General features: G+C 55.2%; 51 protein-coding genes, 1 pseudogene and 1 other annotated feature (2 of these 53 cut by a window edge). Of the genes and pseudogenes, 19 read left to right on the plus strand and 33 right to left on the minus strand.

Going from position 1 to position 57671, the window contains the following annotated elements:
• On the minus strand, positions 1-297 hold the beginning of the coding sequence (locus AC1UKS_RS18190; RefSeq protein ID WP_482434732.1) for a DedA family protein. It extends 471 nt beyond the left edge of the window; only the first 297 of its 768 coding nucleotides appear in the window; it begins with the start codon at positions 295-297; its stop codon lies beyond the left edge, outside the window.
• 228 nt (positions 298-525) lie between these two features.
• On the opposite strand from AC1UKS_RS18190, the gene polB reads away from it, so the two are divergent.
• The 3 genes from polB to rluA all read left to right on the plus strand — a co-directional run bounded on the left by polB (position 526) and on the right by rluA (position 6621).
• The gene (gene polB / locus AC1UKS_RS18195) at positions 526-2886 is read left to right on the plus strand and encodes a DNA polymerase II (RefSeq protein WP_482434733.1); all 2361 of its coding nucleotides are present in this window, start codon (positions 526-528) and stop codon (positions 2884-2886) included.
• A 132-nt stretch (positions 2887-3018) separates the two neighbouring features.
• The gene (gene rapA, locus AC1UKS_RS18200; protein WP_482434734.1) at positions 3019-5925 is read left to right on the plus strand and encodes an RNA polymerase-associated protein RapA; all 2907 of its coding nucleotides are present in this window, start codon (positions 3019-3021) and stop codon (positions 5923-5925) included.
• A 42-nt stretch (positions 5926-5967) separates the two neighbouring features.
• The gene (gene rluA / locus AC1UKS_RS18205) at positions 5968-6621 is read left to right on the plus strand and encodes a bifunctional tRNA pseudouridine(32) synthase/23S rRNA pseudouridine(746) synthase RluA (protein ID WP_482434735.1); all 654 of its coding nucleotides are present in this window, start codon (positions 5968-5970) and stop codon (positions 6619-6621) included.
• 66 nt (positions 6622-6687) lie between these two features.
• On the opposite strand, the gene djlA is transcribed toward rluA, so the two are convergent.
• The gene (gene djlA, locus AC1UKS_RS18210) at positions 6688-7521 is read right to left on the minus strand and encodes a co-chaperone DjlA (protein WP_013200731.1); all 834 of its coding nucleotides are present in this window, start codon (positions 7519-7521) and stop codon (positions 6688-6690) included.
• 148 nt (positions 7522-7669) lie between these two features.
• Between djlA and lptD the strand changes: the two genes are divergently transcribed.
• The 6 genes from lptD (at position 7670) to apaH (ending at position 14513) form a co-directional block, all read left to right on the plus strand.
• The gene (gene lptD, locus AC1UKS_RS18215) at positions 7670-10069 is read left to right on the plus strand and encodes an LPS assembly protein LptD (protein ID WP_265908864.1); all 2400 of its coding nucleotides are present in this window, start codon (positions 7670-7672) and stop codon (positions 10067-10069) included.
• Positions 10070-10123: 54 nt separating this feature from the next.
• Positions 10124-11419, plus strand: coding sequence for a peptidylprolyl isomerase SurA (gene surA, locus AC1UKS_RS18220; RefSeq protein ID WP_053140301.1), 1296 nt, complete (start codon positions 10124-10126; stop codon positions 11417-11419).
• Positions 11409-12401, plus strand: coding sequence for a 4-hydroxythreonine-4-phosphate dehydrogenase PdxA (gene pdxA / locus AC1UKS_RS18225; protein ID WP_482434736.1), 993 nt, complete (start codon positions 11409-11411; stop codon positions 12399-12401). Before surA ends, pdxA begins: the two co-directional genes overlap by 11 nt.
• A complete protein-coding gene (gene rsmA, locus AC1UKS_RS18230) occupies positions 12394-13233 on the plus strand; it encodes a 16S rRNA (adenine(1518)-N(6)/adenine(1519)-N(6))-dimethyltransferase RsmA (protein ID WP_013200727.1) in 840 nt (279 codons plus the stop codon). Before pdxA ends, rsmA begins: the two co-directional genes overlap by 8 nt.
• A 4-nt stretch (positions 13234-13237) precedes the next feature.
• The gene (gene apaG / locus AC1UKS_RS18235) at positions 13238-13615 is read left to right on the plus strand and encodes a Co2+/Mg2+ efflux protein ApaG (RefSeq protein ID WP_013200726.1); all 378 of its coding nucleotides are present in this window, start codon (positions 13238-13240) and stop codon (positions 13613-13615) included.
• Between the two features lie 67 nt (positions 13616-13682).
• Positions 13683-14513 (plus strand): bis(5'-nucleosyl)-tetraphosphatase (symmetrical) ApaH, encoded by an 831-nt coding sequence (apaH, locus tag AC1UKS_RS18240; protein ID WP_265908866.1) that lies wholly within the window; start codon positions 13683-13685, stop codon positions 14511-14513.
• 65 nt (positions 14514-14578) lie between these two features.
• On the opposite strand, the gene folA is transcribed toward apaH, so the two are convergent.
• Positions 14579-15061: a type 3 dihydrofolate reductase gene (folA, locus tag AC1UKS_RS18245; RefSeq protein ID WP_013200724.1), complete on the minus strand. Its 483-nt coding sequence runs from the start codon at positions 15059-15061 to the stop codon at positions 14579-14581.
• Between the two features lie 189 nt (positions 15062-15250).
• Between folA and AC1UKS_RS18250 the strand changes: the two genes are divergently transcribed.
• Positions 15251-15865 carry a LysE family translocator gene (locus AC1UKS_RS18250; protein ID WP_053140310.1) on the plus strand — a complete coding sequence of 205 codons (615 nt, stop codon included), beginning with the start codon at positions 15251-15253 and terminating at the stop codon, positions 15863-15865.
• A gap of 57 nt (positions 15866-15922) precedes the next feature.
• Here the strand turns inward: AC1UKS_RS18250 and AC1UKS_RS18255 are convergent, their stop codons facing one another.
• From AC1UKS_RS18255 to AC1UKS_RS18280, 6 genes are read right to left on the minus strand one after another with little or no spacing between them, the layout of a single operon-like run.
• Complete coding sequence (locus AC1UKS_RS18255) at positions 15923-17005, minus strand: ABC transporter ATP-binding protein (RefSeq protein ID WP_482434737.1); 1083 nt, start codon at positions 17003-17005, stop codon at positions 15923-15925.
• Positions 17006-17013: 8 nt separating this feature from the next.
• A complete protein-coding gene (locus AC1UKS_RS18260) occupies positions 17014-17841 on the minus strand; it encodes a carbohydrate ABC transporter permease (protein ID WP_013200721.1) in 828 nt (275 codons plus the stop codon).
• Positions 17842-17851: 10 nt separating this feature from the next.
• Positions 17852-18775, minus strand: a complete 924-nt coding sequence (locus AC1UKS_RS18265) for a carbohydrate ABC transporter permease (RefSeq protein WP_482434738.1) — start codon at positions 18773-18775, stop codon at positions 17852-17854.
• Positions 18776-18820: 45 nt separating this feature from the next.
• On the minus strand, positions 18821-20110 hold the full coding sequence (locus AC1UKS_RS18270; RefSeq protein WP_482434739.1) for an ABC transporter substrate-binding protein: 1290 nt from the start codon (positions 20108-20110) through the stop codon (positions 18821-18823).
• A 32-nt stretch (positions 20111-20142) separates the two neighbouring features.
• Positions 20143-21306: an aminotransferase class I/II-fold pyridoxal phosphate-dependent enzyme gene (locus tag AC1UKS_RS18275; protein WP_482434740.1), complete on the minus strand. Its 1164-nt coding sequence runs from the start codon at positions 21304-21306 to the stop codon at positions 20143-20145.
• On the minus strand, positions 21296-22006 hold the full coding sequence (locus AC1UKS_RS18280; protein ID WP_482434741.1) for a FadR/GntR family transcriptional regulator: 711 nt from the start codon (positions 22004-22006) through the stop codon (positions 21296-21298). The genes AC1UKS_RS18275 and AC1UKS_RS18280 overlap by 11 nt, the downstream gene beginning before the upstream one ends.
• A 286-nt stretch (positions 22007-22292) precedes the next feature.
• Between AC1UKS_RS18280 and tssD the strand changes: the two genes are divergently transcribed.
• From tssD to AC1UKS_RS18295, 3 genes and pseudogenes are all read left to right on the plus strand, one after another.
• The gene (gene tssD, locus AC1UKS_RS18285; protein WP_482437034.1) at positions 22293-22703 is read left to right on the plus strand and encodes a type VI secretion system tube protein TssD; all 411 of its coding nucleotides are present in this window, start codon (positions 22293-22295) and stop codon (positions 22701-22703) included.
• A 40-nt stretch (positions 22704-22743) separates the two neighbouring features.
• Positions 22744-23051 (plus strand): annotated as a pseudogene (locus AC1UKS_RS18290) (STM2901 family protein); the annotation flags it as partial.
• Positions 23045-23383 carry a DUF1493 family protein gene (locus tag AC1UKS_RS18295; RefSeq protein WP_482434742.1) on the plus strand — a complete coding sequence of 113 codons (339 nt, stop codon included), beginning with the start codon at positions 23045-23047 and terminating at the stop codon, positions 23381-23383. The pseudogene AC1UKS_RS18290 and the gene AC1UKS_RS18295, both read left to right, overlap by 7 nt.
• 127 nt (positions 23384-23510) lie before the next feature.
• Here AC1UKS_RS18295 and carB read toward each other — a convergent pair whose 3' ends face one another.
• From carB to ribF, 8 genes are all read right to left on the minus strand, one after another.
• A complete protein-coding gene (gene carB, locus AC1UKS_RS18300) occupies positions 23511-26735 on the minus strand; it encodes a carbamoyl-phosphate synthase large subunit (RefSeq protein ID WP_013200716.1) in 3225 nt (1074 codons plus the stop codon).
• Between the two features lie 14 nt (positions 26736-26749).
• Positions 26750-27895, minus strand: coding sequence for a glutamine-hydrolyzing carbamoyl-phosphate synthase small subunit (gene carA / locus AC1UKS_RS18305; RefSeq protein WP_041691900.1), 1146 nt, complete (start codon positions 27893-27895; stop codon positions 26750-26752).
• Positions 27896-28362: 467 nt separating this feature from the next.
• Positions 28363-29184 carry a 4-hydroxy-tetrahydrodipicolinate reductase gene (gene dapB, locus AC1UKS_RS18310; protein WP_482434743.1) on the minus strand — a complete coding sequence of 274 codons (822 nt, stop codon included), beginning with the start codon at positions 29182-29184 and terminating at the stop codon, positions 28363-28365.
• 379 nt (positions 29185-29563) lie between these two features.
• The gene (ispH, locus tag AC1UKS_RS18315) at positions 29564-30517 is read right to left on the minus strand and encodes a 4-hydroxy-3-methylbut-2-enyl diphosphate reductase (RefSeq protein WP_053140328.1); all 954 of its coding nucleotides are present in this window, start codon (positions 30515-30517) and stop codon (positions 29564-29566) included.
• Positions 30498-30968 carry an FKBP-type peptidyl-prolyl cis-trans isomerase gene (fkpB, locus tag AC1UKS_RS18320; RefSeq protein WP_013200712.1) on the minus strand — a complete coding sequence of 157 codons (471 nt, stop codon included), beginning with the start codon at positions 30966-30968 and terminating at the stop codon, positions 30498-30500. Before fkpB ends, ispH begins: the two co-directional genes overlap by 20 nt.
• Positions 30969-30977: 9 nt before the next feature.
• Complete coding sequence (gene lspA / locus AC1UKS_RS18325; RefSeq protein ID WP_013200711.1) at positions 30978-31478, minus strand: signal peptidase II; 501 nt, start codon at positions 31476-31478, stop codon at positions 30978-30980.
• Positions 31478-34294: an isoleucine--tRNA ligase gene (ileS, locus tag AC1UKS_RS18330; RefSeq protein WP_482434744.1), complete on the minus strand. Its 2817-nt coding sequence runs from the start codon at positions 34292-34294 to the stop codon at positions 31478-31480. The genes lspA and ileS overlap by 1 nt, the downstream gene beginning before the upstream one ends.
• 30 nt (positions 34295-34324) lie before the next feature.
• Entirely contained in the window at positions 34325-35263 is a 939-nt protein-coding gene (gene ribF / locus AC1UKS_RS18335) for a bifunctional riboflavin kinase/FAD synthetase (RefSeq protein WP_265908879.1), read from the minus strand.
• Positions 35264-35578: 315 nt separating this feature from the next.
• On the opposite strand from ribF, the gene rpsT reads away from it, so the two are divergent.
• Complete coding sequence (gene rpsT, locus AC1UKS_RS18340; RefSeq protein WP_013200708.1) at positions 35579-35842, plus strand: 30S ribosomal protein S20; 264 nt, start codon at positions 35579-35581, stop codon at positions 35840-35842.
• Between the two features lie 64 nt (positions 35843-35906).
• Here the strand turns inward: rpsT and nhaR are convergent, their stop codons facing one another.
• The 4 genes from nhaR to dnaK all read right to left on the minus strand — a co-directional run bounded on the left by nhaR (position 35907) and on the right by dnaK (position 41359).
• Positions 35907-36794, minus strand: a complete 888-nt coding sequence (gene nhaR, locus AC1UKS_RS18345) for a transcriptional activator NhaR (RefSeq protein ID WP_013200707.1) — start codon at positions 36792-36794, stop codon at positions 35907-35909.
• A gap of 57 nt (positions 36795-36851) precedes the next feature.
• Positions 36852-38012: a Na+/H+ antiporter NhaA gene (nhaA, locus tag AC1UKS_RS18350; protein ID WP_482434745.1), complete on the minus strand. Its 1161-nt coding sequence runs from the start codon at positions 38010-38012 to the stop codon at positions 36852-36854.
• 182 nt (positions 38013-38194) lie between these two features.
• Positions 38195-39334, minus strand: a complete 1140-nt coding sequence (dnaJ, locus tag AC1UKS_RS18355; RefSeq protein ID WP_013200705.1) for a molecular chaperone DnaJ — start codon at positions 39332-39334, stop codon at positions 38195-38197.
• A gap of 108 nt (positions 39335-39442) precedes the next feature.
• Positions 39443-41359, minus strand: coding sequence for a molecular chaperone DnaK (gene dnaK, locus AC1UKS_RS18360; protein WP_013200704.1), 1917 nt, complete (start codon positions 41357-41359; stop codon positions 39443-39445).
• A gap of 327 nt (positions 41360-41686) precedes the next feature.
• Here dnaK and satP point away from each other — a divergent pair, with 327 nt between their 5' ends.
• Positions 41687-42259, plus strand: a complete 573-nt coding sequence (satP, locus tag AC1UKS_RS18365) for an acetate uptake transporter (protein ID WP_482437035.1) — start codon at positions 41687-41689, stop codon at positions 42257-42259.
• Between the two features lie 52 nt (positions 42260-42311).
• Here satP and AC1UKS_RS18370 read toward each other — a convergent pair whose 3' ends face one another.
• The 3 genes from AC1UKS_RS18370 to tal form a co-directional block, all read right to left on the minus strand.
• Positions 42312-43613 carry an MFS transporter gene (locus AC1UKS_RS18370; RefSeq protein ID WP_265908882.1) on the minus strand — a complete coding sequence of 434 codons (1302 nt, stop codon included), beginning with the start codon at positions 43611-43613 and terminating at the stop codon, positions 42312-42314.
• A gap of 122 nt (positions 43614-43735) precedes the next feature.
• The gene (mog, locus tag AC1UKS_RS18375; protein WP_013200701.1) at positions 43736-44323 is read right to left on the minus strand and encodes a molybdopterin adenylyltransferase; all 588 of its coding nucleotides are present in this window, start codon (positions 44321-44323) and stop codon (positions 43736-43738) included.
• Positions 44324-44455: 132 nt separating this feature from the next.
• On the minus strand, positions 44456-45409 hold the full coding sequence (gene tal / locus AC1UKS_RS18380; RefSeq protein ID WP_013200700.1) for a transaldolase: 954 nt from the start codon (positions 45407-45409) through the stop codon (positions 44456-44458).
• A gap of 252 nt (positions 45410-45661) precedes the next feature.
• On the opposite strand from tal, the gene yaaA reads away from it, so the two are divergent.
• Positions 45662-46438, plus strand: coding sequence for a peroxide stress protein YaaA (gene yaaA, locus AC1UKS_RS18385; RefSeq protein WP_482434746.1), 777 nt, complete (start codon positions 45662-45664; stop codon positions 46436-46438).
• A gap of 82 nt (positions 46439-46520) precedes the next feature.
• Here yaaA and thrC read toward each other — a convergent pair whose 3' ends face one another.
• The 5 genes from thrC to AC1UKS_RS18410 form a co-directional block, all read right to left on the minus strand.
• Complete coding sequence (gene thrC / locus AC1UKS_RS18390) at positions 46521-47807, minus strand: threonine synthase (RefSeq protein WP_482434747.1); 1287 nt, start codon at positions 47805-47807, stop codon at positions 46521-46523.
• Between the two features lie 3 nt (positions 47808-47810).
• Positions 47811-48740, minus strand: coding sequence for a homoserine kinase (thrB, locus tag AC1UKS_RS18395; RefSeq protein ID WP_482434748.1), 930 nt, complete (start codon positions 48738-48740; stop codon positions 47811-47813).
• A 2-nt stretch (positions 48741-48742) separates the two neighbouring features.
• Entirely contained in the window at positions 48743-51205 is a 2463-nt protein-coding gene (gene thrA, locus AC1UKS_RS18400; protein WP_482434749.1) for a bifunctional aspartate kinase/homoserine dehydrogenase I, read from the minus strand.
• 25 nt (positions 51206-51230) lie between these two features.
• Positions 51231-51353, minus strand: a sequence feature (Thr leader region).
• Positions 51289-51360: a thr operon leader peptide gene (thrL, locus tag AC1UKS_RS18405; protein ID WP_482437037.1), complete on the minus strand. Its 72-nt coding sequence runs from the start codon at positions 51358-51360 to the stop codon at positions 51289-51291. It overlaps the preceding feature by 65 nt.
• Before the next feature lie 190 nt (positions 51361-51550).
• A complete protein-coding gene (locus AC1UKS_RS18410; protein WP_482434750.1) occupies positions 51551-52252 on the minus strand; it encodes a tRNA/rRNA methyltransferase in 702 nt (233 codons plus the stop codon).
• A 601-nt stretch (positions 52253-52853) separates the two neighbouring features.
• Between AC1UKS_RS18410 and arcA the strand changes: the two genes are divergently transcribed.
• Positions 52854-53570 carry a two-component system response regulator ArcA gene (arcA, locus tag AC1UKS_RS18415; protein WP_013200694.1) on the plus strand — a complete coding sequence of 239 codons (717 nt, stop codon included), beginning with the start codon at positions 52854-52856 and terminating at the stop codon, positions 53568-53570.
• A 58-nt stretch (positions 53571-53628) separates the two neighbouring features.
• Here arcA and creA read toward each other — a convergent pair whose 3' ends face one another.
• On the minus strand, positions 53629-54099 hold the full coding sequence (gene creA / locus AC1UKS_RS18420; protein ID WP_105760763.1) for a protein CreA: 471 nt from the start codon (positions 54097-54099) through the stop codon (positions 53629-53631).
• 192 nt (positions 54100-54291) lie between these two features.
• Between creA and robA the strand changes: the two genes are divergently transcribed.
• The gene (robA, locus tag AC1UKS_RS18425; protein WP_265908887.1) at positions 54292-55182 is read left to right on the plus strand and encodes an MDR efflux pump AcrAB transcriptional activator RobA; all 891 of its coding nucleotides are present in this window, start codon (positions 54292-54294) and stop codon (positions 55180-55182) included.
• Positions 55183-55264: 82 nt separating this feature from the next.
• Here the strand turns inward: robA and gpmB are convergent, their stop codons facing one another.
• Positions 55265-55912, minus strand: a complete 648-nt coding sequence (gene gpmB, locus AC1UKS_RS18430; RefSeq protein ID WP_265908888.1) for a 2,3-diphosphoglycerate-dependent phosphoglycerate mutase GpmB — start codon at positions 55910-55912, stop codon at positions 55265-55267.
• 50 nt (positions 55913-55962) lie between these two features.
• Between gpmB and yjjX the strand changes: the two genes are divergently transcribed.
• Positions 55963-56514 carry an inosine/xanthosine triphosphatase gene (yjjX, locus tag AC1UKS_RS18435; RefSeq protein WP_013200690.1) on the plus strand — a complete coding sequence of 184 codons (552 nt, stop codon included), beginning with the start codon at positions 55963-55965 and terminating at the stop codon, positions 56512-56514.
• Here yjjX and trpR read toward each other — a convergent pair.
• Together trpR and sltY are read right to left on the minus strand one after the other, a co-directional pair.
• Positions 56500-56829, minus strand: a complete 330-nt coding sequence (trpR, locus tag AC1UKS_RS18440) for a trp operon repressor (RefSeq protein WP_265908890.1) — start codon at positions 56827-56829, stop codon at positions 56500-56502. The genes yjjX and trpR overlap by 15 nt on opposite strands.
• Positions 56830-56882: 53 nt before the next feature.
• A protein-coding gene (sltY, locus tag AC1UKS_RS18445; RefSeq protein ID WP_482434751.1) for a murein transglycosylase crosses the window boundary here: on the minus strand, positions 56883-57671 show its 3' portion. It continues 1134 nt past the right edge of the window; the window shows 789 of its 1923 coding nt (coding positions 1135-1923); the start codon falls outside the window, past its right edge — the gene reads right to left on this strand; its stop codon occupies positions 56883-56885.

Raw genomic sequence — 57671 nt, forward strand, 5'->3', positions numbered from 1 at the left:
ATCCATCAGCCCCTGATGCTTTTTAATAAATGACCATCGGTGCAGCGGCCCTTTGAATTGCCAGCCAATCAGATAGGAAATCCAGTCGCCGACCAGACAGCCAATGGTCCCCGCCAGCCAGGCGGGATACAGGCCAATTTGCCCGCTGCCAATTAGCGCGCCAAAGGAAGCCATTAAAACAGTGCCAGGCAACAGCAGCCCGACCAGCGCCAGGGATTCAAAAAAAGTGATCAGCCCCACCGCCAGCAAAGACCAGGCCAGTGATTGCGTAATGAGATGTTGCAGCCAGGCTTCCATACTTTCCACATTCTGTTTTGATTGAGGTCGGATTGTCCTGAGACACCCGTACTGCGTCAAGGTCTGTTTTGTATGAAGGCATTGATCGCGGTCAGAATAAGATAACCTCCAGCTCGGGCCGGGCGGCGTCCGCGCTGACCCGACCGGGCGAGATTCCCCCGGCATCGCGCTATACTGTATAAATAAACATGCTATTATTGTGCAAAGAAGCAACATTAAGGATTTCCGGTGAACGATGCACGCGCAGGCTTTCTGCTCACCCGCCACTGGCGGGATACGCCTTCAGGCACAGAAGTGGTGCTGTGGCTGGCCACCGACAGTGGCCCGCAGAGAGTGGTGCTGCCGCCACAGGAATCCGTCGCCTTTATTCCGCAAGAGTATCAGGCGCAGGCGGAGGCATTACTTAAGCAGGAACGCCATTTCCGTATCGTTCCCCTCGGGTTGAAAGATTTCCGCCATCGGCCGGTGTTCGGCCTCTATTGCCATCAGTACCGCCAACTGCAAAAGCTGGAGAAGCTGCTGCGGGAGAATGGCGTGATGGTGTATGAAGCGGATGTGCGGCCGCCCGAGCGCTACCTGATGGAGCGCTTTATCACCTCGCCCGTCTGGTTTAGCGGCCAGCCGGCGGGAAACAGCCTGATCAACACCCGTCTGAAACCCAACCCCGACTACCGGCCGCCGCTGAAATGGGTCTCGCTGGATATCGAAACCACCCGCCACGGCGAACTCTACTGCATCGGGCTTGAAGGCTGCGGACAACGCGATGTCTATATGTTGGGCCCGGAGAACGGCGATGCCAGCAAACTGGACTTCAATCTGGAATACGTCTCCAGCCGGCCACAGCTGCTGGAAAAACTGAACGCCTGGTTTGTGCAGCACGACCCGGACGTGTTGATTGGCTGGAACGTGGTGCAGTTTGACCTGCGCGTGCTGCAAAAACACGCCGACCGTTATGGTATTCCGTTAAAACTCGGACGCAATAACGAGGCGCTGGAGTGGCGTGAGCATGGCTTCAAGCCCGGCGTATTCTTTGCTCAGGCCACCGGCCGGCTGATCGTCGATGGGATTGATGCGTTGAAATCGGCGTTCTGGAACTTTGCCTCTTTCAGTCTGGAAGCCGTCTCCCGGGAACTGTTGGGAGAAGGCAAAGCGATTAACAATCCCTGGGACAGAATGCAGGAGATCGATCAGCGCTTTGCGGAAGACAAACCCGCCCTCGCCCATTACAACCTGAAGGACTGCGAGTTAGTCACCCGAATTTTCCATCATACTCAGCTGATGCCGTTTCTGCTGGAGCGGTCGACGGTGAATGGCCTGGCGGTCGATCGCCACGGCGGTTCGGTGGCGGCGTTCGGCCATCTGTATTTACCGCGCATGCACCGCGCAGGCTTTGTCGCGCCGGGCCTGGGCGAAGTGGCTCCTGAGGCCAGCCCGGGCGGTTATGTGATGGACTCGACGCCGGGCCTGTATGATTCGGTGCTGGTGCTGGACTATAAAAGCCTGTATCCGGCCATTATCCGCACCTTCCTGATCGATCCGGTTGGGCTGGTCGAAGGCCTGGCGCATCCTGATGAGCAGGATTCCGTTAGCGGTTTTAAGGGCGCGCGCTTCTCCCGCACCACCCATTGCCTGCCTGAAATCGTTAACCAAATCTGGCAAGGGCGTGAAGCCGCCAAAAAAGAGGGCAATAAACCGCTGTCGCAGGCGCTGAAAATCATTATGAATGCCTTTTATGGCGTACTGGGCACCAGCGCCTGTCGCTTTTTTGATCCGCGTCTGGCGTCGTCAATTACCCTGCGCGGCCATGAGATCATGCGGCAGACCAAAGAGCTGGTCGAAGCCGAAGGTTATGACGTGATTTATGGTGATACCGACTCGACCTTTGTCTGGCTGAAAAAGCCCCATGACCAGCAGTCGGCCAATGCCATTGGCCGGCAACTGGTGGAGAAGGTCAATGCCTGGTGGAAACAGCATTTGCAGCAGGAGTTTGGGCTGGAGAGCGCGCTGGAACTGGAGTTTGAAACCCATTTCAGCCGTTTTCTGATGCCCACCATTCGCGGTGCCGAACAGGGCAGCAAGAAGCGTTATGCCGGGCTGATTTGCGAAGGCGACAGCGAACGCATGGTGTTTAAAGGGCTGGAAACCGTGCGCACCGACTGGACGCCGCTGGCCAAAAACTTCCAGCAGGAGCTGTATCGCCGCATCTTTAAAAAACTGCCCTATCGCGATTATATCCTTGAAACGGTGCGCCAGTTGCTGGATGGCGAGCTGGACGATCAGCTGGTGTACGGTAAAAGGCTGCGTCGCCCGCTGGACGACTATCAGCGCAATGTGCCGCCGCATGTCCGCGCCGCCCGCATCGCCGACGAATTCAACGAGAAGCAAGGCCGTCCGCTGCTTTACCAGAAGGGCGGAAAGATTCGTTACGTGATGGCCACTTCCGGGCCCGAGCCTTTAGAAGCGCGCATCACGCCTCTCGACTACGATCATTATCTGACAAAGCAGCTCCAGCCGGTGGCTGAGGGCATTTTACCTTTCCTTCAGGATGACTTTGCTACACTGGTGACAGGCCAGTTAGGTCTTTTTTGACAGGTGACGAACGCGCTACCTTCCAGTACCATAGCGCCCTTCCAGATAATTTGAATTTTCTGCCGGGCACCGGGTGCCGGGCGGTCATGCTATTGCCTGCCATAACCTCTAAGAGAATCGAGCCGAATATCTATGCCTTTTACACTTGGTCAACGCTGGATCAGCGATACGGAAAGCGAATTGGGATTGGGCACTATTGTCGCGATCGACACGCGCATGGTGACTGTGCTGTTCCCCGCCACCGGCGAAAACCGTCTTTATGCCAGAAATGATTCTCCAATCACCCGTGTGATGTTCAATCCGGGCGACACCATTACCAGCCATGAAGGCTGGCAGCTGGAAGTGGCAGAAGTCACCACTGAAAACGGTCTGATGACCTACATCGGCACGCGTCTGGATACTGAAGAGACCGGCGTGGTGATGCGTGAAGTGATGCTCGACAGCAAGCTGGTCTTCAGCAAGCCTCAGGATCGTCTGTTTGCTGGCCAGTTGGATCGTATGGATCGCTTTGCCCTGCGCTTCCGCGCCCGTAAATACCAGAGCGAGCAGTATCACCTTGCGGTCAGTGGCCTGCGTGGCATGCGCACCAGCCTGATCCCGCACCAGCTGCACATTGCCCATGATGTTGGCCGTCGCCATGCGCCGCGCGTCCTGCTCGCGGATGAAGTGGGCCTCGGTAAAACCATCGAAGCCGGGATGATCATCCACCAGCAACTGCTGGCCGGCCGCGCAGAACGCGTGCTGATCGTGGTGCCTGAAACCCTGCAACATCAGTGGCTGGTTGAGATGCTGCGCCGCTTCAACCTGCGTTTCGCCCTGTTCGACGACGAGCGCTATGCGCAGGCGCAGCTGGACAGCGATAACGCCTTCGAAACCGAACAGCTGGTGATCTGCTCACTCGACTTCGTGCGCCGCAACAAAACGCGCCTCGAAATGATGGCGGATGCCTCCTGGGACCTGCTGATTGTCGATGAAGCCCACCACCTGGCGTGGGAAGAAGGCCAGCCAAGCCGCGAATATCAGGTGATTGAGCAACTGGCCGAACAGATCCCTGGCGTGCTGTTGCTGACCGCGACGCCAGAGCAGCTGGGACTGGAAAGCCACTTTGCCCGTCTGCGCCTGCTCGATCCTAACCGCTTCCACGATTTTGCTGCCTTCGTTGAAGAGCAGCAGCACTTCCGTCCGATTGCCGATGCGGTAACCGGCCTGCTGGCCGATAAGTCGCTCAGCGCGGAAGAGATGAATATGCTCAACGATCTGGTCGGCGAGCAGGATATCGAGCCGCTGCTGCAAACCGCCAACAGCGACCGTGATGGAAAACTGGAAGCGCGTCAGGAACTGATCAGCATGCTGATGGACCGCCACGGCACCAGCCGCGTGCTGTTCCGTAACACCCGTAACGGAGTGAAAGGCTTCCCGAAACGTGAACTGCACCAGATCCGTTTGCCGCTGCCAACGCAGTATCAAACCGCGATCAAGGTTTCCGGCATCATGAGCGCGCGTAAATCTGTCGATGAGCGCGCGCGCGACATGCTGTATCCCGAGCAGATTTATCAGGAATTTGAAGGCGACAGCGGCACCTGGTGGAACTTTGATCCGCGCGTTGAGTGGTTAATGGGCTTCCTGACCAGCCAGCGCGATAAGAAGGTGCTGGTGATCTGTGCCAAAGCGGCCACCGCGCTGCAGCTGGAGCAGGTTCTGCGCGAGCGGGAAGGTATCCGCGCGGCGGTGTTCCACGAAGGCCTGTCGATTATTGAACGTGACCGTGCGGCCGCGTGGTTTGCCTCTGAAGAAGATGGCGCTCAGGTGCTGCTGTGTTCTGAAATTGGTTCCGAAGGCCGTAACTTCCAGTTCGCCCATCAGATGGTGATGTTCGATCTGCCGTTTAACCCCGACCTGTTAGAGCAGCGTATCGGCCGTCTTGACCGTATCGGTCAGGCGCATGACATTCAGATCCACGTGCCTTACCTGGAAAAAACCGCGCAGTCGGTGCTGGTTCAGTGGTATCACGAAGGTCTGGAAGCGTTTGAGCATACTTGCCCGACTGGCCGCGCTATTTACGACAAGGCCTACGCCCAGCTGGTTGCCTTCCTCGCCTCGCCGGAGCAGACCGAAGGTCTGGAAGAATTTATCGCCGACTGCCGTAAGCAGCACAGTGCGCTGAAAATGCAGCTGGAACAGGGACGCGATCGCCTGCTGGAGCTGAACTCTAATGGCGGTGAGAAAGCACAGGCGCTGGCAGAGAAGATTGGCGAGCAGGATAACGATACCGAGCTGGTTAACTTTGCGCTTAACCTGTTTGATATCGTCGGCATCAATCAGGAAGATCGCAGCGATAACCTGATCGTACTGACACCGGGCGATCATATGTTGGTGCCAGACTTCCCGGGTCTACCGGAAGACGGTTGCACCATCACCTTCGATCGCGGCCAGGCGCTTTCCCGTGAAGACGCGCAGTATGTCACCTGGGAACACCCGATTATCCGCAACGGTCTGGATCTGATCCTCTCCGGCGATACCGGCAGCTGCGCGCTGTCCCTGCTGAAGAACAAAGCATTACCGGTCGGCACCCTGCTGGTAGAGCTGATCTACGTGGTGGAAGCGCAGGCGCCGAAACATCTGCAGCTGACCCGCTTCCTGCCACCAACGCCGGTGCGTATGCTGGTTGACCGTAAAGGCACTAACCTGGCCGGTAAAGTGGAGTTTGAAAGCTTCAACCGTCAGCTGAACGCGGTGAATCGCCATACCGGTAGCAAGCTGGTCAACGCCGTTCAGCAGGATGTCCATGAGATCCTGAAGCTGGCCGAAGACGAAGCAGCGACCATGGCCCGTGAGGTGATTGACGTCGCCCGCCGCGAAGCCGATGAAAAGCTCAGCGCCGAACTGTCACGCCTGGATGCTCTGAGTGCCGTGAATCCGAACATCCGTCAGGATGAGATTGACGCACTTGAAAGCAACCGTGAGCAGGTTCTGTCCGCGCTGAACGAGGCAGGCTGGCGTCTTGATGCGCTGCGTCTGATTGTCGTCACGCACCAGTAACTCAACATGGGGCGGTTTACGCCGCCCCTGACAGGCAACACGATGGAACCCTATAACCCACCGCAAGAACCCTGGCTGCACATCCTTTATCAGGATGAGCACATCATGGTGATCAACAAACCGAGCGGATTGCTGTCGGTGCCCGGACGTCTGGAGGATCATAAAGACAGCGTGATGACCCGCGTCCAGCGTGATTTTCCTGCGGCGGAATCGGTGCACCGGTTGGATATGGCCACCAGCGGCGTGATCGTTGTGGCGTTAACCAAAGCGGCTGAACGCGAGCTGAAGCGTCAGTTTCGCGAGCGGGAACCGCAAAAGCAGTACGTTGCCCGCATCTGGGGGCATCCGGAGAAAGCCAAAGGGTTGGTCGATCTGCCGCTGATTTGCGACTGGCCAAACCGGCCAAAGCAGAAGGTGTGTTTTGAAACGGGGAAATCAGCACAGACAGAATATGAAGTGCTGGAGTATGCCGATGACATCAGTGCCCGTATTCACCTGAAGCCGATTACCGGACGCTCTCATCAGTTAAGGGTGCATATGCTGGCGCTTGGCCATCCGATTCTGGGGGATAATTTTTACGCCCACGATGAGGCTAAAGCCATGGCACCACGACTGCAGCTGCATGCCGAGATGCTGACCATTACCCATCCGCAGTACCACACGCCAATGACCTTTCGTCAGCCGGCGGATTTCTAACGAATAAGGGCGGAATCTCTTCCGCCCTTATTATCACCGTGATGTCATCGCCATCAGGCAAATCCGCTACTTAAACCCTTTCTCGCGTTTAATCAGATCGTAAGCCGCCTGAATTTCCTGGGCTTTCTGCTTGGCCATTTCCATCATCTGTGGCGGTAAGCCTTTAGCAACCAGCTTGTCCGGGTGATGCTCGCTCATCAGCTTGCGATAGGCGCGTTTGATGGTGGTGCCATCATCGCTGCTTTTCACGCCCAGCACGCTGCAGGCATCTTCCAGCGTGGGTCCGCGTCGCGCCTGACCAAAGCCGCCGCCCTGCGAACCCGCACCGCTGTGATAATTGCCGCCACCGCCGCCAAACTGCTGACCGCTTTCCATCATCCGCAGGAACTGATCGAACTGCGCTTTGGAAATACCCAGCTCTTCGGCGATCACAAACAGCACCTGGCGTTCGTTAGGATGCAGAGAGCCATCGGCAAACGCCGCCTGAATCTGAATTTCCAGAAACATCCGAATCAGGTCAAAGCGGCCAAAGCAGGCGCTACGCAGTTCACGCAATTTACTGCGCAACGGGTAGTCGCCCTCTTTCCCTTCACGGAAAGCACGTTGCGCCGACGTTCGGGCGTCGCCGTGCAGCTGCATACGGTCCATCAGCAGTGAAGCCATCTGAATATCCGCATCCGTCACGCGTCCTTTGGATTTGGTCAGATGGCCCATAACCTGAAAGGTGGTGCGGAAAAACAGCGACTGTCTGGTTTGCTGGTTAGCAAAATAGCCCTGTCCTTTTACTGCCCGCGCTTTGTCGATCAGGTGGCCAATCAGCAGGCCAAATGCTAAACCCCAGAAGCCGGTGCCGCTCAACAAACCGAGCACAAGGCCAATTACTTTTCCCCAATAGCGCATATACTCCTCAATTCGCCATGCTGAAGGCTAAAAATTGCATTATCATACCTGTCATTTAACTCAGAGCCTAACGGCAACGCGGCCAGACGACCAGGATTAACACTAGCGCAACGCAGTTGAGTGCGATAGTCTCTGACCGTTTGTCGGCATGATGCCAGCTATCACGGAATTCTCGATACCGCGTATGAAAAAAAGATTACCTACTTTGCTGGCCACGCTTATCGGCACAGCGATTTACAGCCAGCAAGGCCTGGCCGACGACCTGGCATCACAATGTATGCTGGGTGTACCAAGTTATAACCGTCCTCTGGTCCAGGGAAAAACGAATAATGACCTACCGGTAACGATTAACGCCGACAATGCCAAAGGCAATTATCCCGATAACGCGGTCTTCACCGGCAACGTGGATATCCAGCAGGGTAACAGCCGTCTGCTGTCTGACGAGGTTCAGCTGCATCAAAAACAGCAGCCGGGTCAGCCGACGCCTGTGCGCACCGTGGATGCGTTAGGTAATGTGCACTACGACGACAATCAGGTCATCCTGAAAGGTCCGAAAGCCTGGTCAAATCTGAACACCAAAGACACCAACGTCTGGAACGGCGACTACCAGATGGTCGGCCGTCAGGGCCGTGGTACTGGCGATCAGATGAAACTGCGTGGCCAGAACCGTTATACCATTATGGAAAACGGTACCTTTACGTCCTGTCTGCCTGGCGATAACAGCTGGAGCGTGGCCGGCACCGAGATTATTCAGGACCGCGAAGAGCAGGTTGCTGAAATCTGGAATGCCCGCTTCAGGATCGGCTCGGTGCCGGTGCTGTACAGCCCTTATTTGCAGTTGCCCCTTGGCGACCGCCGCCGCTCAGGTTTCCTGATCCCGAATGCCAAATACGGCAGCTCCAATGGTTTTGAGTTCATTCTGCCGTATTACTGGAACATTGCGCCGCAGGCCGATGCCACCATTACGCCGCACTATATGAGCAACCGTGGGCTGCAGTTACAGAACGAATTCCGTTATCTGACCCAGGCGGGTGCCGGTCTGATGGAGTTCGATTATCTGAATTCGGATAATCAGTTTGAAAAAGATGCGCCTTCACGCAACATCAGCGATGACGATTCCAAACGCTGGATGTTCTACTGGAAGCATGCCGGTGTTTACGATAAGAACTGGCGCTTCAACGTCGACTACACCAAAGTCAGTGATACCTATTACTTCACTGACCTCGACTCGCCGTATGCCAACTCGACGGATGGCTACGTCACGCAGAAATTCAGTATCGGTTATGCAGAGAAAAACTGGGACGCCACGCTGTCGACCAAACAGTTCCAGATCTTCTCCACTAACGCCAGCAACGACGTTTACCGTGCAGAACCGCAGTTTGACTACAACTATTACCAGAACAACGTTGGGCCGTTCGACACCCACCTGTATGCTCAGGCGGTGAAATTCACCAACGTCAACGAAGAGTTGCCGGATGCAACCCGTTTGCACCTCGAGCCGACCATCAACCTGCCGCTGTCTAACGGCTGGGGAAGTCTGAACACCGAAGCGAAACTTCTGGCGACCCACTATCAGCAGGACGACATTGAGTATTACAACAATACCGTTGATACCAACAAAGTTAACCAGCTGAAAAGCAGCGTAAACCGCGTGATGCCGCAGTTTAAAGTTGACGGCAAGATGGTGTTCGACCGGGATATGGACTGGTCAGAAGGCTACACGCAGACGCTTGAACCGCGTATGCAGTACCTTTATCTGCCTTATCGCGACCAGAGCGATATCCGCGCCTATGACTCCACGTTGCTGCAAAGTGACTACACCGGCCTGTTCCGCGACCGCACTTACAGTGGTCTGGATCGCATCGCGTCAGCCAACCAGGTGACCAGCGGTGTGACTACGCGAATTTTTGATAACGATCTGGTTGAACGTTTTAACGCTTCCGTAGGTCAAATCTACTCGTTTACTCCATCCCGTACCGGTCTGGAGAACGCGGACAGCGACGATCGTGGCAGTCTGGTGTGGGCAGGTGACACCTACTACCGTATCAGCGACCGTTGGAGCACCCGTGGTGGCCTGCAGTACGACACCCGTCTTGATAACGTTTCGCAAGGCAATGCCGTACTGGAATACCGCCGTGATGCTGACCGTATGGTGCAGTTGAACTACCGTTACACCAGCCCGGAATATATTGCCCAAACGTTATCCACGGTGACCAACCCAGGCTATCAGGATGGCATTTCTCAGGTTGGCGCAACGGCAAGCTGGCCGATTGCTGATGCCTGGTCGGTGGTAGGCGCCTGGTATTACGATACCAAAGCCAAACAGCCGGCCGATCAGTTGCTTGGTGTGCAGTACAGTTCCTGCTGCTATGCAATTCGTCTGGGTTACGAGCGTAAAATCACCAGCTGGAATAGCGATAACAGTACCAGTAATTACGACAATAAAATCTCGTTCAACATTGAGCTACGTGGCCTGAGTCCTTCTTATAGCCTCGGCACCGGTCAAATGCTGCGTGAGGGCATCTTGCCTTATCAGCGCTCTTTCTGATGTTGTGATTAATACAATGCAAACCCGCAGTGCGGATAGAAGAATGGAAAAAGTATGAAGAACTGGAGAATGCTGATCCTTGGTGCAGCGCTGACAGCCAGCACCGCGTTTGCAGCCCCGCAAGTTGTTGATAAAGTTGCCGCTGTTGTAAACAACGGCGTAGTACTTGAAAGTGATGTCGACGGCATGATGCAGTCGGTAAAGAGCCAGGCTCAGCAGGCTGGTCAGCAATTGCCTGATGACAAAACCTTGCGTCATCAGATCGTTGAACGTCTGGTCATGGACAATATTTTGCTGCAGATGGCAAAACAGTCCGGGATTCAGGTGACGGATGCTCAGCTTGATGGGGCTATTCAGAACATCGCCGCACAGAACAAAATGACGCCAGACCAGCTGCGCAGTCGTCTGGCTTATGATGGGATGAACTACGGCACCTACCGTGAGCAGATCCGTCGCGAGATGACCATTGCGGAAGTGCGTAACAACGAAGTGCGTCGTCGCGTCACCATCCTGCCTCAGGAAGTGGATTCTCTCTCCAAGCAGGTTGCGTCTCAAAACAATGCCAGCACCGAGTTAAACCTCAGCCACATCCTGCTGCCACTGCCGGAAAACCCGACTCAGCAACAGGTTGACGATCAGGAAACGCTGGCGAAACAGCTGGTCAGCCAGAGCAAAAGCGGCGCTGACTTCGGCAAGCTGGCGATCACCTACTCTGCCGATCCCCAGGCACTGAAAGGCGGCAACATGGGCTGGGGCAAGATTCAGGAGCTGCCATCTCTGTTTGCTCAGGCGCTGGTCACGGCGAAGAAAGGCGACATCATCGGTCCAATCCGCTCGGGTGTTGGCTTCCACATTCTGAAAGTTAACGATGTGCGTGGCGAGAGCCAGAACGTCTCCGTGACCGAAGTGCATGCCCGCCACATTCTGCTGAAGCCGTCTCCGGTAATGACCGATGAGCAGGCGCGTCAGAAGCTGGAGCAGGTGGTGGCGGATATTAACAGCGGCAAAACCACCTTCGCTGAAGAAGCTAAACAGCTTTCTCAGGATCCAGGTTCAGCCAATCAGGGCGGCGATTTAGGCTGGAGCTCCCCGGAAATGTATGACCCGGCGTTCCGCGATGCGCTGATGAAGCTGAAAAAAGGCCAGTTGAGCGCACCGGTGCACTCGTCTTTCGGCTGGCATCTGATTCAGCTGCTCGACACCCGTCAGGTGGACAAAACCGACGCGGCACAGAAAGAGCGAGCTTATCGTCTGCTGTTCAACCGCAAGTTTGCTGAAGAAGCGCAGACCTGGATGCAGGAGCAGCGTGCTGCCGCCTACGTGAAAATTCTGGATGCGAATGCCCAGTAATCAACGTGTGGTGATCACTCCCGGCGAACCTGCCGGGATTGGTCCTGATGTTACCCTTCAACTGGCCCAGCGCGACTGGCCAGTTGAACTGGTTGTGTGTGCCGATCCAGCTTTGCTGCTCGAGCGTGCAGCAAAGCTGGGTTTACCCCTCACCCTGAGAGACTATCAGCCCGGTACGGCGGCGCAGCCGCAGCAAGCCGGCACGCTGACCGTCCTTCCCGTCGTTTTGCCGCAGCCGGTTATCGCTGGCGAGCTGTGCGTCGCCAACAGTCATTACGTGCTGGAAACGCTGGCGCGCGCCTGTGACGGCTGCCTTAATGGCGAATTCGCCGCGTTAATCACCGGCCCGGTTCATAAGGGTGTGATCAACGACGCCGGTATCCCGTTCAGCGGCCATACCGAGTTCTTTGCCGAACGTGCACAGTGTGAGCGAGTGGTGATGATGCTGGCGACCGAGGCGTTGCGGGTGGCGCTGGCGACCACTCACCTGCCGCTTAAAGACGTCTCCGCGGCGATAACCCGCGACAGCCTGCATGAAGTTATCGGCATTTTACATGCTGACCTGCAGCGCAAATTTGGCTTAGCCTCTCCGCACATCTTCGTTTGTGGCTTAAATCCGCACGCAGGTGAAGGCGGACATATGGGTCGGGAAGAGATCGATGTTATCATCCCTGCCCTGGACGAGCTTCGTCAGCAGGGAATGCTGCTGACCGGGCCATTACCGGCCGATACGCTTTTCCAGCCAAAATATTTGCAACATGCCGATGCCGTCCTGGCGATGTATCACGACCAGGGGCTTCCGGTGCTAAAATATCAGGGATTCGGGCGCGCGGTGAATATCACCCTCGGTCTGCCCTTTATCCGTACCTCCGTTGACCATGGCACCGCCTTAGAACTGGCTGGCCTGGGCAATGCTGATGCGGGCAGCTTTATTACGGCGCTTAACCTCGCCATCACCATGATCAAGAGCAGTAATGAATAATCGCGTCCACCAGGGCCACTTCGCCCGCAAACGTTTCGGACAGAACTTCCTGAACGATCAGTACATTATCGACAGCATCGTCTCCGCCATTCACCCGCAGAAAGGCGAGGCCATCGTCGAGATCGGTCCCGGTCTGGGTGCGTTAACCGAACCGGTTGGCGAGCGTCTGGACGCCATGACCGTCATTGAAATCGACCGTGATTTGGCGGCGCGTCTGCAAACCCATCCGTTTTTGGGACCGAAGCTGACGATCTTCCAGCAGGATGCCATGGCCTTTGACTTCGCTGAGTATGCTCGCGAAAAAGGCCAGTCGCTGCGCGTATTTGGTAACCTGCCTTACAACATCTCCACGCCGCTGATGTTCCATCTTTTCAGCTATGCCACGGCAATTCGTGATATGCATTTTATGCTGCAAAAAGAAGTGGTTAACCGATTGGTCGCGGGCCCTGGCAGCAAAGCCTACGGCCGTCTCACCGTGATGGCGCAGTATTATTGCCAGGTGATCCCGGTACTGGAAGTGCCGCCCGAATCCTTTACGCCAGCGCCTAAAGTTGATTCAGCGGTGGTGCGTTTGATGCCGCACGCGAAAATTGAACATCCGGTCACCGACATGCGCGTGCTGACCCGAATCACCACAGAAGCCTTTGGTAAGCGTCGTAAAACGCTGCGCAATAGCCTGGGGCATCTGTTCTCGCTGGAAGTCTTACAGGAGATGAACATCGACCCGACCTTGCGGGCTGAAAACATCACTGTGGCGCAGTATTGCCAGTTAGCTAACTGGCTGATTGCGCATCCGCAGACCCAGCCTCAGACCCAGACGCCGGAGAAGTAGCAGAATGATCGATACGCCTCGTGTATGTGTCCATGTTCAGAGTGCCTATATTCCTTCGCAATCTGTGCCTGAAGAAGAACGTTATGTTTTTGCTTATACCGTCACAATACGCAATCTGGGGCGTAACGCCGTTCAGCTACTGGGCCGCTACTGGTTGATTACCAATGGTAATGGCCGTGAAACCGAAGTTCAGGGTGAAGGCGTGATTGGCGAGCAGCCGCACATCCAGCCCGGCAGTGAATTTCAGTATACCAGCGGCGCCGTGCTGGAAACGCCGATGGGCACCATGCAGGGACATTACGTGATGATCGACCATCAGGGCGCAAGCTTTCAGGTTGAGATCCCGGTGTTCCGCATGGCCGTTCCCAGCCAACTTCATTAATTCATCTGATTGCACAGACGGCGATCGGGCTTAACGGCTCAGGAACACGTCTGCCTGGAAAGGTCCAATGAGCACATATCTGATCGGTGACGTCCACGGTTGCTATGACGAACTTCATTCCCTGCTGGAGCAGGTCGCTTTCGATCCTCAGCAGGATACGCTGTGGCTGACCGGCGATCTGGTGGCCCGCGGTCCGGGATCGCTGGACGTGCTGCGCTACGTGCGTTCACTCGGTGACTGTGTGCGCCTGGTGTTGGGCAATCACGATCTGCATTTGCTGGCGGTCTATGCCGGCATCAGCCGTAATAAGCCCAAGGATCGCCTGACGCCGTTGCTGGAAGCAGACGATGCCGACGAGCTGATCAACTGGCTGCGTCGCCAGCCGCTGCTGCAGGTGGATGAAGAGAAAAAGCTGGTGATGGCGCACGCCGGGATCACCCCGCAGTGGGATATTGAAACGGCGAAAACCTGCGCCCGCGAAGTTGAAGCGGTCCTCTCCAGCGATACCTACCCGCTGTTTATCGACGCCATGTACGGTGACATGCCGAATAACTGGACGCCGGAACTCAGTGGGCTGGCGCGTCTGCGTTTCAGCACCAACGCCTTAACGCGGATGCGCTTCTGCTTCCCGAACGGGCAGCTGGATATGATCTGCAAGGATACGCCCGACACCGCTCCACCGCCGCTAAAACCCTGGTTTGATATTCCGGGCCCGGTCGCCAGCGAGTACACCATTGTGTTTGGTCACTGGGCCTCGCTGGAAGGCAAAGGCACTCCGGAAGGAATTATTGGCCTGGATACCGGCTGTTGCTGGGGTGGCGTGCTGACGATGCTGCGCTGGGAAGATAAAGCGTGGTTCGTTCAGCCTTCCAACCGCGAACGTGCGCTGGAAGAGTGACGCGATAAAGCGGCTTAGCCAATGCCAGACTCCGGTCTGGCATTGTCACATCTGGCGGGTGGTGATTAACGACGTTGCAAAATTTCGAAGCAGAAGCTGTGGCTGTTCTTCTCATCCGCATCGTGGAATTCACTGAAGGTCGACTGCCACTCTTCCGGCTCGAAATCCGGGAAGGTAGTGTCGCCCACCACTTCCGCATCAATGTGCGTCAGATACAGACGATCGGCACGCGGCAACAGCTGTTCATAGATGCGACCGCCACCGATGACCATCACTTCGTCCACTTCTCCGGCTGCCTGCAGCGCCTCGTCGATAGAGGTCACCCAGCTGACGCCTTCCGCATCGCCCGGCTGGCTGCTGATCACAATATTCAGTCTGCCTGGCAGCGGGCGTCCGATGGACTCCCAGGTGCGGCGGCCCATGATCACCGGCTTATCCAGGGTCTGGCGTTTAAACCAGGCCAAATCGGCTGGCAGGTGCCACGGCATGGCATTATCCATTCCAATAACGCGGTCGGCCGCCATGGCCGCAATCAGGCTTATCATCATAGAAACTCAGTAAAGGGGGTAAAATTGGCGCCATCATACGTAAAGGTGAAACTTTCGTCGATACCCCTGGCGGGGGATTTGCGTAAAGGTTCTTCAAGGGAACGTTTGCGTTGTATTTGCTCTGGCTGATAGCTAAAAAAGCCCGCGAACGTGCTAGAATCCGCCCCTCATTTGCTACAGGATGCCACCATGTTAGAGACCAGCTTGATTATCGCCACGATCGCGGCTCTGGGAATGCTCTCTCCCGGCCCCGATTTCTTCCTGATTATCAAGAATGCCGCCCGTTATCCCCGCACAGCCGCAATGTTTACCGCGCTGGGGGTCAACTGTGCCGTCGCGACGCATATGGCTTACTGCGTGGCAGGTCTGGCGGTGGTGATTACCACTACGCCGTGGCTGTTTATGATGCTGAAGTATGTCGGCGCGGCCTATCTGATCTACATCGGTGTGCAGGCCCTGATGTCGCGTGGCAACAGCAAAATGGATCTCAGCAATATCGAGCCGGAAACTACCTCGCTGAAGAAGGCGTTTCTGCAGGGCTACCTGTGTAACCTGCTGAACCCCAAAGCCACGCTGTTTTTCCTGTCGATGTTTACCCAGGTGCTTAACGTGCATACCGGTTTCGGCGAGAAGATTTGGTACGCGGCGATCATCCTGATGCTCTCCTCGATTTGGTGGCCGTTGCTGGTGGTGATCATCCAGAGCGCCCCGGTCCGTCGTGGCCTGGCGAAGGCGCAAAAGCTGGTGGATAAACTGCTGGGCGGCGTGCTGATTGCGCTGGGCATCAAGGTCGCGCTCTCCTGATCGCGCGAACCGGCCTGCCGCGCTTAACGCCTGCGGCAGGCCGGTCAACCTGACCGGCTACGGCAACCGCTGCTGGCTGTCGGCATCAAACAGCTGTACCCGCTCCAGATCAAACTTCACCCCTCTGACATCCCCCGGCGCACAGCCCGATCGCTGCGTGCAGTAAATCATCATCGGTTCCCCGGCCAGCGTGCCATGAATTAACTCAGACAAGCCGGTAGGCTCAATCAACGACACGGTAAACGGCATCGCTCCCTGATCGACCAGATCGCACAGCAGGATATTTTCCGGGCGGATGCCATAAATCACCGCTTTGCCATGACTGAGCGGCGTGGCCCGCTCCAGTAACGGCAGGGAAAGTTCGGCGCTGACCTGCAGGCTCAGGCCCAGATCATGGCGTTGGATGTTGCCGCTGATAAAGTTCATTGGCGGCGATCCGATAAAGCTGGCGACAAACTTATTGGCGGGCGTGTCGTACAGCTCTAACGGCGTACCCACCTGCTGAATAACCCCGTGGTTAAGCACCACGATGCGGTCGGCCAGCGTCATCGCTTCCACCTGATCATGGGTCACGTAGACGATGGTGTTGTTCATCTGCTGATGGAGTTTTTTGATCTCCACGCGCATCTGCCCACGCAGCTGTGCATCGAGGTTAGATAAGGGTTCATCAAACAGAAACACCTTGGGCTGGCGGACAATCGCCCTTCCCATCGCCACACGCTGGCGCTGGCCGCCGGAAAGTTCTTTCGGGCGACGATCCAACAAGGCGGTCAGGCTTAAAATCTCGGCCGCCCGTTTAACCGCCGCCTCAATTTCGGCTTTAGGCCGCTTCTGCACTTCCAGGCTGAATCCCATATTGCGCGCGACCGTTAGATGCGGATAGAGCGCGTAGCTCTGGAACACCATCGAGATATCACGATCTTTCGGCGCGACCTGATTCATCAACCGGTTTCCAATGCGAATATCTCCGCTGCTGGCCAGTTCGAGCCCGGCGATGGTCCTTAACAGCGTCGATTTACCGCAGCCTGACGGACCCACCAGCACCACGAATTCGCCGTCAGCAATGGTCAGATTGATGTCACGCAGCACTTCAACGTTGCCGTAGCGCTTTTCAATTTGCGAAAGAGAGATTTGAGCCATGATGATGATTATCCTTTTACCGCACCCGCCGTCAGCCCCTGAATGAGGTAACGCTGAATGAACGCGAAAAACAGACAGGCAGGGATCAGCGCCAGCACGGCGGCTGCCATCATATCTCCCCATGAAACGGCGAATTTCGAGACAAAACTCAGTAGTCCGACCGGAAAGGTCATCACCGAGTTCTTATTGATTAGCATCAGCGAGAACAGCAGCTCGCTCCATGCGGCGGTAAAGACGAACCCTAACGTGGCCGCCATGCCCGGTAAGGTCAGCGGTGCCAGCACTTTTACTAACGCCTGAAAACGCGTACAGCCTTCCAGCATCGCCGATTCCTCCAGGTCTTTGGGAATGGCATCGAAAAAGGACTGCATCAGGAAGGTGGCAAAAGGGACGTTAAAGGCGGTGTAAATCAGGATTAACCCCAGCAGATTATTGGTTAATCCTAACGGCGCCATCACCTTGTAAATTGGGGCGAGGATCATCACCAGTGGGAACATCTGGGTGAACAGCAACAGGGCAGCAATCACCGTTTTTCCTTTGAAGGAGAAGCGGGAAAAGGCATAGCCCGCCAGCGCGGAAATTACCGTTGCCAGTGCTGCCGTGGAAAACGAGACGATCAGGCTATTGCTGAAGAAGGTTGGAAAGTCGCTCTCAACAAACACCCGTCTGAAATGCTCGAAGGTGAAAGCGCTCGGCCACATTTTCACTCCTTCGCTGTAGAGCAGCTTGTCAGGCGTCACCGAAATTTTGATCACCCAGTACAGCGGAAATAAGGCAAACAGCAGGTAAGCCAGAATGCCCACCCGGTGCCCCATCAGACGTAATAGCTGGCGCATCATGCTCTCCTTATTTCAGCATCTGATGACGGATCCGCAGCAGCACCAGGGCATAGCAGGTCATCAGGATCAGCAGGAAAACCGCCATCGCGGAGGCATAGCCAAAGTCCAGCTTGCGATAGGCAGTGGTGAAGATATAGCTCGACAGAATCGAGGTCGATCCGGCAGGTCCGCCATCGGTCATCACCACGATCAGGTCAGCAAAGTTAGCAATCCAGATGGTCCGGAGCATGACGGTAATGGCGATCATCGGCGCCAGAAAAGGCAGCGTCACCCGTCTGAACTGCTGCCAGCTGTTGGCACCATCCATTGAGGCCGCTTCATACAGATCTTTCGGGATCGACTGCAATGCCGCTAACAGGGTGATGGCGAAAAAGGGAATGCCAAACCAGACGTTGGCGATCACCGGCCCATACAGCGCCAGTTGGGGATCGGAGAGAATGTTGTAAGGTTCGCTAATCAAATGCAGGGCCGTCATCCAGTGCGGCAAAATGCCGATCACCGGGTTCAGCAACCATGACCAGGTTAATCCGGACAGAAACGCCGGAACTGCCCAGGGGAGAAACACCAGCGCCTGTACCCAGCGCCGTAGCGGAAACTCCCGGTTAAGCAACAGCGCCAGCCCAAGCCCGAGGAAAAACTGCAGTCCCAATGACGTCAGCGTCCAGTTTGCGGTGTGCCCGAGCGCCTTAAAGAAGCGGCGGTCATCAAACATTTCGCGAAAGTTATCCAGTCCCACCCAGCCGCTATCCAGCGGATTAAGTAGCTGGATATTCTGGAAAGCGTACGAGATGCCGATCATCATCGGCACGAAGATAAACAGGCCAATCAGGATCAGCGTTGGGCTCATATACAGCCAGGGCTCTGCCAGCATCCGCAGCCGGTGGAAGCGCGGCGGTCTGGCAGTTTCAACCGTTCTGACGTCCAGCATCATAATTCCGTCTCCATTGCCGCCCCCGTCACGACGGGGGCGCGTGGGTTACTGAGTAGCCATCCAGGCTTTTTGCTCTTTGGTCAGGTATTTGGCCCAATCCTCCACCATCGAGGTCGTGTCGTTTTCCCCTAACAACGTTTCCTGAGTACTCTCTTTCACCGTGACCGAGTTGAAATAGCCCCAGCCTTTCAGATGGGTTGGCATGGTCAGGGGAACGTATTTCGCATCGTTAAGCTCGGTGAACCAGCCCGCAAACTGGGGTGAGTGGTAGAACGGATCGTTCTCGGCCCCTTTGTAGATTGGCAAGGTGCCGACAAACTTCGACCAGGTGAGGTTATTGGCTTCACTGCTAAGGAACTGGATCAGTTGCCAGGCGTCATCCGGGTATTTAGCCTGCTTGAAGATCGACCAGCCGGTGTAGCCAATGGTCGGATAGGCTTTGCCTGATGGCCCGACCGGCATTGGCGCCACGCCAAAGTCATCCGGATTCATGCTGTTTTTGATGGCGATCAGGGCATCGGGATCCTGGTCCAGCATGGCGCATTTTCCGGAGTAGAAGCCGGAGACAATTTCATTGAAGCCCCAGTTGACGCTGTCCTTCGGTGCACCGCCCTGCTTGTACATATCGACCAGCAGCTGCGCGCCTTTGATCGCCCCAGGCTGGGTCAGCGTGCTGTTCCCGTCTTTATCAAAGAAAGCCGGTGAACCGTTCATGGTGGTCATAAACATCATCCACGCATTGGTGCCACCTACGCCGCCGCGCATGCAGTACCCGCTGATGCCATTGCCCAGCGCGCTGATCTTTTTGGCATCCGCCACAAACTCATCCATGGTTTTTGGTGGGCCACTCAAGCCTGCCTGCTGGAAGAGTTTCTTATTCCAGAACATGGCACGCAGATAGAAACCGTAAGGAACCATATTGGCTTTACCGTCCGACGCCCGCGCCATATCCAGCGTTTTGTCGGTCAGGTTGGCGGTGTTTGGCCACGCCTTCAGCTTAGGTTCGAGATCCACCAGCATATTGTTGCTGGCATACAGCCCTTGCCAGGTATCCGGCATTTCAACCACATCCGGCACCTGCCCGCTTTGCATCATGGTGCCCAGTTTTTCAAACGCCTGCCCCCAGGGAAGGGAGATCACTTCGATTTCCGTCTCCGGGTGCTGGGTTTTATATTCGCTCAGCATTTTCTGCAGCATCGCCGTGCGGGCCGGGCTGGTGATCACTTCCACCAGCGTCAGTTTGGTGGCGGCCACTGTGCTGTAGGCGCTGCACATTCCCAGGGTAATCAGGACGCTGTTAAGTAACAAAGAGCGTAAAGGCTGTCGCATTTTCATGACCTCTCTTTAATGGAGTGCGGGCAATCAGGTTACTGGCGTGCGGCGGCAATCGCCTGCTGCAGGTCGTTCCACAAATCTGCGGTATTTTCCAGACCGATGGAGACGCGGATCACGCGCGGTGAGACGCCAAAATCAACGGCGGAGTTAAAATCACCGGACTGGTTCAGCACCGAAATAGCGGGCATCACCAGACTTTCAAACCCTCCCCAGCTCACACCCATATGGAATAGCTGCAACGCGTTACAGAAGGTCGGAATATCGACCGACTCATCCAGCTCAAAAGAGAACAGCCCGCTGTAGCCGCTGAGGGTTGAAAAGGCGGCTTTGTGCAGGCCCGGATGGTTTACCGCATGGATCTGCGGATGGTCCTGAAGTTGAGAAGCCAGCTGCAGCGCACTTTCATGGTGCTGCCGCATGCGTAACGGCAAGGTACGCAGGCCACGGATCAGCAGCCAGGCTTCATTAGCCGACAGCTTACCGCCAAGGAACGGGCTGATATAACGCGAGATGGCGCTGATGCGTTCTGCATTGGCGATAACCAGTCCAGCCACCACATCGCTGTGACCACCAATGTATTTCGACGCGGAATGCACCACCATATCGATGCCCTGCGCCAGCGGCTTCTGGAACAGCGGCGAGGCCCAGCTGTTATCAATCAGGGTGATCACCTTGTGCTCTTTCGCCAGCGTGGCAATCTTCTGCAAATCCTGTTCACTCATCACCCAACTGCTTGGGCTTTCGAGATACAGCAACTTCGCACCCGGCAGCGCGGCGGCAATCGCCTCAAGCGAGTCGCCATCGACAAACTCACTGCTGATGTTAAAGCGGGTGCAGAACCCTTTCAGGAAGCGGTAGGTATCCGGGTAGACGTGATTGATGCAAACCACCTTATCGCCGGGCTGGACCACGCTCAGAATGGCGTTGCTGATCGCCGCCATCCCGCTGCCAAAAGCCAGGCAGGCTTCCCCACCCTCCAGTTCGGCCATTTTGTCCTGCAGAACTTTGACCGTCGGGTTATCGACCCGCGAATACAACGGCCGATCGCTGTCGCCACGAAAGCGAGCAATCATGCTGTCGTAATCACTGAAGCTGAACAAAGAGGATTGATAGATGGGCGGGGAAACCGCGCCTTTATCATGGCGTTGATCGTGGGTCAGTCGGGTTTGTTCACTAAAGGGCTTTTCAGGCTGCATTAATCACTTCCTTCATATCACGCTCGGTTATATCGAGAATTAAATGGCTGATGCGTCGTGCTTCTTCCGCATTCCGGTCGGCAATGGCTTCATACAGGGTGCGATGCAGGGAAAACGAATCGCTAAACAGCGCCTGTTCAGGCGGTGATTCAAAAAAGGCATGCAGCGTGTCGTAAAGACCCACCACCATCCGAAGTAGCAGCGGATTGTGCGCCGCGTGGTAAATGCTGGCGTGAAATGCCCAGTCTTCTGCCCCGGCAGAACCGACTGCCAGATGGACTCTTTCCATCTCTTCCAGCCGGATCTCAATTTCACGCAGATCGTCATCGGAAGCACGGACCGCCGCCAGCGCGCAGGATTCGCTTTCAATAATCCGGCGCACCTCCAGCGCATGAAGCATATTGCTGGAGTCGTTTTTGAAACGCAGCGACAGGAAACTGTCATCACTGGTGACTTCAGCATAGAGAAAAGTGCCACTGCCTTTACGGCGAACAATGATACCCAGCGCTTCCCACCGTTTAAGGGCTTCACGCACGGTGTTACGGCTGACGCCGAGCTTTTCTGCAAGCACGCGTTCCGGGGGTAAACGCTCGCCGATTTGGGTGCCGCTTTGGGCGACGTAACGGGTCAGCGCGTCCAGTACCAGCACGTCACTGTGCTGTACCGCAATCGGGCCGAGACTACCGATCGATGCTGACATGGCTTCCCCTGAATAATTGGTCCAACAACTCTACCTTTCCCTTAAAGCAATTTGGGTGCCAATAAATCAAGCTACTGATTTTATGGGGGAATCGCCTGAAGATAATAAAAAGCTCTGATTAAAAGAGGTGCAAGTAGTTAACCGATTGCACAACAATCGGCCAGCGAGGGGGGGGTGAGGATGGGGGAATTTCAGGCAAAAAAATGAACTTTACTCACATCTTCCCTTCAAATTAATGTCATGGAGATTTATGAGAGTCGTACTTTATATAGGGAGATTTAAAGAAATGGCTATACCAGCATACTTATGGCTCAAGGATGACGGCGGCGCGCTCATCAAAGGTTCTGTTGATGTCAAAGACCGCGAGTATTCAATCGAAATCACATCGTTCAATCACTCATTAAGCATCCCAACTGATAATGGCACAGGCAAACTGACAGGCACCCGCTTGCATGGCGCGATGCAAGTTGAGAAGGAGTTTGACCCCTCTTCTCCATACTTATATAAGGCCGTAGCCACTGGTCAGACATTAGAATCCGCAGAGTTAAAGTGGTACCGCATCAATGATGCCGGACAGGGAGATGAGTACTTCAACATGTTCCTTGAAGGCGTAAAAATTGTCTCCGTTGTCCCTATGATGCACGATACAAAAACCGTCGTTAATGTGGGACATAAAGAGGCTGTCCAACTGCGCTAGCAGAAAATCACATGGAAATACCTGGATGGGAACATTCAATGCATTAATCATTCTCGGCCAACCTATTAAGGCGACGCGTGCAAAACCATTCGGAGCCACTCCAGGTACGTCTACCCTGAGCTATCATCTGCGGCAATGGCTTAACATAGAAGTTAAACACTGGCCTACTCTCACCAATGGAAGCATTCGGAGGCTAAATTCTCCTATGTAACAAATCTGGGGGCTTTTGTTGGTCGATGGATCCCCATACTTGGATGGGTAATATTAACGGAAGACATAGCTACCATTGCCTATAAGGCTACTAACCGTTACAACACCATTGCCAGGGAGGAAGATCGCCTATGGTGAGTAATGAGGACATCCTTGATTGGTATAATGAACGGTTTAACAAACCGGGCTTTTTTTCCAAAAAGCGCTGGCCCGTCACGATGGATACCAGCCTTTCAACCGGGCGCTATGTGTGGGCCTGTGAGGCAGGTGACGAAATAATGGAAGAGTATTTCGGGAAATTTAAGGTTGCCCCTGCCGGGTTTGATTTCGTGAAATATTGGCCTGTTGAAGCGTCTGGTTTTTCGGTCTTTGCGCTTTGTAGATGCGGGAATGACGAGGACGAACCGTTACCACTGACACTCAACATGTTGGCTGAATCAGCCCGGGCCGGAAAATGGCTCTATCAGTAGAAAGCGTTGCCTCTTCTTAAGCCCGGAATTCTCCGAGCTTATTCAGAAATTACCCGCAGCAAATATCGTGAATTTCAGGCAAAAAAAATCCCCGCCGAAGCGGGGATCGATATTTGCTGACAGAGACTTAGCCCTGGATCTGCGCGTGCATTTCCTGAACGGAGATAACCTGCGCGGTGGGATCTGCGCTCAGTGAGTTTGCCGTAGCAAAGGCACCGTTCAGCGTGGTGTCGTAGTGCACCTTGTACTGCAGCGCGCTGCGGCGGATCAGTTTGGAATCCTCAATCGCCTGGCGTCCTGCGGTGGTGTTTACGATGTAAGCATACTCACCGTTTTTCAGACGGTCCTGGATATGCGGACGGCCTTCATGCACCTTGTTGACCAGGCGGATGTTGATCCCTGCTTCACCCAGCACCACTGCGGTACCGTGAGTCGCGTCCAGTTCGAAGCCCAGTGACTGCAGCTTGGCGGCCAGCGCAACGATGCGCTTTTTGTCGCCATCACGCACGGACAGCAAGGCACGACCGGTTTTCTTCATGTTGCTCGCCGCGCCCAGCATCGCTTTCGAGAACGCTTCTGCGAAGGTTTTGCCAACACCCATGACTTCACCGGTTGAACGCATTTCAGGGCCGAGGATGGGGTCAACGCCCTGGAACTTGTTAAACGGCAGCACCACTTCTTTCACCGAGTAGTAAGGCGGAATGACTTCTTCCGTAATGCCCTGCTCTGCCAGCGTTTTGCCTGCCATTACGCGTGCCGCCACTTTCGCCAGCGGCACACCGGTCGCCTTGGAAACAAACGGTACGGTACGGGCAGCACGTGGGTTCACCTCAATCAGGTAAACTTCGTTGTCTTTCACCGCAAACTGCACGTTCATCAGGCCACGTACGCAGAGTTCGAAGGCCAGCTTCTCAACCTGCTGACGCATCACGTCCTGAATCTCTTTGCTCAGCGTGTAGGCTGGCAGTGAACACGCGGAGTCACCGGAATGCACGCCCGCCTGCTCGATATGCTCCATAATGCCGCCAATCAGCACGCGCTCACCGTCGCAAATCGCATCCACATCCACTTCTACCGCGTCGTCGAGGAAGCGGTCCAGCAGCACCGGCGCATCGTTAGATACGGCAACCGCATTCTGGAAGTAGCGCTTCAGGTCGATGTCGTCATACACGATTTCCATCGCACGACCGCCGAGCACGTAAGAAGGACGCACAACCAGCGGATAGCCAATCACCGCCGCTTTCTCTACCGCCTGCTCAATCGCCGTCACGGTGGAGTTTGCCGGCTGCTTCAGACCCAGGCGTTCAACCGCCTGCTGGAAACGCTCGCGGTCCTCTGCACGGTCGATGGCATCCGGGCTGGTACCGATAATCGGCACGCCAGCGGCTTCCAGCTCACGCGCCAGTTTCAGTGGCGTCTGGCCACCGTACTGCACGATCACACCTTTCGGCTTCTCAATACGCACGATTTCCAGCACGTCTTCCAGCGTTACCGGCTCGAAGTACAGACGGTCGGAGGTGTCGTAGTCGGTGGAGACGGTTTCAGGGTTACAGTTGACCATAATGGTCTCATAACCGTCTTCACGCAGCGCCAGTGAAGCATGGACACAGCAGTAGTCGAACTCAATGCCCTGGCCGATACGGTTTGGACCGCCGCCCAGCACCATGATTTTCTCACGGTCGCTGTTAGGGTTGGATTCGCACTCTTCTTCATAGGTGGAGTACATGTAAGCGGTATCGGTAGAGAATTCCGCCGCACAGGTATCGACACGCTTATACACCGGGTGCAGATTGTACTGCTCACGTAGCTTACGTACTTCAGCTTCAGACACACCCGCCAGCGCAGACAGACGCGCATCGGCAAAGCCTTTACGCTTCAGGGTACGCAGGAAGTCCGCCGTCAGGCCATTGACGCCTTCGCGGGCAACCTGGCCTTCCAGCTGAACCAGCTCTTCAATCTGTACCAGGAACCAGCGGTCAACGTTGGTCAGGCTGAAGATCTCTTCCACATTCATGCCCGCACGGAACGCATCCGCGATGTACCAGATACGGTCAGAACCGGCGTCTTTCAGCTCGTGACGGATAACCGTCATCGCTTCCGCATCGTTCAGGTCAACTTTCGGGTCAAAGCCATGTGCGCCAACTTCGAGGCCGCGCAGCGCTTTCTGCATGGATTCCTGCAGGGTGCGGCCAATCGCCATCACTTCACCCACCGACTTCATCTGCGTGGTCAGGCGGTCATTGGCGCCGGCAAATTTCTCGAAGTTGAAGCGAGGGATTTTGGTCACAACGTAGTCGATAGACGGTTCGAACGAAGCCGGGGTCAGACCACCGGTGATGTCGTTCATCAGCTCATCAAGCGTGTAACCTACCGCCAGTTTGGCCGCGATTTTAGCAATCGGGAAGCCGGTGGCTTTCGACGCCAGCGCAGAAGAGCGCGACACGCGTGGGTTCATTTCGATGATGATCAGACGGCCATTCGCCGGGTTAACGGAGAACTGCACGTTGGAGCCACCGGTTTCTACGCCGATTTCACGCAGTACCGCCATCGAGGCGTTACGCATGATTTGATATTCTTTGTCGGTCAGGGTCTGGGCTGGCGCCACGGTGATGGAGTCACCGGTGTGGATGCCCATCGCATCGAAGTTTTCAATCGAGCAGACGATGATGCAGTTGTCGTTTTTATCACGCACCACTTCCATCTCGTACTCTTTCCAGCCAATCAGCGACTCATCAATCAGCAGCTCGTTGGTTGGGGAAAGATCCAAACCGCGTTCGCAAATCTCTTCAAACTCTTCACGGTTATAGGCAATACCGCCACCTGAACCGCCCATGGTAAAGGAAGGGCGGATGATGCATGGGAAGCCAACGTCTGCGGCAACCGCATAGGCTTCTTCCATGTTGTGTGCGAAGCCTGAACGCGCGGTATCCAGACCGATGCTCTTCATCGCTTTATCAAAGCGCTGACGGTCTTCTGCTTTGTCGATGGCATCGGCGGTAGCACCAATCATCGCCACGCCGAACTCTTCCAGCACGCCCTGGCGTTCCAGTTCCAGCGCACAGTTCAGTGCGGTCTGGCCGCCCATGGTTGGCAGAACCGCATCCGGGCGCTCTTTTTCGATAATCTTGCGCACAACTTCCCAATGGATCGGCTCGATATAGGTCGCATCGGCCATTTCCGGGTCAGTCATGATGGTTGCCGGGTTGGAGTTAACCAGAATCACGCGGTAACCCTCTTCGCGCAGGGCTTTACAGGCCTGTGCACCAGAGTAGTCAAATTCGCAGGCCTGGCCGATCACGATCGGGCCAGCGCCAAGGATCAGGATACTTTTTATGTCGGTACGTTTTGGCATTTTCTCGCTCCTGATTATTTAGCGGTTGAACGGTAGGCTTCGATCAGTTCGATAAAGTGATCGAACAGCGGCGCGGCATCGTGTGGGCCCGGGCTGGCTTCCGGGTGACCCTGGAAGCTGAACGCTGCTTTATCAGTGCGGTGAATGCCCTGTACCGTCTGGTCAAACAGCGAGGTGTGCGTCACTCGCAGGTTTGCCGGTAAGTTGGTTTCGTCTACGGCGAAGCCGTGGTTCTGTGCGGTGATCATCACGGTGTTGTTATCCAGGTCTTTCACCGGATGGTTGCCGCCGTGGTGGCCCAGCTTCATCTTGACGGTTTTTGCCCCGCTGGCCAGCGCCAGTAACTGGTGGCCAAGGCAGATGCCGAAGACCGGCACGTCGGTTTCCAGGAACGCTTTAATTGCCGCAATCGCGTAATCACACGGTTCCGGGTCCCCAGGTCCGTTAGAGAGGAAGATGCCATCCGGGTTCATCTTCAGCACCTCTTCTGCTGGCGTTTGCGCCGGCACAATCGTCAGACGACAGCCACGGTCAACCAGCATGCGCAGGATGTTGCGCTTCACGCCGTAGTCATAGGCCACGACATGGAAAGGCAGGTCGGCTTCTTGCTTCGCGTCCGGCAATCCGTCCAGCGTCCAGCTGCCTTGCAGCCAGCTGTAGCTTTCACTGGTGGTCACTTCTTTCGCCAGATCCATTCCTTTCAGGCCCGGGAAGGCTTTCGCCTGCTGCAGAGCCAGCTGCGCATCAGGTGCGTCGCTGGCGATGATGCAGCCGTTCTGCGCCCCTTTTTCGCGCAGCAGACGGGTCAGCTTACGCGTATCGATATCGGCAATAGCGACAATGTTGTGACGCGTCAGATACTCAGACAGCCCTTCTTCATTACGGAAGTTGCTGGCAATCAGCGGCAGGTCACGAATGACGAGGCCCTGAGCATGTACCTGAGAGGATTCTTCGTCAGCGGAATTGGTGCCGACATTGCCGATATGGGGATAAGTAAGAGTAACGATCTGGCGGGAATAGGAAGGATCAGTGAGGATTTCTTGATAACCGGTCATTGAAGTGTTGAAAACAACTTCCCCCACTGCCGATCCTGTTGCCCCGATGGCCCGACCGTGGAATTGGGTTCCGTCTTCGAGAACCAATAGCGCTGACTTAATCAAAACATCCTCCTGAGAATAAACAGTCACATTATTTGCATATTAATTCATAACAGAGCCATAAATCAATGCAAAAACCGCCTGAATTCTCGATTTTTGGCAAATTGCGCGCATTCTAATGATCGCTCACTCTGTTGTCTACCCCGCAGCTCACTTTTTCTTAGTCTTTTACTCAACTGGAGAGGAAATCGGAGGATTTACCCTGAAAAGAACAGATATCCAGTCCATAAAACCGGTTGCCTGACGGGATGTGCATAGGAAAAGGGAAAATGGCGTTAAAAAGTGGACCAAATGGTCAAAATTAACAATTTTTGCGGAATAAATTGAAGATAAAACCCCATAATAACCATTATGGATAGAAAATTAACTCAAGTCAGGATTATTACAAAATAAAAAGGGCAATAAAATTATTGCCCTTACCAATCAGAAACTTATGATTGAAATAACCACATCACGATGGTGCACAACACTTATAAATCATCTAAATTCAACACGCTTCGCATATCATAAAGACCTGCTTTTCGCGTGCTTAACCAGTCAGCTGCACGAACTGCGCCTTTCGCGAAGGTCATGCGGCTTGAAGCCTTGTGTGTTATCTCTACGCGCTCACCGATATCCGCAAACATCGCGGTGTGTTCGCCAACGATATCGCCGGCACGAACGGTCGCAAAACCAATGGTTTGTGCCTTACGTTCACCGGTATGGCCTTCGCGGGCATACACGGCGTGCTCATTTAAATCCCAGTCCATTGCATCGGCAATCGCTTCGCCCATCGCCAGCGCGGTCCCGGATGGCGCATCCACTTTATGACGGTGGTGAGCCTCAATGATTTCGATATCGGCATAGTCGCCCATCACTTTGGCGGCTTTTTCCAGCAGTTTCAGCACCAGGTTCACACCCACGCTAAAGTTCGCTGCGAACACGATAGCAATCTCATGTGACGCTTCTTTGATCGCCGCTTTGGCCGAGTCATCCAGGCCGGTGGTACCGATCACCATCGCTTTCTGGTGCTGACGGCAAAAATCCAGATACGCCAGCGTGCCTTCAGGGCGGGTAAAATCGATCAGCACGTCGAAGTCGCTCACCACGGCGTCCAGGTTGTCGCTAATCCTGACGCCCGTCGCGCCGGTTCCGGCCAGCTCGCCGGCATCTACGCCGACCAGTGAAGAACCTTCACGCACCAAAGCTGCGCCTAAGCACACGCCGTCCGCCTCCTGTGCTGCCTGAATTAACTGACGCCCCATGCGTCCTGCGGCGCCAACAATGGCAAGGCGGATTTGTGCATTGTTCATAATGAATCCCTGTATAAAGTCTGTGCATGCAAAGCGCTGACAGGTTAACCACGCGGTAACCTCTGCGCCACAATAAAAACACCATGATTAGAATTTTATGCCAGACGCGACGGATTATCAGTAAAACAAATTTTGTCTGGCTTTGATCGGGGGAATGAGTGGGAGGAGAACTTCAACTTCTGAAGAGCGTTGGTGATCTGGTGAACGCACAGGTCAACGTTAAAAGGAATTTGGTTAACACCCAGGTCAACTCAGAGGATGTTGACCTGGGTGTTCACAATCGACCATTCGACACTGAAGCTTGAGGGGAAGGGAGAGAGCCACCTGAACGTCCAGACGACTTAAGCGATCAAACAACAGTCCCATATCCCAGAACCCGCTAGTCGACCTGGCGAACGTCGACGCGGAGTTCTTTCGGCACTTCGAAAACAATGTTCTCTTCACGGCCGATCAGCTCGATAGCGGTTTCGCCACCGAACTCGCGCAAACGCTGGATCACTTCCTGCACCAGAATGTCAGGTGCGGAAGCGCCGGCGGTGACACCGACACAGCTCACGCCTTTGATCCACTCTTCCTGGATGTCATCGGCGGAGTCGATCAGTCGCGCAAGTTTCCCTGCACGCTGCGCCAGCTCGGCCAGACGGTTGGAGTTGGAGGAGTTGCGTGAACCCACCACCAGCACCACGTCGGCGTCTTTTGCCAGCGTGCGCACGGCTTCCTGACGGTTGGTGGTGGCGTAGCAGATGTCATCTTTGCGCGGGCCGACAATCTTCGGAAAACGGGCACGCAGCGCATCAATCACTTCGTAGGTATCATCCACCGACAGCGTGGTCTGGGTCATAAAGCACAGGTTGTTTTCATCCTTAACCTGCAACTTATAGACATCCTCGGGCGCTTCAACCAGATACATGCCGCCTTTCGGGCTGCTGTACTGGCCCATCGTCCCTTCCACTTCCGGGTGGCCGGCGTGACCAATCAGGATCGCTTCAGTGCCTCTGCGGCTGGCTCGCGCCACTTCCATATGCACTTTGGTCACCAGCGGACAGGTGGCATCAAACAGCATGGTCAGATCGCGTGCTTTAGCTTCCGCCCTGACCGCCTGAGAAACACCGTGCGCGGAGAAAATCAGGATCGAGCCGTCCGGCACTTCCCCGATATCTTCAATAAAGATCGCACCGCGCTCGCGCAGGCTGTTGACGACATAGCGGTTATGCACCACTTCATGACGCACGTAGATTGGCGCGCCGTACATTTCCAGCGCGCGCTCCACAATGCTGATGGCGCGATCGACGCCGGCACAAAAGCCGCGGGGATTAGCCAACAGGATTTGCATTTGTCGCCTCCAGTACCGGATCGATCTCCAGCACTTCAACCTCAAAGTGGATAGTCTGCCCGGCCAGCGGATGGTTGAAATCAACGGTGATCGAATCACCGGAAATCTCGCGGATCACGCCGGGCATTTCGTTGCCATCCATGCCGCTGAACAGCATGATGGCGCCGATTTCAGGCTCGCCTGCCTGGGTAAAATCCCGGCGGGAGAAATACTGAATCAAATCCGGGCTGCTCTGGCCAAAAGCATCATCCGCCGTCAGCGAGAAGGATTTCTTCTCGCCCACGGTCAGACCCAGCAAATGCGACTCCAACCCTTCTGACAGGCTGCCGTCGCCCAGGCTGAACAGCGCGGGCTTGCCGTTATTGCGCGTGGATTCCGCCGTGGAGCCGTCTTCCAGCTTCAAGGTGAAATGCACCAGCACTGCGCTCTCGCGCTGTACAGAATCAGTCATGCCCTGCCCTTAATTTTTTGCCGGTTTGCCGGACGGGCTGAGAAAGCCCTCCAGCACGATCAGTGCGGCACCAATACAGATGGCACAGTCGGCGATATTGAACGTGGCAAAGTGCCAGTCGCCAACGTAAAAGTCGATAAAGTCGACGACAAAGCCATGATACGCGCGGTCAAACAGGTTACCTAACGCGCCGCCAATAATCAGCGCGTAAGCAATGTTGTTGAGCTTATTGCTGGCGGCAGTGCGGTACATCATCACCAGCAACGCCACCACAATCGCCACCGCGATGCCGGCAAAGAACCAGCGCTGCCAGCCGCCCTTATCGGCGAGGAAGCTGAACGCCGCCCCGTAGTTGTGCGCATAGAAGAAGTTGAAAAACGGCATCACTGACATCGACTCATGCAACATCAGCGTGTTCATAATCCACTGCTTGCTGGCGAAGTCGATGGCAATCACCACCAGAACCAGCCAGACCCAGCGTAAACCGGTCGAGAAGATAGGTTTACTCATCAGGCAAACTTACGCTGTTCGCCAGCGCCCGCAATGTTGGTGGCACAGCGTCCGCACACGTCCGGATGCTCGGCACTCTGACCAATGTCAGTAGTGTAATGCCAGCAGCGTGGGCATTTCTCGCCTTCTGCTTTATGCAGGGCAATTTTCAGACCTTTCACCAGCTCGCTCTGCTGCGCTTCTTCGGTTGCCAGCGCATAGTCAGCCACCTGGGCACCCGAGGTCAGCAGCACAAAGCGCAGCTCCTCACCCAGGCTAACCAGCTTCTTAGCCAGATCGGCATCGGCGTACAGCGTTACCGTTGCTTCCAGCGATCCGCCAACGCGCTTATCAGCACGCGCCTGCTCGATCACTTTGTTCACTTCGCCGCGCACTTTCAGCAGCTCAGCCCAGTAGCTGTCGTTCATCGATTCGTTGTCCGCCAGACCAAACAGGCCGTCGAACCACTCACCGGTGAAGACATACTTCTCGCGCTTGCCTGGCAGTTCGCCCCAGATTTCATCTGCGGTGAAGGACATGATCGGCGCCATCCAGCGGACCAGCGCTTCCGCGATGTAATACAGCGCGGTCTGGCAGCTACGACGCGCCAGGCCATCGGCTTTCGCGGTGTACTGACGGTCTTTGATGATATCCAGATAGAAGGAGCCCATCTCAACCGAGCAGAACTGCATCAGACGCTGGACGACTTCATGGAAGTCATAGTTCTCATACGAAGCGAGGATATCGTCCTGCGCCGCTTTGGCACGACCCACTGCCCAGCGATCCAACACCACCATCTCTTCCGGCTTCACGCTGTCGGTTTCTGGGTTGAAGCCGTTCAGGTTAGCCAGCAGGAAGCGCGCGGTGTTACGGATACGGCGATAGGAGTCAGCCGAGCGTTTCAGGATCTCATCCGATACGGCCATTTCGCCAGAGTAATCGGTAGACGCCACCCACAGACGCAGGATGTCGCCACCCAGCTTGTTCATCACGTCTTGTGGTGAAACGGTGTTGCCGATGGATTTCGACATCTTACGGCCCTGACCATCAACGGTGAAACCGTGGGTCAGTACCTGGCGGTAAGGCGCTTTGCCTTTCATCGCCGTCGAGATCATCAGGGAAGACATAAACCAGCCACGGTGCTGATCCGATCCTTCCAGATACATGTCCGGCGAGTGACCGTTGAATTCAGGACGGGCATCCACCACCGAGAAGCTGGTTGAGCCGGAGTCAAACCACACGTCCAGCGTGTCAGGCACTTTGACGTAGTTTTCTGCGTCGGCGCCCATCAGCTCGCTGGCGTCCAAATCCCACCAGGCCTGAATACCGTCTTGCTCAACGCGCTGAGCGACTTTCTCCATCAGCTCAAGGGTATCCGGGTGCAGCTGCTCGGTGTCTTTATGCACGAACAACGACATCGGCACGCCCCAGGTACGCTGGCGGGAAATACACCAGTCTGGACGGTTGGCGACCATCGATTCAATACGCGCCTGGCCCCAGTCTGGGATCCACTGCACGCCTTTGATCTCTTTCAGTGACTGCGCACGCAGACCTTTTTGATCCATGCTGATAAACCACTGCGGCGTGGCACGGAAGATGATTGGCGTTTTGTGGCGCCAGCAGTGTGGGTAGCTGTGCAGCAGTTTTTCCACATGCAGCAGCGCGCCTTTTTCACGCAGGATCTCAACGATCATGTCGTTGGCTTTAAAGACGTTTACGCCATCCAGCGAGGGATAAGTGCCTGGCAGGAAGCTGCCGTCTGGCCCAACCGGGTTGGCGGTTTCGATACCGTATTTCTGGCCGATAACATAGTCATCAGGACCGTGGCCCGGCGCGGTGTGAACGGCACCGGTACCCGCTTCCAGCGTCACGTGCTCGCCGAGGACAACCGGTGAAGTGTGATCGAGGAAAGGATGCTGGAAGGCCTGCAGCTCAAGAGAAGCCCCTTTCACCTCGCCCAGCACTTTCCACTCGCTCACGCCGACGCGCTTCATCACGCTCTCGACCATGTCTTTGGCCAGGATCAGCGCGCGGCCTTCGATCTGCAGCAGTTCGTATTCGAACTCCGGATGCAGAGAGATGGCGCGGTTAGCCGGCATGGTCCACGGCGTGGTGGTCCAGATCACCAGCGAGATGGGGCCGTCAACGTGCGCGACGCCAAATTTGGCCTGTACCGCGTCTTTATCGACGGCATTAAACATCACGTCGATAGAGGGCGAGGTTTTGTCGTAGTACTCGACTTCGGCTTCTGCCAGCGCAGAGCGGCAATCCATGCACCAATGCACCGGCTTGGCGCCTTTGTGCATGTGGCCGTTGCCGATAATTTTGCTGAGCGCACGGATGATGTTCGCTTCAGTTTTGAAGTTCATGGTCAGGTAAGGACGATCCCAGTCACCCAGCACGCCCAGACGGATGAAGTCCTTTTTCTGGCCTTCAACCTGCTCGGCCGCGTATTCACGGCAGGCAGCACGGAATTCTGCCGCGGTGACTTTCTCACCTGGCTTACCGATCATCTGCTCAACTTTGTGCTCAATCGGCAGACCGTGGCAGTCCCAACCCGGCACATACGGCGAGTCGAAGCCCGACAGACCTTTGGACTTAACGATAATGTCTTTCAGAATCTTGTTAACTGAGTGACCAATATGAATGCTGCCGTTCGCGTACGGAGGGCCATCATGCAGGATAAAGGTTTTTTTCCCTTTTTTGGCTTCGCGGATGATGCCGTAGAGATTGTCATCATACCAACGCTGCAGCATTCCCGGTTCACGCTTGGCCAGATCGCCACGCATCGGGAACCCCGTTTCCGGCAAATTCAGGGTAGATTTATAGTCACTCATCAGATTCTCGATTCCGTATTTCGGTTCTGTTTAAACCGGTGTTTTCAGCCCGAAAAATGTCCGGGCGCTCACCACATCTTTAGCAATTTGCTCTTTGAGCTCGTCAAGTGAAGCAAAACGCTGCTCATTTCGTATTTTTTGACAGAGCACCACGTCTATATGGCGTCCATACAGGTGCATTGCAACGTCCAGCAGGTGAACTTCTAACTGCTGACGCATGCCGGCGACCGTTGGGCGTGTGCCAATGTTGGCAACGCCAGGCAAAGGTTTATCGCCCAGACCCAGCACTTCCACGGCATACACCCCTTTCACCGGCGAAACATAGCGTCGTAACGGCAGATTAGCGGTAGGGAAGCCTAACGTCCGGCCCAGTGCATCACCGTGCACCACCCGGCCTGAAATGCTGAAGGGATGTCCAAGAAGTGCAGCCGCCAGCGGCAGATTATCGTCGGCCAACGCCTGACGGACTGCCGTGCTGCTGATGCGCTTGCCATCATCGCAGAAGGTCTGGGTACTGATGACATCAAAGCCATGTTCGATGCCCGCATGCTGTAATAACAGGAAATCCCCCTGGCGACCAGCGCCAAAGCGGAAGTCATCGCCTACGGCCAGGAACTTCACATCCAGCTTGTCCACCAGTAAGTCGGTGACAAAACTTTGCGCGGTCAGCGCGGCAAAGCGGCGGTCGAAACGCACGCACAGCACCGCATCCACACCCGCTTCGCTCAGGTAGCGCACTTTGTCCCGCAGGCGAGTCAGCCTGGCAGGCGCTTTATCAGCCGCAAACAGCTCAAGCGGTTGCGGTTCAAAGATCATCACCACCACCGGCAAATTGCGTTGGCGTCCTTCTTCACACAGTCGGGCCAGCAACGCCTGATGGCCGCGATGTACGCCATCGAAGTTACCGATGGTCAGTACGCAGCCGCGATGCTGCTCCCTAAGGTTATGTATGCCGCGGATAAACTTCATGGCTGGCTCAAATTTGTGGAAATCGGCGGATTATACCTTGTACAGCTCTGAAGGTTAACCCGCGAATGCGGCTTTACTCTGTTTATCGCGGCATTTTCTGCGGTAAACTGCTCCGTCAGGCGGCAATAGCATTTATCTTGTGATTAAGCTGTATTCGGTGAGATGAAGCTGGTAGAATCTTGCGCCATCGAAACGTAATAGAGTGTCGCGTGTTTGGCGGCGCTTATTTGCACAAATCCATTGACAACCATGGGCGAAAGAGGCATATTCCTCGGCCTTTGAATTGTCCTCATAGAACTATTTGGGAGTTGGACCTTGGCTAATATCAAATCAGCTAAGAAACGCGCAGTAACGTCTGAGAAGCGTCGTAAGCACAACGCTAGCCGTCGTTCAATGTTGCGTACTTTTATCAAGAAAGTCTACGCGGCTGTCGCTCTTGGCGATAAAGCGGCTGCGCAGAATGCATTTAATGAAATGCAACCAATTGTGGACCGTCAGGCAGCTAAAGGCCTGATCCACAAAAACAAAGCTGCACGCCATAAAGCAAATCTGGCTGCACAGATCAGCAAACTGGATTAATCTCCAGCCCGCTAATCGGCTTTGATGAAAAAACCGGCTCTGCCGGTTTTTTTGTGTCTGCAATTCAGGAAAACAGCCCCGTAAAGTCCTTGTTGCAGATACGCTGTACCGCCGGATGCTGGATCATCCGCTCGGCAAATATCACGTGATACTCTTCCACCACGCTGTCTATCCTGCCCAGTTCTAAAATCCCTTTCTCAAAAAACACATCGTTTGCATAGCTTGAAGGCGCGACAAAAATCGCATTGTGGCTGGCACCGAACGCCTTCATCAGTGCGGCATCGTCAAACTCGCCTAAAATATCCACTTCCAGTCCCTGGGTCTGGAACCAGTTGAGCAGCTTTCGTCCCAGCATCGAACGACGGCCGGGGATCAGCAGCTTTCGCTGTTCAAGGCAGGCCGGGAAAGGCAAATCGGGTTGCGGTGCCTGACACCAGAAGCTGATGCAGGATTCGCCCAGCTTGACGGAGAACAGCCCTTCCTGCTGGGTGGAATCGATTGGGCAGTCGGAGAGGATCATATCCAGCTTGTGCTGGCTCAGCTGCTCAAGCAGCATTTCGTGGGTCGATTCATAACAGCGCAGATGAATTTTATCTTCGTCGACCACCGCGGTTTGCAGCACCTGGCTGACCAACCTTTTCGACAGCACATCCGCCACGCCAACGTCGAACAGCAGACTGGCTTCCTTGCGGTAGTTAACGATATCCAGCATCTCCTGGCTGAGCTGAAACATTTTGTCGGCATAGCGGAACACCAGCTGTCCGAGCTCAGATGGCACCAGCCCTCTTCCCTGGCGTTTAAACAGTTTGCCCTGCAGACGGTCCTCCAGCGCTTTGATCTGTCCGGTGATGGTCTGCGGCGTCAGATTAAGGGCATCTGCCGCGCCGACCACCGAACCGGCTTTGCACACCTGCCAGAAGTAATACAGATGGTTGAAGTTTATGTGTGACATGCGCGCCTCCCTGATGGCGTGATCGGAACCGGCCAGCCGACGCTGACCGGCGCCGCGTTATCGCAATTTGAGTCGCAGCAGCGTGTACCCCATCACCGCTGAGATAGCCGAACCGACCAGGATACCCAATTTTGCCAGCGTCACCATCTCTTCATGGGCCGCATCAAAGGCCAGCGAGGCGATAAAGATCGACATGGTAAAGCCGATACCGCACAGCAGCCCGACGGACGCGATGTCCTGCATGCGGGTGCCTTCCGGCAAGGCCGCAATCTTCATTTTTACTGCCAGCCAGCAGATCAGGGTGATCCCCAGCGGTTTACCGATAAACAGCCCCAAAATAATGCCGATTGGCACCGCTGACAGCAGTCCATCAGCGGACACGCCGGTTAACGAGACGCCGGCATTGGCAAAGGCAAACAGCGGCAGGATCACCCAGCTCACCCAGGGTGCGAGGCCATGCGCCAGGTGCATCGCCGGGGAATGACCGTTTTCTTTTTTCAACGGCACAAAGAATCCGACCAGCACACCCGCCACCGTGGCGTGGATGCCAGACTTCAGCACCGCCACCCACAGCACCATCCCGACCAGCATATAAAGCGAGATACTGCGCACGCCCAATTTATTCAGCAGCGCCAGCACCACAATCGCGCCGCCGGCAACGGCCAGTGACGCCACGGACAGCTCCTGGGTATAGAAGAAGGCAATGATCAGGATCGCCCCAAGGTCATCAATGACGGCCAGCGCCATCAGGAACATCTTCAGCGCAGGCGGCACGCGGCTGCCGAGCAACGCCAGGATACCCAGCGCAAACGCGATGTCTGTCGCGGTCGGGATAGCCCAGCCGTGAATGGCCAGCGGATCGTTATGGTTCATCGCCGCATAGATCAGCGCGGGTGCCAGCATACCGCCCAGCGCGGCAATCAATGGGAACATTGCACGCTCACGCGTTGCCAGAGAGCCGGAGACCAGCTCGTGCTTCACTTCCAGACCGATCATCAGGAAGAACACCGCCATCAACGCATCATTGATCCACAACAGCAGGTTTTTGCTGATATCCAGGCTACCGAAGCGGAATTCGACCGGCATAGTCAGGATCGACTGATAAGCCTGCTGGGTCGCAGCCGTATTCGCGAGGATCATCGCTATCGCCGCAGCGATAATGAGAACCACGCCACCGGTGGCTTCATTTTTCAGGAGTCGTTTGAGCGCTGCATTCATCTGGGCATTCCCTTAACAAAGTGATGAAGAAAAGTACCGCAAGCATACGCGTTTTAACTGCTCGTAAAAAACAGTTTATACCCGGTTATAAGGTAGGTATTTCCGAGTAGTGGATCCGTGCGGTGAAATGGGCAAAAAAAACGGACAGCCTGAGCTGTCCGTTAGTCTGACTTCCGCAGAAATTAGCGGGTCAGGTCATCGAAAAATTTCTTCACGCCGTCGAAGAAGCTTTTCGAGCGTGGGCTGTTCTTCTCGCCACTTGGGCCACCGAAGCTCTCTTCAAGCTCCTGCAGCAACGCCTTCTGCTTCTCGTTCAGGCTGACCGGGGTTTCCACCACCACGCGGCACAGCAGGTCGCCCTGAGCACCGCCGCGCACGGATTTAACACCCTTACTGCGCATACGGAACAGCTTGCCGGTCTGGGTTTCCGCCGGAACCTTCAACTTCACACGGCCATCCAGCGTCGGCACTTCAATCTCGCCGCCCAGTGCTGCCATGGCAAAGTTGATCGGTACTTCGCAATACAGGTTGTTCTCTTCACGCTCGAAGATTGGGTGCTTGCGCACCTGCACCTGAACGTAGAGATCGCCTGCCGGTGCGCCATGCTCCCCCGCTTCACCCTCGCCAGTCAGACGGATACGGTCGCCGGTATCGACGCCAGCCGGGATTTTCACCGACAGGGTCTTGGACTTCTCGACGCGGCCGTGACCGTGACAGGCATTACACGGATCTTTGATCACCGAGCCGCGGCCGTGACAGGTAGGACACGCCTGCTGCACGGTAAAGAAGCCCTGACGCATCTGAACCTGGCCCTGTCCATGACAGGTGCCACAGGTCTGTGGTTTGGTGCCCGCTTTCGCGCCGCTACCATCACACACCTCACACTCTTCCAACGTTGGAATGCGGATCTCTTTGGACACGCCGCGGACAGCTTCTTCAAGCGTCAGCTCCATGTTGTAGCGTAAATCGGCACCACGCGCAGCACGTTGCTGACGACGTCCTCCGCCAAAGATATCGCCGAACACGTCGCCAAAGATATCGCTGAAATCGGCACCGCCGCCACCAAAGCCGCCGCCACCACCGCCCATACCGCCCTGTTCAAAGGCTGCATGACCGTACTGATCGTAAGCTGCACGTTTCTGGCCATCGGTCAGAATTTCGTACGCTTCCTTCACTTCTTTGAATTTGGCTTCAGATTCTTTATCACCGGGATTACGGTCAGGGTGGAGTTTCATCGCCAGGCGTTTGTAGGCCTTTTTGATTTCACGCTCATCCGCTGATTTGGAAACGCCTAAAATCTCGTAATAGTCTTGCTTCGCCATACTGGTGTTCCTGCCCTTAACATGCGTGCACGGGCGTGGAGAAATTCCCACGCCCGTGCCGGTTATCATCAGTGGCCTGTTACAGGCCACTGTGCCCGCTCAGGGCGATTATTTTTTGTTGTCTTTCACTTCTTCAAATTCAGCGTCAACAACGTCGTCATCTTTCTTCGCAGAAGCGTCACCGGCATCCGCTGCGCCGCCAGCGGCCTGCTGCTGCTGTGCGAACTCCATCAGTTTGCTGGAAACTTCAGTCAGCGCCTGCATTTTCGCTTCGATAGCGTCTTTATCTTCGCCTTTCAGCGCTTCGTTCAGCTCGGCCAGGGCTGCCTCAATCGGCGCCTTGTCGTCTGCTGGCAGTTTATCGCCGGCTTCATCAAGCTGCTTACGGGTGCTGTGCGACAAGTGATCGGCGGTGTTACGAACCTGCACCAGCTCTTCGAACTTACGGTCGGACTCAGCGTTAGCTTCAGCGTCACGAACCATTTTTTCGATCTCTTCGTCGTTCAGACCAGAAGATGCCTTGATGGTGATCTTCTGCTCTTTACCGCTGTTTTTGTCTTTAGCAGACACGTGCAGGATACCATCGGCATCGATATCGAAGGTCACTTCGATCTGCGGCATGCCGCGCGGTGCGCCCTGAATCCCGTCCAGGTTGAACTGGCCCAGCGATTTGTTATCCGCAGCACGCTTACGCTCACCCTGAACCACGTGAATGGTTACAGCAGACTGGTTGTCTTCAGCAGTAGAGAACACCTGGCTGTGTTTGGTCGGGATAGTGGTGTTCTTGGTGATCAGTGAGGTCATCACGCCACCCATGGTTTCGATACCCAGAGACAGAGGGGTAACGTCCAGTAACAGAACGTCTTTCACTTCACCCGCTAACACGCCACCCTGAACCGCAGCACCGACGGCAACTGCTTCATCCGGGTTTACGTCTTTACGTGGTTCTTTACCGAAGAACTCAGCCACTTTCGACTGCACCATTGGCATACGGGTCTGGCCACCAACAAGGATAACGTCGTTGATGTCTGAAACAGACAGACCGGCATCCTGCAGCGCCACTTTCAGTGGGTCGATAGAGCGAGCCACCAGGTCTTCAACCAGTGATTCCAGCTTCGCACGGGTCACTTTGATGTTCAGGTGCTTAGGACCAGTCGCATCCGCCGTGATGTACGGCAGGTTCACGTCGGTCTGCTGTGCAGAAGACAGTTCGATTTTCGCTTTCTCTGCCGCTTCTTTCAGACGCTGCATTGCCAGCGGATCGTTGTGCAGATCGATGCCAGAATCTTTCTTAAATTCTGCCACCAGATAGTTGATCATGCGGCTATCGAAGTCTTCACCACCCAGGTGGGTATCACCATTGGTTGCCAGCACTTCAAAGGTTTTTTCGCCATCAACTTCATCAATTTCGATGATGGAGATATCGAAAGTACCGCCGCCCAGGTCATAAACCGCGATAGTACGGTTGCCCTGACCTTTGTCCATACCGTAAGCCAGTGCCGCTGCGGTTGGTTCGTTGATAATACGTTTTACGTCCAGACCTGCGATACGGCCGGCATCTTTCGTTGCCTGACGCTGCGCATCATTAAAGTATGCTGGAACGGTGATCACCGCTTCAGTGACCGGCTCGCCCAGATAGTCTTCAGCCGTTTTCTTCATTTTCTTCAGCACTTCAGCAGAGATCTGCGGCGGTGCCATTTTCTGGCCTTTCACGTCGATCCAGGCGTCACCGTTGTCAGAACCGGCGATTTTGTATGGCATGATTTTGATATCACGCTGCACTTCTTCGTCCTGGAAGCGACGGCCAATCAGGCGCTTGATCGCAAACAGGGTATTCTGTGGGTTGGTCACAGCCTGACGCTTAGCCGGTGAACCGACCAGAATCTCGCCGTCCTGGGTGTACGCGATGATGGAAGGGGTGGTGCGATCGCCTTCCGCATTCTCAAGTACACGCGCTTTGCCGCCATCCATAATAGCGACACAAGAGTTAGTCGTACCCAGGTCAATACCAATAATTTTACCCATCTATACATCTCCCACTTAAATTTATGTCAAATCAGTTTATGAACACTTAATGCGGGCTTTTTTTGCCGTTTCAACTGCTGGCGCCGCGCTTTTTTTCCAGGTCCATAACCTTGGATGCCAAATAAGATGGGGCCATCCAGAGCGGCATCAAGGGGCAAGGTGAAAAAAATTTCGTTTTTTCCACTCTTCAGATCAAGGTTTGCCGGACGGCGGAACATTATGATGCCGCGCGAATTGAAAAAATGGGGTCATAATCCGCAAAAACAGCCCCTTTCAGTCAGTTACTTCACTTTTTTTTACTTCCTGAACATGGATATCAGAGGACTTATGGACAGCAGCAAATTAGCGAACCCCGGACCGCTCGGCCTGATGGGCTTTGGCATGACCACCGTTTACCTTAATCTGCACAACGCCGGTTTTTTTCCCCTTAACGCCGCCATTTTCAGCATGGGAATATTTTTTGGCGGTCTGGCGCAGATCCTGGCCGGCCTGATGGAGTATAAAAAAGGCAATACCTTCGGCCTGACCGCCTTCACCGCTTATGGCTGCTTCTGGCTGAGCCTGGTGGGCATTTTAGTGTTGCCCCGCATCGGACTAGCAGAGCCCGCTGATGACACAGCACTCGGCATCTGGCTGGCATTATGGGGCGTGTTCACGCTGCTTATGTTCTTTGGCACCCTGCGCGCCAACCGGGCCTTACAGTTTGTCTTCGCCAGCCTTACGCTGCTCTTCGCCCTTCTCGCCATCGGCCATATTTCCGGCAATCATGCCGTGATGACGCTGGCAGGCTATGAAGGCATTCTTTGCGGCGCCAGCGCGATTTATCTGGCCATGGCCGAAGTGATTAATGCGCAGTTGGGGTGCAAAGCGCTGCCCGTTGGCGAGATGAATAAGGCGTAATTTGCGGAAGAAAGTGACCCGCCCGGCCGTTGAAAAACGACCGGGCTTTTTATTAGCTGAAGGTACGACCGACCAGTGCGTCACGCTTGCCATCGCGCTTTAACCAGATGCCGACCAGCAGACCAATTGCTGACAGCGCCAGCACATAGTAAGCGGGGGCCAGCGGCGTCACCGCCATAATCAGGGTGACGAAAATTGGCGTTAAGCCGCCAAAAATGGCGTAGGCGACGTTATACGAGAAGGCAATACCGGTGAAGCGCACTTCCGCCGGGAAGGCCCGCACCATCACATAAGGCACCGCGCCGACCACGCCCACGCTTAAGCCCACCAGCGCATAGCAGGGGAATAACAGCTCAGGATGCGCGCCGACCGTGCGGTAAAATATCCAGCTGCACACTGCAAGCAACAGGCTGCCCACAATAAAGGTTTTACTGGCGCCAAAGCGATCGGCTGCAAAGCCCGCACAGATGCAGCCCACCAGCAGCATCACCGTTGCCAGGCTGTTGGCCTGCAGCGCTTGCGCCGTCGGAATACCGTACTGCTTTTGCAGCAAGGTCGGCGTCATCAGGATCACCACCACGATCCCCGCCGAGAGCAGCCAGGTCAGCAACATGCTGATGGCGATTTCGCGTTTATGTTTCACCACCACCGCTTTCAGCGGCAGTTCCGCGGCCAGCGCTTTCCGCGCTTTCATCTCGACAAAGATCGGGGTTTCCTGCAACCAGCGGCGCAGATACAGCGCAATAAAGCCAAACACGCCGCCCAGCAGGAACGGGATACGCCAGGCGCCGGACAGGATGCCCTGCGGACCAAAGGCGCTGTTGACCAGCGTTGCCACCACCGATCCCAGCAGGATGCCCGCGGTGAGTCCGGCGGTCAGGGTGCCACAGGCAAAGCCGATGCGTTTTTCGGGAACATGTTCAGCGACAAACACCCAGGCACCCGGCACTTCACCACCGATCGCCGCGCCTTGCAGCACGCGCAGCAGTAACAGCAGGATCGGTGCGGCGATGCCCAGCGTGGCATAGGTCGGCAACAGCCCCATCGCCAGCGTGGGCAGCGCCATCAGCAGAATGCTCAGGCTGAACATCTTTTTGCGCCCCTGGCTGTCACCGAAATGCGCCATGATCAGGCCGCCTAACGGCCGGGCAAGATAGCCGGCAGCGAAAATGGCAAAAGTCTGGACCTGGCGCAGCCAGTCGGGGATATCCGCCGGGAAGAACAGATCGCCAATCACCGCCGCGAAGAACACGAAGATGATGAAGTCGTAGAATTCCAGCGCGCCACCGAGTGCCGCCAGAGAAAGGGTCTTGTAATCCTGCCGGTTCAGGCGGCGATCGTTATCGTGCAGCATAATTATTCAGGCACATCCAGAAGGTGAAGAAAAAAGGGTAGTGAGAAGTTGTAAAGCTATCCTTACTATACCGTTCAATTCTCGCTACGCCAGCTCGATCTTATGCCTGAATTACGCCATTTTTAGCCGTTTGTTTCGCGACGTGCACTTTTGGGACGAAATGCTGCTACCACCGCGTCATGCGTCTCGACATACGGGCCTTCCAGCAGCTGAATGCAATACGGCACGCTGGCAAATATACCGTGCACGCGCGCCTTACCCTCGGCATCCTTCAGCCCTTCCAGCGTCTCTTGAATCGACTTTGGCTGGCCCGGCAGATTAATAATCAGCGATTGTTTACGGATCACGCCGACCTGACGGGAGAGGATCGCCGTCGGCACAAAGTTGAGGCTGATCTGGCGCATTTGCTCGCCAAAACCGGGCATCTCGCGATCGGCAATCGCCAGTGTGGCATCCGGGGTGACGTCACGCCGCGCCGGGCCGGTGCCGCCCGTGGTCAGGACCAGATGGCAGAACATTTCATCCACAAGCTCGCAAATCGCCTGTTCAATCATCGGCTGTTCATCCGGCACCAGCCGTTTTTCAATCTCAAACGGCGTTGCCAGCGCCTGGGTTAACCAGGCCTCAAGTGCAGGCAGCCCCTGATCCTGATAGATGCCGTTGGCGGCACGATCGGAAACCGAAATTAAGCCTATACGTAGTGTATTCATCGTGTGGTCACTGTGTTTACGGCCACGGTAAAAGCGCGGGCGTGGAGGAGGATAAAAGCAGGATAAACCATTACAAAGCGGGATGTACAGCGGGGGAAAACGGTGGCCGGATAACCGGCCACGGTCGGAGACTTACAGCAGGTCGGCAATCATTTTGTCGAGTTTGCCCTGGTCGAGAGCAAAGTTACGGATGCCCTGAGCCAGTTTGTCGACTGCCATCGGATCCTGGTTGTGCTGCCACAGGAACTCAGATTCAGTCATTTTCGCCGGACGCGCTTTCACTTCGCCGGTGTAAGACAGTTTACGCTCCAGCGTCCCTTCGGTTTCTGCCAGCTCTTTCAGCAGGTTCGGGGAGATGGTCAGACGGTCGCAGCCAGCCAGTTCGATGATTTCGCCAACGTTACGGAAGCTTGCGCCCATCACAACGGTTTCGTAGCCATGCTGCTTGTAGTATTCGTAGATTTCAGACACGGAAACCACGCCTGGATCTTCATGGGCAGCGTACTCTTTCTTGTCGGTGTTGGCTTTGTACCAGTCCAGAATACGGCCGACGAACGGAGAAATCAGGAACACGCCCGCTTCAGCACAGGCACGCGCCTGGGCGAAGGAGAACAGCAGCGTCAGGTTACAGTTGATGCCTTCTTTTTCCAGCTGCTCAGCCGCACGGATGCCCTGCCAGGTGGAAGCCAGTTTGATCAGGATGCGGTCGTTGCTGATGCCAGCATCGTTATACAGTTTGATCAGGGAACGGGCTTTATTGATGCTGCCTTCGGTGTCGTAAGACAGACGGGCATCGACTTCAGTAGAGATACGGCCAGGGACCAGCTTGAGGATTTCCAGACCGATATTGACGGCCAGCTTGTCCGCAGCGTAGTTCACCTGCTCTTCTTTTTTGCTGCTCTGATCGCGAGCCCAGGTCACCGCTTCATCAATCAGCTTGCGGTATTCAGGGATCTGCGCGGCGCTCAGGATCAGGGAAGGGTTGGTGGTAGCATCTTGCGGCTTGTACAGCTTCATCGCTGCAATGTCACCGGTATCGGCAACAACGGTAGTCAGTTGACGCAGGGAAGTCAGTTTATCCGTCATGGTTGTCATTCTCATCAGAGTAGAGTTATCGGGTTCTAGAAAATGTCTGACACGGATAATATCACGCGAAACTTGCCATGCAAGGTAAGGTTGCCCGCAGGCCACGCAGTGCTAAATTGATGAAGAATACCCCTTTAACGCGCCGGGAATCAGTAAAGGCAATGGCAGCGATTACTCCTTTCACATCACTTTTTTGCTAAAGTAACGGCTAAATTTTTGCCCCTCGCGGCAACTTCATACAAGGACTCAGGCATGTTGATGGTTATCTCCCCAGCCAAAACGCTGGATTTTGAAAGTCCGCTGGCGACCAAACGTTTCACCCAACCTGCGTTGCTGGATGATTCCCAAAAACTGATTGAGGTCGCCCGAAAGCTGACGCCAGCGCAGATTGGTTCCCTGATGCACATCAGCGATAAACTGGCTGGACTGAACGCCGATCGTTTCCATAACTGGCACCCGCCCTTCACCCCGGAGAACGCACGTCAGGCGATCCTCGCCTTTAAAGGTGATGTCTATACCGGCCTGCAGGCGGAAACCTTTAAAGAGAAAGACTTCGATTTTGCTCAGCAGCACCTGCGCATGCTGTCCGGCCTTTACGGTCTGCTGCGCCCGCTGGATTTGATGCAGGCCTATCGTCTGGAAATGGGCATCAGGCTGGAAAACCCGGCCGGCAAAGATCTCTACACCTTCTGGGGCGATAAGCTGACCGAAGCGCTGAATGCCGCGCTGGCCGAGCAAGGCGATGACGTGTTGCTGAACCTGGCGTCCGATGAGTATTTCAAAGCGGTGAAGCCGAAAAAGCTCAATGGCCGCATCATCAAACCGGTGTTCCTCGATGAGAAAAACGGCAAGTTCAAAGTGATCAGCTTCTATGCCAAAAAGGCGCGTGGCCTGATGAGCCGTTATGTGATTGAGAATCGCCTGACCAAACCGGCGCAGCTGAAGAAGTTTGATGTGGACGGCTACGCCTTTGTCCCGGAAGAGAGCAGCGACAGCGAACTGATGTTTAAGCGCCGCGAAGCGGTCTGACCGCACACCAACAGCATAAAAAAACGGCCCTTTTCAGGGCCGTTTGCATGGGTGGATACGACCCGCAACGGGGCCGGAGACCTTATTTGTGCAACAGGAACTCGCGCAGTTCCGCGAAGTCCGCTTTCATCTCATGGGAGAGCAGCGGCAGGTTGGCACGCTGTGCCAGCTCTTCTGGAACCTGCAGTTTGCGGTCGAGGATCGCTTCCACGCTTTCGATAAATTTGGCCGGGTGCGCAGTACCAAGGAACAAACCAAACTCCCCTTCCTGCAACTGATCGCGCAGCATACGGTACGCAATCGCCGCGTGGGGTTCAGAGATGTAACCCAGATCCGCCAGCTCACGCATGGTGTCTTTGGTGGTCTGATCATCAACCGCACCAAAGCCCAGATCGGTCAGGCGCCAGGTTTTGCGGCGGAAGATCTCTTCCACGCGCGGCCAGTTGTTCGGCTGGCTGACATCCATCGCGTTAGATAAGGTGGAAACCGTGGCATTGGGCTGCCATTCGCCCTTCTCAAGGAAGCGCGGAACGGTGTCATTGGCGTTGGTGGCGGCGATAAAGCGCTTAACCGGCAGGCCAAGGGATTTCGCCAGCAGGCCCGCGGTCAGGTCGCCGAAGTTACCGCTCGGAACGGAGATCACCAGCTGGTTACGCTTCTCCTGAGGCAGTTGCGCCACCGCTTCGAAGTAGTAACAAATCTGCGCCAGCAGGCGGCTGATGTTGATTGAGTTTGCCGAGTTCAGGCCAATGGCTTTCTTCAGCAGCTCATCATCGAAGGCCTGCTTCACCAGTGACTGACAGGCATCAAAGTCGCCTTCAATGGCGATGGTCTGGATATTGCCACCCAGCGTACAGAACAGCTTCTCCTGCAGCGGACTGATTTTGCCTTTCGGATAGAGGATCACCACGCGAACGTTTTCCATGCCGAAGAAAGCATGGGCAACTGCCGCGCCGGTATCGCCGGAAGTGGCGGTCAGAATGGTGATTTTCTCATCGGCGCCGCTAACGTAGGAGAGCATTTGCGCCATAAAACGGCCGCCAAAGTCTTTAAACGCCAGCGTTGGACCATGGAACAGCTCAAGCGCAGCGATATCATCCGTCACCTTTTGTACCGGTGCCGGGAAGCTGAAGGCGGTTTTCAGGCGCTGATGCAACTGATGAGGCGCGATCTCATCGCCAATAAAGGCAGAGAGGATTTTGCTACTGCGGGTAACGAAATCCATCTCCAACATCTCGTCGATGTCGGTCAGTTCAAACTCAGGCAGCTCGAGCGGAAAGAACAGGCCCTGCTGTTTGCCGAGGCCCTGCTTAACGGCCTGCGAGAAGCTTACCTGCTCGTTGTGATCCTTAAGATTATACAGTTTCATGCGTTATCCCAGTTTACGTGCGCCTGCCGTGTCTATGCGGCAGATATGAACGAAGCCTTCATCATTTTGCAGATAGTGCTGACTGAGCCAGTCTGCCATGCGCTGTGCCGTCTCCGGTTGGTTACAGACGGCGAACAGCGTTGGGCCGGATCCTGAAATCCCACAGGCCAGCGCGCCAATATCCTGCGCAGCCTGACGGGCTTCAGCAAATCCCGGTAACAGCTTGGTGCGGTAAGGCTCGGCGATCACATCGCGCATCAGCTTTGCCGCCAGCGCCGGTTGCTGCGTGTGGCAGGCATGAATAAACCCACCCAGGTAGCGACCGTGCTTAATAATGTCTTCTTTGCGGTACTGTGCCGGCAGGATCGCGCGGGCTTCCGCGGTGGAAACTTTGATCCCCGGATAGGCCATCACCCACAGCCAGTCATCAAAGCCTGGCACCTGCTGGCTGATAATCCCATTTTCCTCAAGCATCAGCTGAATGCCGCCGAGGAAGCACGGCGCCACGTTATCATAATGTACGCTACCGGAAATACGCCCTTCCAGCTCACCCATCAGCGCCAGCAATTCGGTATCGCTCAACGGGTTACCGCAGTGCTCGTTCATCGCCATCAGGCCAGCCACCACGGAACAGGCGCTGGAACCCAGACCGGAACCGATCGGCATGTTTTTTTCAAGCGTCATCGCCACCGGTACGCGTTTGCCAATCGCTTCGCAGAAACGATCCCAGCACTGCCAGACGATGTTTTCCTGCGGGTTGGTGGGCAGCTTGCTGACGAAACGCCCTTCATTACGCAGGCTGAATTCGCTGGCCGCTTCCACGGTTACGCAATCGCCCAGCAAGGTACCGTCAACGGGAGACACCGCCGCACCCAGTACATCAAAGCCCACGCTGACGTTGCCGATTGAGGCAGGGGCATAAATCTTAACCATTCTTAAACTCCCAACTTCCATGACAAGGTGCGTAACAGGTCGGCGAACACGCCTGCTGCGGTCACATCATTACCGGCACCGTAACCCCGCAGAACCAGCGGAATCGGCTGATAGTAGCGGCTGTAGAAGGCCAGGGCATTCTCGCCGTTTTTCACTTTATACAGCGGATCGTTACCGTCCACGGCATCAATTTTTACCTGACAACGGCCTCCTTCTTCAATGGCGCCGACAAACCGCAGCACTTTGCCCTCTGCACTGGCCCGCGCCACGCGGGAAGCAAAGGCATCATCCAGCTCTGGCAGACGCGCCATAAAGGTTTCCACGTCGGCAATCGCCGTGAGCTGTTCCGGCAGAACGGCTTCAATCTCGATGTCGCTGAGCTCCAGCTGGTAACCCGCTTCACGGGCGAGGATCAGCAGCTTGCGCGCCACGTCCATCCCGGAGAGATCGTCACGCGGGTCTGGCTCGGTGAAGCCCATTTCACGTGCGGTTTTGGTGGCTTCCGACAGCGACACGCCTTCATCCAGTTTACCGAAAATGAACGATAAAGAGCCAGAAAGGATGCCGGAGAAACGCAGCAGCTCATCACCGGCATTCAGCAGGTTTTGCAGGTTCTCGATTACCGGCAGGCCCGCACCGACGTTGGTATCGTAAAGGAATTTACGGCGAGATTTCGCCGCCGCCGCACGCATCTGCAGGTAGTAATTGTAAGAGGAGGTGTTGGCCTTTTTATTCGGCGTCACCACGTGGAAGCCTTCGCCGAGGAAGTCGGCATACTGATCGGCAACCGCCTGGCTTGAAGTACAGTCCACAATCACCGGATTCAGCAGGTGATACTCTTTTACCAGACGCATCAGGCGGCCAAGGTTGAACGGCTCTTTGGCGTCAGCCAGAGATGCTTTCCAGTTCTCCAGCGGAATGCCGTGAACGTTAGTCAGCAGCGCTTTGGAGTTGGCGATACCGCACACCCGCAAATCGATATGTTTATTCTTCAGCCACGCCTGCTGGCGATGCAGCTGATCGATCAGTGCCGCGCCGACGCCGCCGACGCCGATCACAAACACTTCAATCACCTGGTCAGTAGCGAACAGCATCTGGTGCACCACGCGCACGCCGGTGGTGGCCTGATCGTTATCCACCACCACCGAGATAGAACGCTCGGAAGAACCCTGCGCGATGGCGACGATATTGATATTGGCCCGCGCCAGCGCCGAGAAGAATTTGGCAGAGATGCCGCGCAGCGTGCGCATCCCGTCGCCGACCACTGAAATCACCGCCAGATGTTCCATCACATCCAGTGGCTCAAGCAGGCCATCTTTCAGCTCAAGATAGAACTCTTCTTCTAATACGCGACGGGCACGCGCCTGATCGCTCTGCGGCACGCAGAAACTGATGCTGTATTCAGACGAGGACTGGGTGATCAACACCACGGAGATCCCGCTGCGGGACATGGCGGCAAAGACTCGCGCCGCCATGCCGACCATCCCTTTCATGCCGGGGCCGGAGACGTTAAACATCGCCATGTTATTCAGATTGGTGATGCCCTTAACCGGATTATCATCATCCGAGCTGTCACCACCAATCAGCGTGCCGGGCGCCTGAGGATTGGCGGTATTCTTGATCAGGCATGGGATCTGGAACTGTGCGATAGGGGTGATGGTGCGCGGGTGCAGCACTTTCGCGCCAAAATAGGAAAGCTCCATCGCTTCCTGGTAGGACATCGATTTCAGCAGGCGCGCATCCGGCACCTGGCGAGGATCGCAGGTGTAAACCCCGTCAACATCGGTCCAGATTTCACAACAATCAGCGCGTAAACAGGCGGCCAGCACCGCAGCCGAATAATCGGAGCCGTTGCGGCCCAGCACCACCAGTTCACCTTTATCATTACCGGCGGTGAAGCCGGCCATCAGGATCATGTTTTCTGGCGGGATTTGGCTGGCGGCAATGCGGCGAGTGGATTCAGCGATATCAACGGTGGATTCGAGGTAATGCCCAACGGCCAGCAGCTTCTCAACCGGGTCGATCACGCTAACGCCATGTCCGCGTGCCAGCAGCAACGCCTCCATAATCGCAATCGACAGCTTTTCGCCACGGCAGATAATCGCCGCGTTGACGCTGTCCGGGCACTGACCCAGCAGGCCGATGCCGTGCAGGATCTGCTTAAGCTGCGCAAACTCCTGGTCGACAACGGTTTTCACCTTGTCGTACTGGAAACCCGGCTGCGCTTCCGCCAGGCCCTGCAGCAGGGAAGCAAAAATGCTTTCCGCATCGCTGATGTTCGGCAAGGCATCCTGGCCGCTGATGGTTTTTTCAATCATCGCCACCAGGTGATTCGTGATCTTAGCTGGCGCGGACAATACGGTAGCAACCTGTCCCTGCTTCGCATTACTTTCCAGAATGTCTGCCACGCGTAAGAAGCGTTCCGCGTTGGCTACTGAGGTTCCACCGAATTTCAGCACTCGCATATCAAAATCTCCTGAATTTTTGCCGAAAAAAAAAGCCCGCACTGTTTAGGTGCGGGCTTGTTTTTTGATGATTCCTGTATGCGTCAGCCCGCACCGTTACCTGTGGTAATGGTGGTGATAATAATGATTGTTGTCATCAGGCTGAAATTGCGCATTTTAGATTTATCGTCTGTCTGTTTATAAATTCTGTCGGCCTCCAGAAGTAAAGCAATCCCCTGGCCAAGTCAATTTTTTTATCACCGTCTGACCGACAGCGCAGCGGATAAGCCTTGGGGCATTTCCCGGAAAAACAGATCCATTCTGTTAGCTGTCGAAACAATGCCAGTAATACCCACTGCCATTGCTTTATTCGCCAGTTTTTTTATCTATAAGTTTTTTTTCTACATCATGCAGCAGACGATGCAGCATGGCGTTGTCGCGCTGTTCCAACAGGCCAAGTCGCTGGGCCAGCCAGTCCACCAGTTTGCTGTCCTCGCTGACTTCCAGGCTCACCAACAGCCGATCGAGACGCTGACGCAATGCCCCCAGCTGCTGGGCATCCGCTGGCGCTTCTTTTACGGCACTCACCTGCCGTAGTGCGGAAAGCTGATAGCAATAGACCATGACTGCCTGTCCCAAATTCAGGGAAGGATAGTCGGCAGCCATCGGGATCCCGGTCAGCACATCCACCAACGCCAGCTCCTCATTGGTCAGCCCGGTATCTTCACGGCCAAACACCAGCGCGGCACTTTGCACCCACTGCTGCTTCTCTTCTAACAGGCTCTGCACCTGCTGAGGCGTGGCGTAATAGCGGAATTTTGCCCGACTGCGCGCGGTGGTGGCGATGCTGAAGTCGATGTCCGCCAGTGCGGCGTCCAGCGAATCCCAGTGGGTGGCGTTGTCGAGGATTTCCCCGGCACCATGCGCAACCCAGCGGGCGGCGGGTTCAAGGTGCGCCTGACTGTTGACGATCCGCAGCTCATCAAATCCCATGGTTTTCATGGCGCGGGCGGCGGCGCCGACATTTTCTGGTCTGCGTGGTGAGACAAGGATCAGGGGAAAACGCATAACTGCCTTAATAATGGTTGGCCGGGCGGTAAACAAATTACAGCCAGCTTGTAAAAAAATTCGCTCACCAGTAACAAATAAACAACATTACCGGTGCATACTCTATTCAGTCATAAACAAATTATATGACGACTTCAGGCTAAATACCCTAATAAAAACAATTATCAGTACATAAAACCATAGGGTTCAATCAATTACCAAATGTTAAATCCGATCCAAACTCCTTTCGCCGCCGGGTGCTAACTTGTCGGCGAAAAGCACATAAATGTGAGCTAAGCTGGCATTCTTGGAAGAGTTTTTCACAAACTTGTTAACGTGCTACAATTGGTTTGATATAAGTCAACTTAGCGTTGTTTATTACATTTCGGTCAGGTCTTGTACTGTTATATTGCTGTTAATGCGGATAAGATGTACACCCATTTTTAAGCGTACCAGGACAGGATGCACCTTGTCTTCCCGGGAAGCACGGCCTGGTCGTTAATGGCTCAAGAACATATTCTGTACAGTTGACGTTTTGCGCCGGATGACTCATCTGCTTTGTCTGGTCCTGTTAACTGTATGCCCTGTTTTAACTTTGTTGGCAATTTTAGGTAGCGAACACATGCAGACCCCGCACATACTTATCGTTGAAGACGAATTAGTGACTCGTAATACTCTCAAAAGTATTTTTGAGGCCGAAGGCTACATGGTTTATGAAGCTACGGATGGTGCTGAAATGCACCATATATTGACCGAGAACGACATCAACCTGGTGATCATGGATATTAACCTGCCAGGGAAAAACGGTCTGCTGTTGGCCCGCGAACTCCGCGAACAGGCTAACGTAGCCCTGATGTTCCTGACCGGTCGCGACAACGAAGTCGACAAAATTCTCGGCCTGGAAATTGGCGCAGATGATTACATCACTAAACCGTTTAACCCGCGTGAGCTGACCATCCGCGCACGTAACCTGCTTTCCCGCACCATGAATCTGGCGCCGCACAGTGAAGAGCGCAAGCTGGTTGAGAGCTACAAGTTTAACGGTTGGGAGCTGGACATCAACAGCCGTTCCCTGATCAGCCCACAGGGCGAGCAGTACAAGCTGCCGCGCAGTGAGTTCCGCGCGATGCTGCATTTCTGCGAGAACCCAGGCAAAATCCAGACCCGTGCCGATCTGCTGAAAAAGATGACTGGCCGTGAGCTGAAACCACACGATCGTACCGTTGATGTGACCATCCGCCGTATTCGTAAACACTTCGAATCCACGCCGGATACCCCAGAAATCATCGCGACCATCCACGGTGAAGGTTACCGTTTCTGTGGCGATCTGCAGGACTGACTCCTGCGGGTGCAAAAAAATTAAGGGCCGGTAATCCGGCCCTTTTCTATGCAGCAGACTATTTCCACGGCATAATAGGCACTGCGCTCAGGGCGTTTTTAGGCGAACCATCCACAACTTTATCGGAATAGCTCAGATAGATCAGTGCATTACGCTTCTGATCGTAAAACCGTACCACCTGAAGCTTTTTAAACACCAGTGAAGTCCGCTTTTGGAACACGACCTCGCCTTCCGCTTTGCCCTTGGCAATTTTATCGCTAAGTTCAACCGGACCAACCTGCTGACAGGAGATGGCCGCGTCTGAGGTATCCTCAGCGAGCCCAAGCCCACCCTTGATGCCGCCGGTTTTGGCGCGACTGATATAACAAGTTACATTTTTTACATCCGGATCGTCGAAGGCTTCAACCACTATCTTATGGTCTGGGCCAAACACCTTAAACACCGTGTCCACTGATCCCACCTGCTCAGCATGAGCAGTTAACGATGTAAAAATTACCGACGTGACTATTAACAATTTTCTCATTGTCATAACGTTACCATTGCTTAGAAAATAGATGACATTGTAAGGTAAACTTCTTCAGGCACTTGCCGCATGGTAACACCTCCCCGTTGTTTGAGGCGCATCAGCACAGGGTATTTGTCTTCTTGCAGACTGAATGCGTAACAGAAGCCAGTAGTGGAACTTTTCCCTGCACTAATTTTAACCAGGTAAGGATGATTTATGGATCAAGCCGGTATCATTCGCGATTTGCTTGTCTGGCTTGAAAGCCACCTTGATCAGCCGCTGTCCTTGGACAACGTGGCGACCAAGGCCGGTTATTCAAAATGGCACTTGCAAAGAATGTTTAAGGAAGTCACCGGACACGCGATTGGCGCTTACATCCGCGCACGCCGTCTGTCTAAGGCCGCAGTAGCGCTTCGCCTGACCAGCCGTCCGATTCTGGACATTGCCCTGCAGTATCGTTTTGATTCGCAACAGACGTTTACCCGGGCATTTAAAAAGCAGTTCAACCAGACCCCCGCGTACTATCGCCGCTCGTCTGACTGGAACTCGTTTGGCTTACGTCCGCCGATCCGCCTGGGTGATTTCAACGTTCCCGAGCCTGCCTGGATCAATCTGCCGGAAACGGTGTTGGTTGGGCAAACGCAAAGCTACACCTGCACGCTGGAGCAGATCTCCAGTGCGCGGAGTGAGATGCGGTTGCACTTTTGGCGTCAGTTCCTGGCCGAAACGGATATGGTGCCGCCAGTACTGTATGGCCTGCATCAGTCGCGCCCAAGCATGGAAAAGGATGATGAGCAGGAGATCCTGTACACCACCGCCGTGCCGTCTGACAAGCTGTCGCAGCCGTTGCAGTCCACGCAGACCGTGATGTTAGAAGGTGGCGAATACGTGCAGTTTACGTACGAGGGCCCGCACAGCGAGTTCCAGGACTTTATCCTGCTGGTGTACGGCACCTGTATGCCGATGCTGAAGCTGACCCGCCGCCATGGCCAGGATATCGAGCGCTTCTACACCCACGGTGGCAAGAAACGCGCCGAGCCGCCGACGGAGATCCGTTGTGAATATCTGATCCCCATCCGTGCGCCGGCAGACTCAGCAACCGCGTAACGACAGGGTCACTGAGCACGACATTACCCGGCTCTTAGCGTGAAGGGGCGAAACACATCGCCCCTGCTTCAGCTTCCGATGATTAGCGCTGCAGCTCATCAAGCGCAGGCTGATCGAGATGGGCAACATCTCCGGCCGTTTCCACGACCCAACCCGCTGCCAGCCAGGCACTCTGCTGATGATCAACGCGTGAAATCGAGCAGTTGCGTAAGCGCAGACGACGTTCGGCATGCGCCGGCAGGCCCAATAAGGTACTGACCAGCACGCCCAGCGCCATACCGTGGCTGACGATCAGCGGACGGCTTCCTGCAGGCAGATCCAGACAGGCGTTCAGCGCGTTATGCATCCGCTCTGCCATCTCCGTCATCGACTCACCGCCCGGAATCCGGCCGTTTTCAGTGCCGTCGACCAGCGTTTTCCGCCAGCTCTCCTGCTCGGCGGTCAGTTCATCCAGCGGCTGCTCTTCCAGCACGCCCATGTTCAGCTCACGCAAGCGTGGGTCGAGGGTGACGTTGCAGCCACAGGCATCCGCAATGATCTCCGCCGTGCGTTTGGTTCGCCCCAAATCGCTGGAGATTACATGGGTGATGCCAAGATGTTTTACGCGCTCCCCAACCTGCTGAGCCTGCTGCTCTCCTTTCTCCGTCAGCGCGCTGTCTGACTGTCCCTGAATGCGGCGGGCGGCATTCCAAAGCGTTTCTCCGTGGCGAACAAGATAGACCTGTAACATGCGATTTTCCGTTATACTGCGACAAATTTGCCTAAAGGGTTCAAACAATTATGTACCATGTTGTCGCTGCCACCATCAATCCAGCCAAAATTAAGGCAATTTCTCAGGCATTCAGCGATGTGTTCGGTGAAGGATCCTGCCATATTGAGGGTGTCGAGGTCGACAGCGGCGTGGCCGCACAGCCAATAACAAATCACGAAACGAGAACTGGCGCACGCCAACGGGTGATGAATGCCCGCCAGGTTCGTCCGGAAGCGGATTTCTGGGTGGCGATTGAAGCCGGGATCGAAGAAGAGAGCGCCTTCGCCTGGATGGTGGTGGAAAACCACAAACTGCGCGGCGAATCGCGATCGGCCAGCTTTACGCTGCCGGCCATCGTGATGAAAGGGATCCACGAAGGCCGTGAACTGGGTGAAGAGATGTCCCGCCTCACCGGCATTGATAACATCAAGCAAAAAGGCGGTGCCATCGGCGCCTTTACCGCCGGCCTGCTGTCACGCACCAGCGTCTACCATCAGGCGCTGATTCTGGCGCTCTGCCCGTTCCATAATGATATCTATCAGATGAAACCGGGCGAATCCGACGGATCAGATCTTATCTGAGCCGGTCAGCAGTTGCGCCTCCAGCCAGGCTTTCAGCGCTGGCGGCGCACTTTTCAGGCTATTCGACCCACGGGTAATGGTCGCAATTCCCACCCCTAAATCGTTTTTCAATTCACGCTGGCTCAATTCGCCCCGCATCAATTCTTCAATAATCCGCAGTCGCGTTCCTAATGCTTCGCGCTCATCGGGCGTCATCATCAGTTGCAGCAGCGGCAGATGTAATCCATTGCCAAAGGCACGTTGCAGCAGCGTCACAAAACGCTGCCACTCTTCGTTATGCGGTTCCATGGTAACGGGAATGGAAGATTCGCTCATGTGTGGCCCATACTATTAAACTAGTACAGAAGCATAGCACAGGCCTGACGCGATCAGTAGCGCCGTTGCCACTCGTTATCCGCCAGAATTTTGTCTGACTTATCCATGAAATGGCGATAATAAGCATCGTACGCCAGCACGTTTTTCACATAACCGCGCGTTTCCGAGAACGGGATGGTTTCGATAAAGGCCACCGGATCCAGCTTGCCCGCGCTGTTACCCAGCCAGGTTTTCACCCGTGATGGGCCAGCGTTGTAGGCAGCAGACGAGAAGATGCGGTTCTGACCAAACTGCTGATAGACCGATTCCAGATACTGCGTGCCGATCTGAATATTGGTTTCCGGATCCAACAGCTGACTGCTATTGCTGTAGCCCGGCAGGCTGTAAACCTTCACCGTATGCTGCGCGGTAGCCGGCATCACCTGCATCAGACCAGACGCCCCCACCGGCGAACGCGCTTTCGGGTTCCAGGCGCTCTCCTGACGGGCGATGGCCATCGCATAACTAATCGGAATCGCCTTGCCGTTGGCGTAGCGCTGGAACTGATCCTGATAGGCCAGCGGGAAGCGTTCCTGCAGGCTGTTCCACAATTTGCCGGTAATGGTTGCCTGCACGCTCAGCACCCACCAGTTTTGCTGGTAGGCATACTGAGCCAGCTGCTGCTGCTGGCCGCTGTTTTTACTGGAAACCAGGTAGCTCCATTCGGTGCGGGCAAGGTTATCCATTCCCCAGTACATCAGCTCACGCACGCGGGCAATCTCGGCGCCCTGCGTCAGGCTGCTGTCCTGAGGCGGCGCCTTGTCGATCTGCATTTTGTACGCTTCGCCGAGCTTCTGCGCAGC

The sequence above is a fragment of the Erwinia sp. AK-PDG3-5 genome, assembly GCF_056821705.1.

What these genes read in the sequence shown, in the direction of transcription:
- robA (WP_265908887.1), top strand. Translation starts at nt 54,292, where the DNA reads ATGGATCAAGCCGGTATCATTCGCGATTTGCTTGTCTGGCTTGAAAGC.
- lspA (WP_013200711.1), bottom strand. Translation starts at nt 31,478, where the DNA reads ATGAGTAAACCTATCTTCTCGACCGGTTTACGCTGGGTCTGGCTGGTT.
- apaG (WP_013200726.1), top strand. Translation starts at nt 13,238, where the DNA reads ATGATCGATACGCCTCGTGTATGTGTCCATGTTCAGAGTGCCTATATT.
- AC1UKS_RS18255 (WP_482434737.1), bottom strand. Translation starts at nt 17,005, where the DNA reads ATGGCTCAAATCTCTCTTTCGCAAATTGAAAAGCGCTACGGCAACGTT.
- tal (WP_013200700.1), bottom strand. Translation starts at nt 45,409, where the DNA reads ATGACGGATAAACTGACTTCCCTGCGTCAACTGACTACCGTTGTTGCC.
- trpR (WP_265908890.1), bottom strand. Translation starts at nt 56,829, where the DNA reads ATGAGCGAATCTTCCATTCCCGTTACCATGGAACCGCATAACGAAGAG.
- rsmA (WP_013200727.1), top strand. Translation starts at nt 12,394, where the DNA reads ATGAATAATCGCGTCCACCAGGGCCACTTCGCCCGCAAACGTTTCGGA.
- djlA (WP_013200731.1), bottom strand. Translation starts at nt 7,521, where the DNA reads ATGCGCTATTGGGGAAAAGTAATTGGCCTTGTGCTCGGTTTGTTGAGC.
- tssD (WP_482437034.1), top strand. Translation starts at nt 22,293, where the DNA reads ATGGCTATACCAGCATACTTATGGCTCAAGGATGACGGCGGCGCGCTC.
- apaH (WP_265908866.1), top strand. Translation starts at nt 13,683, where the DNA reads ATGAGCACATATCTGATCGGTGACGTCCACGGTTGCTATGACGAACTT.
- mog (WP_013200701.1), bottom strand. Translation starts at nt 44,323, where the DNA reads ATGAATACACTACGTATAGGCTTAATTTCGGTTTCCGATCGTGCCGCC.
- gpmB (WP_265908888.1), bottom strand. Translation starts at nt 55,912, where the DNA reads ATGTTACAGGTCTATCTTGTTCGCCACGGAGAAACGCTTTGGAATGCC.
- thrA (WP_482434749.1), bottom strand. Translation starts at nt 51,205, where the DNA reads ATGCGAGTGCTGAAATTCGGTGGAACCTCAGTAGCCAACGCGGAACGC.
- ribF (WP_265908879.1), bottom strand. Translation starts at nt 35,263, where the DNA reads ATGAAGTTTATCCGCGGCATACATAACCTTAGGGAGCAGCATCGCGGC.
- rluA (WP_482434735.1), top strand. Translation starts at nt 5,968, where the DNA reads ATGGAACCCTATAACCCACCGCAAGAACCCTGGCTGCACATCCTTTAT.
- rapA (WP_482434734.1), top strand. Translation starts at nt 3,019, where the DNA reads ATGCCTTTTACACTTGGTCAACGCTGGATCAGCGATACGGAAAGCGAA.
- fkpB (WP_013200712.1), bottom strand. Translation starts at nt 30,968, where the DNA reads ATGACTGATTCTGTACAGCGCGAGAGCGCAGTGCTGGTGCATTTCACC.
- thrC (WP_482434747.1), bottom strand. Translation starts at nt 47,807, where the DNA reads ATGAAACTGTATAATCTTAAGGATCACAACGAGCAGGTAAGCTTCTCG.
- yaaA (WP_482434746.1), top strand. Translation starts at nt 45,662, where the DNA reads ATGTTGATGGTTATCTCCCCAGCCAAAACGCTGGATTTTGAAAGTCCG.
- AC1UKS_RS18270 (WP_482434739.1), bottom strand. Translation starts at nt 20,110, where the DNA reads ATGAAAATGCGACAGCCTTTACGCTCTTTGTTACTTAACAGCGTCCTG.
- lptD (WP_265908864.1), top strand. Translation starts at nt 7,670, where the DNA reads ATGATGCCAGCTATCACGGAATTCTCGATACCGCGTATGAAAAAAAGA.
- AC1UKS_RS18410 (WP_482434750.1), bottom strand. Translation starts at nt 52,252, where the DNA reads ATGCGTTTTCCCCTGATCCTTGTCTCACCACGCAGACCAGAAAATGTC.
- carB (WP_013200716.1), bottom strand. Translation starts at nt 26,735, where the DNA reads ATGCCAAAACGTACCGACATAAAAAGTATCCTGATCCTTGGCGCTGGC.
- ispH (WP_053140328.1), bottom strand. Translation starts at nt 30,517, where the DNA reads ATGCAAATCCTGTTGGCTAATCCCCGCGGCTTTTGTGCCGGCGTCGAT.
- creA (WP_105760763.1), bottom strand. Translation starts at nt 54,099, where the DNA reads ATGACAATGAGAAAATTGTTAATAGTCACGTCGGTAATTTTTACATCG.
- dnaK (WP_013200704.1), bottom strand. Translation starts at nt 41,359, where the DNA reads ATGGGTAAAATTATTGGTATTGACCTGGGTACGACTAACTCTTGTGTC.
- AC1UKS_RS18295 (WP_482434742.1), top strand. Translation starts at nt 23,045, where the DNA reads ATGGTGAGTAATGAGGACATCCTTGATTGGTATAATGAACGGTTTAAC.
- AC1UKS_RS18260 (WP_013200721.1), bottom strand. Translation starts at nt 17,841, where the DNA reads ATGCGCCAGCTATTACGTCTGATGGGGCACCGGGTGGGCATTCTGGCT.
- AC1UKS_RS18280 (WP_482434741.1), bottom strand. Translation starts at nt 22,006, where the DNA reads ATGTCAGCATCGATCGGTAGTCTCGGCCCGATTGCGGTACAGCACAGT.
- pdxA (WP_482434736.1), top strand. Translation starts at nt 11,409, where the DNA reads ATGCCCAGTAATCAACGTGTGGTGATCACTCCCGGCGAACCTGCCGGG.
- nhaR (WP_013200707.1), bottom strand. Translation starts at nt 36,794, where the DNA reads ATGTCACACATAAACTTCAACCATCTGTATTACTTCTGGCAGGTGTGC.
- arcA (WP_013200694.1), top strand. Translation starts at nt 52,854, where the DNA reads ATGCAGACCCCGCACATACTTATCGTTGAAGACGAATTAGTGACTCGT.
- dnaJ (WP_013200705.1), bottom strand. Translation starts at nt 39,334, where the DNA reads ATGGCGAAGCAAGACTATTACGAGATTTTAGGCGTTTCCAAATCAGCG.
- AC1UKS_RS18250 (WP_053140310.1), top strand. Translation starts at nt 15,251, where the DNA reads ATGTTAGAGACCAGCTTGATTATCGCCACGATCGCGGCTCTGGGAATG.
- AC1UKS_RS18370 (WP_265908882.1), bottom strand. Translation starts at nt 43,613, where the DNA reads ATGCTGCACGATAACGATCGCCGCCTGAACCGGCAGGATTACAAGACC.
- ileS (WP_482434744.1), bottom strand. Translation starts at nt 34,294, where the DNA reads ATGAGTGACTATAAATCTACCCTGAATTTGCCGGAAACGGGGTTCCCG.
- dapB (WP_482434743.1), bottom strand. Translation starts at nt 29,184, where the DNA reads ATGAACAATGCACAAATCCGCCTTGCCATTGTTGGCGCCGCAGGACGC.
- AC1UKS_RS18265 (WP_482434738.1), bottom strand. Translation starts at nt 18,775, where the DNA reads ATGATGCTGGACGTCAGAACGGTTGAAACTGCCAGACCGCCGCGCTTC.
- yjjX (WP_013200690.1), top strand. Translation starts at nt 55,963, where the DNA reads ATGTACCATGTTGTCGCTGCCACCATCAATCCAGCCAAAATTAAGGCA.
- nhaA (WP_482434745.1), bottom strand. Translation starts at nt 38,012, where the DNA reads ATGAATGCAGCGCTCAAACGACTCCTGAAAAATGAAGCCACCGGTGGC.
- satP (WP_482437035.1), top strand. Translation starts at nt 41,687, where the DNA reads ATGGACAGCAGCAAATTAGCGAACCCCGGACCGCTCGGCCTGATGGGC.
- folA (WP_013200724.1), bottom strand. Translation starts at nt 15,061, where the DNA reads ATGATGATAAGCCTGATTGCGGCCATGGCGGCCGACCGCGTTATTGGA.
- surA (WP_053140301.1), top strand. Translation starts at nt 10,124, where the DNA reads ATGAAGAACTGGAGAATGCTGATCCTTGGTGCAGCGCTGACAGCCAGC.
- AC1UKS_RS18275 (WP_482434740.1), bottom strand. Translation starts at nt 21,306, where the DNA reads ATGCAGCCTGAAAAGCCCTTTAGTGAACAAACCCGACTGACCCACGAT.
- thrB (WP_482434748.1), bottom strand. Translation starts at nt 48,740, where the DNA reads ATGGTTAAGATTTATGCCCCTGCCTCAATCGGCAACGTCAGCGTGGGC.